Raw genomic sequence first — 48,673 nt, 5'->3', positions numbered from 1 at the left:
GCACCTGTTTCTACTTTTACTAACGATGCGGTGGCTTCCGATAAGGCTGTGGCTTCTGATGTGAAAGCTGAGGAGGAGAAAAAGGCGATCGCACCTGTTTCTACTTTTACTAACGATGCGGTGGCTTCCGATAAGGCTGTGGCTTCTGAGGTGAAAGCTGAGGAGGAGAAAAAGGCGATCGCACCTGTTTCTACTTCAACTAAGGATGCGGTGGCTTCCGATAAGGCTGTGGCTTCTGAGGTGAAAGCTGAGGAGGACAAAAAGGCGATCGTAACTCCTGTTTCTACTTCAACAAAGGAGACGGTGGCTTTAGATAAGGCTGTGGTTTCTGAGGTGAAAGCTGAGGAGGACAAAAAGGCGATCGTAACTCCTGTTTCTCCCTCAAACAAAGATGTGCAGGCTTCAGATAAAACTGTAACGACAGTAATAGAAACTGAAACGAAAACAGTTGCACCTCAACCTCCACCTAAAAACCTTTCGACACTTGAGACAGAAACCAATAAAAATCAACCGCAACCTACTGTTACTTCTAGTCCCCAGACTGATGGCAAACCAGCAATTCCTAATCAAGAAGTTGCTCAGGTTTTTCAGCCCATTGCCCATGACAGTAAGCCAGCGATTCATCCTCAAGAACTTTCTGCTATTAGTCAATCAATTGCCACCGACAGCAAGCCAGTAAATTCCACCCCAGAAGTCGCTAAGCCAGCAATTGCTACTAATAGCCAGCCAGCAATTGTTCTTCAACAAGTGGCTCCTGTAACTCAACCTGTCGCACCAAATGCAATTATCACAATAGCAACAAATAGTCAAGATAAAACAAATGCAGAACCCATAAATCCGGCACAAAATGTCGGATTAAATCCGGTCGCAACGGCTACCTCCTTCCATTCTCCCAAAGCATCTCAGCCCTTAGTCGGTATTATTAGCACAGGATTTAATGCCAACAATTTTGACATAGACTACAGTCGCATTAGTCTCGGAAAAGACCGCATTGCCAACGACGACAATCCCTTAATTAAATCCGGTGAAGGCAGCGAACAAGGAACTCACGTTTTAGGCTTAATTGCTGCCACTCAAAATAACAGCAAAGGCATCGAGGGCATTAACACCGAAGCACCGATTTGGTTGGGTCGGGCTAGCGGCAACAACAGTTGGGCAGAATCCTTAATTGAATTTGTGGATACTGCCAAAAAATCCGGTCAACCCAATGCAGTTGTTAACATCAGTTTTGAACTAACTCAAGTTGATGCTAGCGGCAAGATAGTTTCCCGCTACGAACTGACCGAAGCAGAAAAAAATGCCCTAGAATATGCCCGCAAAAATCAAGTTGTTGTTGTCGTTCCTGCGGGCAACAATCCCCAAGAAATATCGGCTTTAGGGAAAGCATCTCTTCAGTTTGACAATATCATCACCGTCGGTGCATCTTCTGGCGGTCAAGTCACAGACTATTCCGGCACTGGCAAGGGTTTAGATATTTTAACTGAAGGAGGAACGCTGAACAATCCCGTGCGATCGACTGTCGCAGAAGGTACAGGATTGATGGCAGGAACTTCTGTAGCCGCAGCCCAAGTCACGGGTGCAATTTCTCAGGTGTGGGCAGCAAATCCCAAACTGAATTATCAGCAAGTTATTGATATAATCAAACGCACCGCAACTGATATCGCTTTGCCCAATTGGGATGCCAAAACAGGTGCAGGATTGCTGAATTTGGCAGCAGCAGTACCTCTAGCAAAAGCGACTGAAGCTAAACCGCTACCACCAGAAGCGACTGTTCAAGATGTTGTCAGCCAAATCAATAACTTAGCTCCGGAACTAGACAATGTTTTAGAGCAGTTTAACAATCAGGTTCAGCAAATTTCTACCAATCCAGACAGTGCTTTAATCGAGCCAAAACCTGAAGATGAGAAACAAGCGGCGCAAGAACTTGATGCTTTAATTGCAGATTTGCAAAAAGACATTGATGACTTGCAAAACGATCCGTTTGCTGATGTAGACGGCATTGCTAGCGAATATCAGTTTGATGCGAAAGACCAACCTTTAATCGGTATTATCGATACTGGTTTTGCCGAAAACAATCCCGATATTGACTACAGCCGGATTATCAAAGGTCGCGATTTCAATGACAGCGACGACAACCCCTTACTTCCTGCTAGCGATCCAAAGGCTGAACACGGCACTAAAGTATTAGAAGTGATCGGGGCAAAACAGAACAACGACATCGGCATCAATGGCGTAAATGATGATGCACCGCTGTGGGTTGGACGTGCTGTTGGTTCTGGGAAATGGGCTCAATCTTTGCGGGAATTTGTCGATGCTGTCAAAGTATCTAAACAGCCAAATGCTATTGTCAACCTCAGCTTTGATTTAATTGACAAAGATGGCAACACCCGCACTAAATTTACAGCAGAAGAACGAGCCGCCATTGAATACGCTCGCGACAACAAAGTCCTGATTGTAGCAGCGGCAGGAAATCAAGGTGTTGAAGGTTTATCTGCTTTGGGGAAAGCTTCGCGGGAATTTCCCAATATCATCACTGTTGGTGCGGCGGATTGGAATGGAAATCTTGCTGACTATTCTAGCTACGGTTCGGGAATAGATTTAGTTGCTTTTGGCAGTACCCCTGACAGCCAAGCAAGTTCTAATGCTAATTCAAATGAGGATTTGCTCAAAGATTTAACTGCTGAAGAGCGGCAAGCTGTGGAAAAAGCGATTAAATTTAACGAAGCACCAACTGAAGATGGCAAACTAACAGAAGCTGAGGAACAACTTGTCTTAGAAGCGACTAAAAAATTAGGAAAGGCGTTAGGAGATATTAAGAATCCTGATAGCAATTCAGTAGCATCAATTCCCGAAATTGTTGGTACTTCGATTGCTGCGGCGAAGGTGACTGGTGCGGCTTCCCAAGTTTGGGCGGCTAATCCGAATTTGAGCTTTGCACAGGTGAAAGCTATTCTCAAAGCAACTGCGGTGGATTTGGGTACTCCTGGGTGGGATATTCAAACAGGTGCGGGTTTGTTGAATTTGGCTGATGCTGTAGCAATGGCTAAATCTCCGCCCTCTGGACTTGATTTAGCAGATAGTATTTTATCCTCTGATTCTGATGTTTGGAGTGAAGAAGGTGCTAGCGAAGAAGAGGCTCGCCGTCGCCGAGGTTTTTTCCGCCGATTTTTCCAAGGAGCGAGGAGAATCTTTCAAAGGGTGAGCGGATTTGTTGGCAAAGTAGTAAGTTTTGTTAACAAAGTATCGAGTTTTATTGGCAAGGTTAAGGGCTTTTTCTCTAAAGTTAGCGGTATCTTCTCGACGGTTAAGAAAGTATTTAGCTGGATTGGTAAAAAATTCTTGGCCCTGCCTATCTTGGGGAAAGTTGGGATAGTTTTAGGAGGGATTGCTCTGGTTGGAGGTGCGATCGCAGGTTTAGTGGCATGGTTTAAGAAGAAGCAACAGCCCCCTGCACAACCACCTGTTCAAAATACCACTCCGCAGGAAATTATCGATCTCCAAGGAATCTGGGGAGGATTGCCAACTGTACTGAAAACTGCTCTAAAAAATGGGATTAATAGTCCTTATGGGCGACCGCTTTTTCAGGGCGATCCGGCTGGGATCTTGCCACTTATCCAGACTTTATCCAGCATCAATCCAGGACTGAATTCGACATCGCCACAACTTTATTCTTGGCTGTTATATGGCACACCAGCTCAGTTTATACCAGTTTTGCAGGGTACTGCAACAACTCCTGCACTTCCACCGGACGTTGCTAATGCTTGGAGTGGTCTGAATCCACAGCAGAAACAAGAACTTTTGAAGTTCCTGCAAGGTGGAATTCCGCAGCTATATCAGCCCCTGTTTAATGGCACAGATCCTGATGGTATTTTGCCACTATTAAATGGTTTAGGTGGAATATCACCCAATGCTCAAAGCACTGTTTTGACTTTCTTACCAGGGGGAATTCCCAGTCAGTACCAGCCAAATTTTCCCTAGGGCTGGCTGATTTCCAAAATCTAATTGCATCCCAGCAATCTCAGATTCAAGGCACTCAGTCAGCCCTGCAAACCTACCAAGCTCAAATCAACGAAGCTAATGCTTTAGTTAATCAACTCGAACAGCAGCGACAGGAGGCTCAAAATGCTGCTAATTACTGGAATAGCCAGATTTATACTTGGGGAATTGTCGGCTGGCAAAGAGGTCGTTCAGGACGCCAAAATCCCATCTACGGCACGATTTACAATCCGCAGGCGGTAGCTTATCGAAATGAGGCACAAGCGGCTGCTAATATGGCGGCTCAATACCGAGATATAGCTGCACAAAAAGCCCAAGAGTTAACTGCTGCTTTGCAGCCGCAAATCACAGCATTGCAACAGCAAGTATCGGGGCAACAGCAACAATTGCAATCGCTGGTGCAACAGCAACAAACATTGCAAAATCAGCCGCAGCCCGCAATTGCTGCACCGTGATCGTTAAAGCCGATCGCCCGTCTGAGTCGCAAATTTGTAGGTTGAGGTAACAAACCCCAACCTACAATTTACCCAAATTTGAAGGAATTTATATGTCTATTATCGAAAAATCCAAAATTATGTTGATGGCGGCTTTCATCTTGGGTATGGCCGCTAAACCCAGTTTCTCTGCCATTTTCAACGTCGCATCTGACTTTTCCCTAACCAATAACCCCAATGGTGCTTGGCGCTACGGCTGGTCATCAAGCCTTGGATCTAACTTCAACCTGTATAGCAACGTAGGAAACCTGACTCCTACCATTGACTTGTGGTACGATTCTGCAAAAACTTGGTCGCCTTCTGTCACCCACAACTCAACTGCAACTGAAGACAATTCTCATCCGACAATAACGTACCAACCCAGTCAATTAAGCTTTCACCCCGGTTATTACGGAGAATATAGCATTGTCCGCTGGATTGCGCCTGAAGCGGGAACCTACTCACTTGCTACAATGTTTACCGGCCTCGATCATGTTTGGCCGACCACAACAGATGTTCACGTTCTCCATAACAATATTTTGCTTTTCAGTAACTTGATTAACGGCTTTGGTGCTTCTAGTAACAAGTCATTTGCGACGGCTGGGACGGTTCAAGCTGGTGACACAATTGATTTTGCTGTTGGTTATGGCAGCAACCAAACTCATTCGGGCGACTCAACTGGTCTGGATGCCACTATTTCAACGACACCCGCAGCCGTTTCCGAATCCGTACCCGAACCTTCTACTGTATTAGGTGGATTGGCGTTTAGTGCTTTTATTGCCAAAATGCGGATGAAACGCAAACGGCAACAAAAAACTCTAGAATCCATTGGCAGTTGATAAAAAACCGCGCGATCGCTCCTCACAAACCCATCTCTTTCTCCAACCTACCCAAAGAGCGATCGCGCTTCCCCAACCCCGAAAATCTTATCAAAAACTCAGAGGTAATTATGTCTTCTCAAAACATCCTGCAACAAATTAAAAACTCCCACTCCCTATTACAAGCAAGTCGCGATCGCCCCCAGCACCCTACGCGATCGCCCTTACCAAAAAATTCAACAAACAGAAACCTGTGCGATCGCCAACCAACTATCTCAACAGATAAATTGGTAGCGCAGCAGCCAATACCTTGGTATTATTCCTCACTCTGCTGATTGGTATGCCTGTCAACGATCCGGCCAATATTTCTCAATGCCATTGTTGGGGCGATCGCACCTAATCCCTTAGAAACCCGGTTTCTTCTTCACGCGCGATCGCCCCTCTCCCAGAAACCGGGTTTCTCCAATAACTTTTGCATCCTACCGAAATATTTAGGAAGAAACCCGGTTTCTCGATCCACGCGAGACGCCGCATTTTCGATTATTTCCGCAGCACTGAAGTGATAATGACTGTAATAGTAGCACTAGCAATTAAAGTAAAAGCAAGTTGCACCACCCACTGAGTTGCTTGCTGGTAATTAGAAAAGCGATCGTTAAACTTCTCCGAATCCCTAGATAGCTTGTCAACTTCAGCCGATAGCTTGTCTAACTTTTCGATGACATCTGCCAGGGTTGGTTCTTTATTGTTTGTACTTGTCATTTGTTGTGTTTTAACTCGCTCGATAATTCTATTGTACTATATTGCCGGAGCGATCGCGTCGATGATATGAGGGCGAGCGCTCGCACCTAATTCCTACTATTTGTCACCCACAAAAAAACCTTCCCATGCAGTGTATCTTATATTCAAGAGTAAATATAAAAGCATCGCTCCGATCGCCCTCAACACAAGATACAATTAAAGGAAGTAATCACTCCGACCATTCAGTAGGAGACAAATATGCAAACTCAAAGCAACAACGTAATGGGAAAAGTTTTCGCCACTCTGACAATCATTAATCGAGCCGACCAAATTCTAGCAGAGGCCGGAGTAAAATCAGAAGATCAAATTCGCTCAATAACTCTCAAAAATGTATTGGTAGATACGGGTGCAACTACCTTGTGTTTGCCACAAGATACGATCGCCCAACTGGGACTGAAACTCCTGAAAGAAGTAGACGTAGCCACCGCAATGGGCATCGGCAAAGCCCGAATTTTCCGAGATGCTACCATATCCATGTTCGATCGCGAAGGAACCTTCGAGTGCTTGGAGTTACCAGGAGGTAAAGATGCTCTTTTAGGAGTCATACCTTTAGAAGCTTTGGGGTTAGAAATCGATTTACAAAATCAAATTTTAACACCATTGCCCATCAGTCCAACAGAAACTTATTTGACGATTTTGTAGCGAGATTTATCATTATTTCAGCAATTAAAGAAACCGGGTTTTTCACCAAATTAAAGGCTGGGATGCAGTATTTTCGTAAAAAACCCGGTTTCTGGACTCCCATCGTAAGTCTCATATATTAACTTTTGTTACAAAAACTCGGCTTTTGCGTAAAAATACCCCGCGAAATCCCAATACACAATAGAAGGCTTTCACCTTTGATGCAAATTCACCCCCAAAAACTATGACAGCCGCAACTATGCCGATCGCCCCCATCGCCCCTTACAGCCACCGTCTAGCCACCGCAGAAGACGCAAACGATCTCGCCCCCCTCTGGCAAGCATTCGCCGCAGAACGCGAATCCATCGACCCCTCAATGCTGGTCAAACCTAACTTCGACTTTGAAAAATACGTCACCAACCAACTCGAAAAACCACTTTCTTTCTGCTGGTTATTAGAACATAGCGACAGCATTATCGGCTGTCTATTTATCTACTATTACGACGAAGCCCCGCCCGCCAGTCTCCCCGAATACTTGATTCAACAACACAACATTGAAAATCCGTTTCACTCCCGCCGCGTCGGTTCCGTTTTGGGGATGTACGTCCAGCCAGAACATCGGAAACCCGAAGCAATTCAAATGCTAGCAAAAGCAGCGATAGCCCATGCTAAAACCATGAAAGTCAGCGATATAGACTTGCTAATTGCAGCCGATCAACCGGGCATTCAAGCCATGTTGCAGCGGGCTGGATTTACGAAAGCCGCAGTGCAATATACCCGCCATTATGACATTGCAACTGATGATGAATTACCGAGTTTACACCCGCCCCATCCCGAATTTCCCGATGTCGAATTGCCTGCACCGAGAGCAATTCCGCTACGCCATCCCCAAACTAACGAACTCCTTCGCAATTCTCAAGGAGAACCTGTTTTCTTGATGCCCTTAGTTGATGACAAAGGTGAATTACTGAAGTCATCTAGCGGTCAACCTATTTACCCGGAATTGTTCCTCGATCCCGCAACTAATTCTTGGGTTATTGATACGGAAGACAAATTAGTGGCTTGTCCGATTTTGCGGGATGAAAATGGACAAATAGTCGAGAATCAAGACATTGTTCAATTTTATCGTCCTGCTTACCAAATTATTGATGGAAAACCTGGTCTAATGCGAGATGCGACTGGTAATTATGTATTTTGTGATGTTGAACTGGACAAACAGGGGAAAATAGTGAAAAGTCCTGATGGCTTTCCCATTTTTAAACAGCCTCAAATCCAGATTAGGACTTACGCATAAATACCAAAGAAACCGGGTTTTTTACCAGTTTTGAAGACTGGGATGCAAGATTTTTCTAAAAAACCCGGTTTCTGCGTCCAGGAATATCATGAATTATATCAAATCCGGTTGCATCGTCCTGGTATGGGCAGGGCGGGTTTATATAATTTGTCGATACTTATTAAATATCTCGGCGAACCCGCCCCTACAAAAATTTATATAATACTAGGACGAATCAAACGGAAATGAGATTACGCACTCCGACGAAAGAAACCGGGTTTTTTACCAATTTTTAAGGCTGGGATGCAAGATTTTCGGAAAAAACCCGGTTTCTGCGTCCAAAACTATACTTATTCACATCAGGATCGCCTTTCGTTCAGCTATGACATAATCCGGCACCCAAAATCTATCTACAGACATCAGAATAGCTACAGGCATAAAAATATCAACATCGTCTCCCATCTCTTCCGTGGGCAGCAAGCCAAACAATTCATCATCTTGGTTAACGTAGGCTAAGATATTATCAAAATCCTCTAAAAGTTCGTCCGGGTAAATGCAGTGGATTCCTCCTTCATCTTCATAATATTCTTCTTCGTGAGGCAAGAATTGCGACGGTTTGAGTTCGGCAATCAGATAGCCTAGCTTGTGAAATTCTGCTTCAGGAACGATCGCCGCTACATCTTCCCCGGCTTGCTGTAAGAGAATCCGATCGCCCTTGAACATCACTCGTTTCATTAGGGCGATCGCATTTTCGCAAAATTCCTCAACAGTTAAGCGGAAAAATCCCTCGCAACTCGCCCGTTTGTCCCCCGCAGCCTCGCCCACAACAGAATTTTGACAATTATCCAGGACGAGCGGTAAAATCACAGGTACGATCGAATTATTGTCAGCAGCATTAAATCCTTCAGTCATTAGTTCCCAAAATTTACACAATTGTTGACAATATTGCACAATAGATAAAATTGTAAATATATAGCACCTGCGTTTTTTTTGACCGCTTATGAATAGCAGATTCCTCGATCGACTCCACCACCCCTCGCGCCCCGTCATCGTCTTCGACGGCGCGATGGGAACCAACCTGCAAGTCCAAAACCTCACCGCAGAAGACTTTGGCGGCAAAGAATACGAAGGCTGCAACGAATATCTCGTCCACACCAAACCCGAAGCCGTCGCCAACGTGCACCGGGGATTCCTCGAAGCAGGGGCTGATGTCATCGAAACAGACACCTTCGGCGCTGCTTCCATCGTGCTCGCCGAATACGATTTAGCAGACAAAGCATATTATCTCAACAAAACTGCGGCCGAACTCGCCAAGGGTATCGCCGCCGAATTTTCCACACCAGAAAAACCTCGATTTGTCGCAGGATCGATCGGGCCAGGCACCAAATTGCCCACATTAGGACACATTGATTTCGACACTCTCACCGCCGCTTTTACCGAACAAGCAGAAGGACTTTATGACGGCGGCGTTGACTTATTTATTGTCGAAACTTGTCAAGATGTGCTGCAAATTAAATCAGCATTAAATGCCATTGAAGAAGTATTTAAGAAAAAAGGTGCGCGAATTCCGTTAATGGTATCAGTGACAATGGAAGCCACCGGCACAATGTTAGTCGGTTCCGACATCAGCGCCGCCCTAGCCATTTTGCAGCCGTACCCGATCGACATTTTAGGCCTGAACTGCGCCACCGGGCCCGATCGCATGGCAGAACACGTCAAATACCTTTCCGAACATTCGCCCTTCGTCGTTTCCTGCGTTCCCAACGCCGGTTTACCCGAAAACATCGGCGGCCACGCGCACTACAAACTCACGCCAATAGAATTAAAAATGGCCTTGATGCGCTTTGTCGAAGACTTAGGCGTGCAAGTCATCGGCGGCTGCTGCGGCACCCGCTACGATCACATCCGCGAACTATCAGAAATTGGCAAAACTCTTAAACCCAAAATTCGCGAAATTACTTGGGAACCATCCGCCGCCTCAATTTATAGCGCCCAACCCTACGAACAAGAGAATTCCTTCTTAATTGTCGGCGAAAGACTCAACGCCAGCGGTTCCAAAAAATGTCGCGATTTGCTAAATGCTGAAGACTGGGACGGTTTAGTAGCAATGGCCAGGGAACAAGTGCGAGAAGGCGCGCACATTCTCGATGTTAACGTTGATTATGTCGGCCGCGACGGCGTGCGCGACATGAAAGAATTAGTTTCCCGCGTTGTGACTAATGCAACTCTCCCTTTAATGCTGGATTCCACCGAATGGGAAAAGATGGAAGCAGGCTTAAAAGTTGCGGGCGGCAAATGCTTGCTGAATTCCACTAACTACGAAGACGGAGAACCGCGTTTTTATCAAGTTTTGGAGTTGGCGAAAAAATACGGCGCGGGCATAGTTATCGGTACAATTGACGAAGACGGGATGGCCAGAACCGCAGACAAAAAATTTGCGATCGCCCAACGCGCCTATAACGCGGCCGTCGCCTACGGAATTCCCCCCCAAGAAATCTTTTTTGACACCCTAGCATTGCCCATTTCCACCGGGATTGAAGAAGACAGAAAAAACGGCAAAGCTACCATCGAATCCATCCGCCGCATCCGCCAAGAATTGCCAGGATGTCACGTAATTTTAGGAGTTTCTAACATTTCCTTCGGCTTGAATCCGGCGGCGCGGCAAGTTTTGAATTCCATGTTTTTGCACGAAGCAATGCAAGCGGGGATGGACTCGGCAATTGTCAGCGCCAATAAGATTTTGCCCCTAGCCAAAATCGACCCCAAACACCAAGAAATCTGCCGTAAACTCATTTACGACGAACGCGAGTTTGACGGCGAAATTTGCGTTTACGACCCCTTGGGCGACCTGACAACGGTGTTTGCGGGCAAAACTACCAAGCGCGATCGTACAGAAGACGCCAGCCTCCCGGTCGAAGAACGTCTCAAGCAGCACATCATCGACGGCGAACGCATTGGGCTCGACATCCAACTCGCCAAAGCATTAGAAACCTATCCGCCCCTCCACATTATCAATACCTTCTTGCTAGACGGCATGAAAGTAGTCGGAGAATTGTTCGGTTCGGGACAAATGCAACTGCCATTTGTATTGCAGTCAGCAGAAACCATGAAAGCGGCAGTTGCCTATTTAGAACCGTACATGGAAAAGTCCGAATCCGGGGACAATGCCAAAGGAACATTCATCATCGCTACTGTCAAAGGCGATGTTCACGATATCGGCAAAAACTTAGTTGATATTATCCTATCAAACAACGGCTACCGAGTGATTAACTTGGGTATTAAACAGTCGGTTGACAATATCATCGAAGCTTACGAAAAGCACAAAGCAGACTGTATTGCGATGAGTGGCTTGCTGGTAAAATCCACCGCATTCATGAAAGAAAATCTGGAAGTATTCAACCAGAAAGGAATCACGGTTCCGGTAATTTTGGGCGGTGCGGCTTTGACTCCCAAGTTTGTACATGAAGACTGCCAAAATACTTATAAAGGTAAAGTCATTTACGGCAAAGATGCGTTTTCCGACTTGCACTTTATGGACAAACTCATGCCAGCCAAATCTGCTGGGAAATGGGAAGATTTGCAAGGATTTTTAGATGAAATAGGGCAGGAGAATGGGGCGGTTAAAGAAGCTAAAGCGGCGCCCGAAACTTCTGTAGAAGAGGCGAAGAAAGCAGACACTCCTGTGGTGATAGATACCAGGCGATCCGAAGCAGTGGCACCAGATATCGATCGCCCGACTCCTCCTTTCTGGGGCACGAAACTGTTGCAGGGAGAAGACATCCCCTTTGAGGAGATTTTCTGGCACTTAGATTTGCAAGCTTTAGTTGCGGGCCAGTGGCAGTTCCGCAAGCCCAAAGACCAATCGCGGGAAGAATACGATGCTTTCTTAGCTGAGACAGTTTATCCGAAATTGGAAGAGTGGAAACACAAAATTATCGCCGAAAAGTTACTGCATCCGCAAGCAATTTACGGGTATTTTCCCTGTCAAGCTGAAGGCAATTCTTTGTATGTGTACGACCCGCAAATTATGAATAGCGGGCAAACAATAATCAGTGGCGGGCAAACAATAATCAGTGGCGGGCAAACAATAATCAGTGGCGGGCAAGATGCCCGCCCCACAACAGAAAGTGGCACAGGCATCTTGCCTGTGACTGGAACAGAAAGTGGCACAGGCATCTTGCCTGTGACTGGAACAGAAAGTGGCACAGGCATCTTGCCTGTGGCTGCAACAGAAAGTGGCACAGGCATCTTGCCTGTGGCTGCAACATTCACATTTCCTCGCCAAAAATCGGCGCGACGGCTGTGCATTGCCGACTTCTTCGCGCCCAAAGAATCGGGTAAAATCGATGTATTTCCCATGCAAGTAGCGACAGTGGGAGAAATTGCTACAGAGTACGCGCAAAAGCTATTTGCTAACAATCAATATACCGACTATCTCTACTTTCACGGGTTAGCGGTACAGACAGCCGAAGCAATAGCAGAATGGACTCACGCGCGAATTCGCCGGGAATTGGGCTTTGGTAGCGAAGAACCGGACAATATTCGCGATATGCTAGCGCAAAGATATCGCGGTTCGCGGTACAGTTTTGGCTATCCCGCTTGTCCGAATATGGCGGATCAGTACAAGCAACTGGAATTGTTAAAGTGCGATCGTATCAACCTCTACATGGATGAAAGCGAACAACTTTATCCCGAACAATCAACAACCGCAATTATCACCTATCACCCAGCCGCCAAATACTTCACCGCTTAATTTCTAGGGTGCGCTATAAGCACCTTTCTCTCGTTTTTCTCGTTCCTTCTCCTCGTTCCCAGGCTCTGCCTGGGAACAAAGAGCCGGAGGCTCTGCCTCCATTTAAAAACCTGGAGGCAGAGCCTCAAGAAATGCGTTCCCAGGTAGAACCTGGGAACGAGAAAAAAAATAGTTCACGAATTAAAGCAACAAAAAAGCACCTTAACAAAAGTGCTTTCATGAATATGAAATTTCCGTATCGGACGAAACTTTTATGAGTAATTCCGGGGAGTGCGCGCACCGGCAGATGCTCCTACCATCGAAGCAACTAAACCCAATAACGAGCCGAACAAAAACGACCAACCAGCTTTCGCGGCATTACCAGCAATATTGCGAGCATCCTGAGCAGATACGTTAGGTGCTCGGTTCGGCAAATTCACCCCGCCCTGCTGCGCTTGATTAATTGCTTCTCCCGCATTGGCAGCTATGACGCCAAAAGTACCGGCCACGCCATTTGCTAACAGCCAAGAGCCAATTGTTAAGGTCGTTGCCCACAAAATTGCTCCGTTCAAAAGCGCTGTGTTGCGATTCATTGGGCCGCAAGCGCGAGCAGTTACCCAACCGCCAACGGCCAAGCTAATTAACAAACTGATAATTGACCAAATTCCGACGCCGGTACCCACGTCTCCTGAAATACTGCGCGGAGCTCCTGAATTAGCAATGTTGCTCAAGCCGATCGCAGCGCCCAATGCACTTAACACCAGTTGTGTGCCGATCGCAATTACCAAACCTGAAAAAATCGGGCCCCAACGTACTCGATCGTGGTATTCCATCACTGAATTTACGACCACGGGTTCGGTACCAACGTTATCTACAGGTCTATTTACGTATGACATAGGTTTTTTTTTCCTCTTAGAGTTGCTTTAATTTTTAACAATCTTTCACCTAAGCATTGATTGTGGCTGAGATTGATAGAAACTATATCTGCCTGGGGAAATAACCAGTATCTATGTCTGAAGAAATAAACGAAAAAGTCATCAGCCCTCAGCCAGCCGCTATTAGCTAATGACTGATGACTGATGACTGATGACTGATAACTATTTTATCCCGTTAGAAAAGTTCCCGGATGTATACAGGAAATGCGGACGTATACAGAAAATACAGCTTAACGCAATCTTACAGCCGTTCCCACGGCAGTAATCAGCAGCAAAGCCCCGCTGGAGTCTACATTAATCGTGCCGGTGTCCACTTCCACCCCGATTACGGCATTGGCGCCGAGGCGCTGGGCCCGTTTTTCCAGTTCCGCGAGGGCATCTCGCTGTCCTTTGAGAAACACTTCCTCGTAACTGCCGGTGCGCCCGCCGATGATGTCGCGAATGCCCGCGAAGAAGTCTCGCAGGGCATTGGTGCCGTAGACCACCTCAGCAGTTACAATTCCCAGGTAAGATTGAATTTCTGCTCCTTGGATGATATCAGTTGTTGTTACAATCATCAGTTGGCCTCAATCGCGAAAATTTTGAGTGTGTCTTGTTCTGTAGATTTACTACATCTAGCCGCTCAAACATTCCTGGTAAACCCTAAGCTGTCAGCTTAACAAGGTGACAGCCACTCGCTCTTCCATTCCACACACTCTTTGAAACAAATGGCCGTGTACAAACAAAGTCTCTTGGTATTCAGTACGTTGCTAGTAGCAGGATTGGCTGTCGCAGCGCCGCAGATAGCGCTCTCAGCAGAAACAGTCGTTCAAGTCAACCCTCAAAATGATTCAAATTTAGATGCTCTGCTGCGACAAGGGCGCGAGTTGGTAGATGTAGGAGACTACAGTAAGGCGATCGCCATTTATCAGGAAGCGGCGCGTTTAGATACGGAAAACCCCCGCATTTTTTCTGGTATTGGCTATTTAGAAGCGCGTCAGGGCAATTATCAAGCCTCAGTAGAATTTTACCAACAAGCGATCGGTCTCGAACCTAAGAATGCTGACTTCCAATACGCATTAGGATATGCTATGGCGAATTTGCAAAACTATCCCGCAGCAGCCACAGCTTACCGCCGCGCCGCTGCGCTCGATCGCAAAAATGTCAATGCCCGGATCGGTCTCGGAGTGGTACTCTTTCAGCAAAAAGATTACAGCGGTGCTTTTAAAGCATACCAAGAGGCGATCGCCCTCGATCCGAAAAATTGGCAAGCTTATTCTTCAATGGGTTTAGTATTGATCCAGCAGGGAAATTTTGCCAGTGCTGTCACCGTGCTCCAACAAGCAGCCGAACTCGCTCCCAAACAAGCAGGTGTCCAGTTAAAATTAGGCACTGCTTTGCTGCGTGCCGGCTATACTTCCGAAGGGCTAGCAGCTTTTGAAGAAGCTGCCAAATTGGAGCCCCGGAATCCAGAAGTGCAGCTAGAAATTGGCGAACTTCTCAAGGGTCAACACGACTTAGACGGAGCGCTGGTAGCTTATCAGCGGGCTATTGCGGTGCGACCCAATTTAGTGGAAGCACACGCAGGAATAGGGGAAATTCAACTGGAAAAACAAGATTTTTTAGGAGCGATTACCACTTTTGGGCGAGTGATTAAGCTCGATCCAAACCGGGCAGAAGCTTATTACAATATGGGTACGGCACTCAAAGCACGCGATCGCAAATCCGAAGCAATTGAAGCTTTTCAACAAGCCCTCGACACTTACCGCCAGCAAGGCAACAATGATGGTGCAAAAAAAGCTGAGGCGGCATTGCGGGAACTGAAGTAATATTTCTCAATGTACTAATTGGTAATTGGTAATTGGTAATTAGTTTTGAGTTTTGAGTAAGTAATTTTTGTTAGGCTTAACCCTTCCAATCCCAGGGTAGCCAGGCAGGAAACAATCTCAAAACTTTTTTTATTGCCTCTTACCTCTTGCCTCTTGCCTCTTCCTTCATTTAAAAAACTCGGCTCGATCGGGCAGATATTGCTGATGCTTAAGTTTTGTGTTAATCGCAGATAAACGCGACTAAATGGGGTATGATACTGGGGCCAGTTTTGACTCCGGCGATCGCTCTTAAAATCAGAGAGAAAATCAGGGCGATCGCAGTTAAAAATTTGCTACACGCTATCTCTTTTGTAAGATGCTCAAACTACTCTCTTAAGATGAATCTATTTCTATTGGTAGAGCCGACAAAGTTGTTAAGATTTGTAAAATGAGCAAAATATCCTATCCCCAGAGCTTCATCTATGCAAACGTATGACGTGATTATCATAGGAGCAGGTCACAACGGACTGGTCTGCGCCTCTTATCTGCTGAAAGCGGGATATACCGTCCTGTTGTTAGAAAAACGTTCGGTTCCCGGAGGCGCGGCAACTACTGAAGCTGCGATTCCCGAATTGCCGGATTTTAAATTCAATTTGTGCGCGATCGACCACGAATTTATCCATTTAGGGCCAGTTGTAGAAGAATTAGAGCTGGAAAAATACGGTTTAGAATATCTTTTCTGCGATCCAGTGGCCTTTTGTCCGCATCCCGATGGCAAATATTTCTTAGCGCACAAATCCGTAGAAAAAACTTGTGCTGAAATTGCCCGCTACAACGAGCGCGATGCTAAAAAATATGCCGAATATACAGACTTTTGGCAGCGGGCTTTAGGGGCAATGGTTCCGATGTTTAATGCGCCACCAAAATCCATCATAGATATTTTGGGCAACTACGATATTGCAAAGATAAAAGATTTATTGTCAGTCATCGGTTCCCCCGACAAAACGCTGGACTTTATTCGCACGATGCTCACCAGCGCTGAAGACCTTCTCAACGAGTGGTTTGACGAGGAATTTATCAAAGCACCCCTAGCAAGATTAGCCGCAGAACTCGGCGCGCCTCCTTCGCAAAAAACCCTGGCGGTAGGCGCAATTATGCTAGCAATGAGGCACAATCCCGGCATGGCAAGACCGCGCGGCGGGACGGGTGCATTAGTGCAAGCGCTGCTCAATTTAGTGAAAAGCTATTCCGGTGTGGTACTTACCGACCAGCACGTCGAAAAAATATTAGTTGATGACGGTCGCGCTGTGGGAGTTCGAGTTGCCAACGGCACGGAATACCGCGCTACAAAAGGTGTCATTTCTAATATTGATGCTAAGCGCTTGTTTCTGCACTTAATGGACTCCAGCGATGTTGACAGTGCTGACCCGGATTTGCGGGAAAGATTGGAGCGCAAAATTGTTAACAACAACGAGACTATTCTCAAAATAGACTTAGCTCTCAATGAAATGCCCAAGTTCGATCGCTGGAACCATCGAGACGAGTATTTAATGGGGTCGGTTTTAATTGCCGACTCGGTGAGACACGTTGAAATTTCTCACAGCGAGCCTTCAATCGGCAGAATTCCTGACTCCGATCCGTCGATGTATGTGGTGTTTCCGACGGTACGAGACCCGTCAATGGCTCCTCCCGGACACCATACAGCTTGGATTGAATTTTTTGCTCCTTACATGATCGAAAATGCTGAAGGAACCGGCCAGCACGGTACGGGTTGGACGGATGAGCTGAAAAACAAAGTTGCCGATCGCTGCATTGATAAATTAGCAGAATATGCACCTAATATCAAGAATTCCATTATCGGCCGCCGGGTGGAAAGTCCGGCAGAATTGGGAGAGCGTTTGGGTGCTTTGAAGGGGAATTATTACCACGTTGACATGACGCTGGATCAGATGATATTTTTCCGTCCTTTGCCGGAGTTGGCGAATTACAAAACGCCGATCGACGGTTTGTTCCTCACGGGGGCGGGAACGCATCCGGGCGGCTCGATTTCGGGGATGCCGGGACGCAATACCGCTCGCGTTTTCATGCACTCGCAGCAGCCTTTCGCGCAGACTTTCGCAGATGCGGCTAATACTCTGAAAGCGAAGGGTAAGTCGATATTTCGGAGTAATGAGAAGTAAGATTTTTAGCAACCGCAGATGAACGCAGATAAACGCAGATGAATCACATCTGCGTTTGTTTGTATTGATTTATCAGTGTGCAAGTGCGATAATTTTTTCTGGTTGATTCCCTTTGCGATCGCCCTCAATACCCTTTCTAAATCCGGTGCATCTTTCGCCAAGGCTGGCGGCGGTTCGCGCTCCGTCAAATCTGTTAAAATATTTTGTCATCAGAGAGCATATTCCATCGATAAAATTCTCAATATTAGAAGAACAAGTTAACGCTGAAGGCATTTTTAAACTTAGCGCCGCAGCCAAACCTGTAGTTTAGTAGAACAGGCAAGTCGCTGATAGAAATCCCTCCCCATATGCAGATCTGGGCGATCGCCGCCGATCCCCCAGCATCTCGCATTCTCCTCAATTCATACTTTATGCGGATGAAAACGCCGGCCCCAAGTTGAGAAACTGAGAAATGGCGTTACCCTTTTTTTAGCGATGGCAAACCGAGTTTTGATTGTCGGCGGCCGAGGACGAATTGGCAGCAGTGTTGCCCAAGACCTTGTTACCCATACCGACGCGGAAATTACTGTTACCGGACGCAACTCTGAAGCCTCTATTGGGCCGGGATTGCCGCCGGATCGGGTGCAGTACCAAACTTTTGATTTAGCGGACAGTGCAGCCCTGCAAAAAGCTGTTTCAGAGTCTAATCTTGTCGTTCACTGTGCGGGGCCTTTTCACTACCGAGACGCCGGCGTGCTGAAAACTTGCATCGAAGCAGGTGTTAATTATACTGATGTCAGTGACAGCCGCAGTTTTACTCGCAGGGCTTTAGAATTGCGCGAAGCAGCTAAAAATGCTGGGATTACTGCTATTATTAATACGGGCATTTTCCCCGGTGTGTCTAACAGCATGGTGCGCCGAGATGTGGAACAATTAGATGAAGCAGAACACATCCATTTGAGTTATGTTGTCGGAGGTTCTGGCGGTGCTGGCGTTACCGTCATGAGAACTACTTTTTTAGGCTTGCAAACCCCTTTTGAGGTTTGGGAAGACGGCAATTGGCAGCAAGTAAAACCCTACAGCAAGCGCGAAACAATTGAATTTCCCGCGCCCTACGGCAAAACAGGGGTTTACTGGTTTGATATGCCGGAAGCAATCACTTTGCCCGAAACTTTCCCCGTCAAATCTGTTGTGACTAAATTCGGTACGTCTCCCGACCTTTACAATCACCTTACCTGGTTTGTTGCTAAGTATTGGCCGGCTAGCTGGCTCAAAAATAACTCCGTGATTGAATTTCTCTCCTACGTCAGTTATGGGATGACCAGTGTTACTAATAGTTTTAGTGGGGTTGGTGTGGCAGTGCGATCGCAAGTGACAGGTCTCAAAAACGGTCAACCCGCTAAAGTTTGCTCGACAGCGATACACCCCAGTGCTGCCGTCGCTACGGGCCTTGGTACTGGCAGCATAGCTCAGTTAATGTTAGAAGGAAAACTGGAAAAACCGGGCGTTTGGTCGGTCGAACAAGCTCTTTCTACTGAGCTATTTGAACGAGCTATGCAGAATAGGAACCTAGACATAGAACAGGTTGTTTTGTAGTTACTTAGGTTATTTATAGCAATTTAAAATGTTGGAAAATCGGATGTTTTCCCGCTCGGCGAAGACGCGAAAGACGCGCCAAAAAAGAAGAGTCAGGGGCTTCGTAAGTGATGGAAAAACCCCTAGATAGGGTTCTTCGCAGGAATTGCGATCGCCCCTGATAGGAGAGGAGTTCCGCTTGTCTAACTAATCTATCTTTTGGTAGAAGGAATAGTAACAAGCAGGCGCTTAAGATATGGGAGATCACGGGAAACATCCCTTTTAGCTCGCTCTAGATGCGGTAGCTGCGACAAAGATTGCGCTTGAACCAAGGTTGTAAATGTGCGATCGCAGTGAAGGGGCGACAAACACCATAATTTTTGCGGAAAAATACGAGGAGAAGTTGATATGAAGCGGGTTTTAAAAGCTCTCGGACAAACATTGAGCCAAAGCATTTTGCTGGTATGTACGCTGGCTTTCATTGGTCTGCTAAGTCTAGCGGTAGTACCCAGTCAGGCTGCTTACGCAGGTCAAGACAAGAGCCACGCGCCGCAAGAAGCTACAATTACTGACCCCGCAGTAAGTTTCGAGGATCTCAATCCCCAAGCAGCAGATTACGATGAAATAGTCAAAACCTCTCAAAATCCTGCAAATGCAGAGAAAGCTTACGACGAAAGCTTAAAAGAGTACAAGGGAGAACACCCGCAAGAAGGCATAGTTCAAAAAGCTGAAGAGTTGATCGAAAAGGTCACGGGCAACTAATAAATCAAGAGATTTAGATATAACTCAAGTTGCTGGTAAATACACAGCTTCACTGAGTACACAATTGAGCCGATCTCAGAACTCAGTTGAACATAATTATCTAGGGTGCGCCTCGGCGCACCTTATTGCTTGAGAGTAGCGTGTAAAAATCGTTTTTGAGTCGAGAAGTATTTTCTCATTTCCCTCGTTTTTCAGCTAGCAGGTTCATCCTTAAGGCAGATGAATAGATATGAATTTAAAAGGTAAATTTAATAATAGTTACATTTAGATAAAAGGAAAAAAATATCATGAGCGATGACAAAAAAACGGTACATGAACCTGATGCTAACCTAGACCCGATTTCCGGGGAAAAGGGAGCTCATCCAGTCGCAACGGGTATTGGTGCGGCGGGTGCGGGTGCTGCGGGTGCTGCGATCGGCGGTGCCATCGGCGGGCCTGTAGGAGCTGTTGTGGGCGCTGTTGTGGGTTCGTTTAGCGGCGGTTTGGTGGGCAAAGGTGTGGGCGAGGCGATCGACCCGACGGTAGAAGATGCTTACTGGCAAAGCAACTACAGTTCCCGTCCTTACGCCGACACGAGTACAACTTACGAAGACTATCAGCCTGCATACCGCACTGGTTATGAGGGATACAGCCGCTATGGCGCTACTGGTAAGAAATACCACGAGATCGAACCGGATTTGCAGCGCGACTACGAAACAAATCGCGGTAAGTCTAAAGTGAGTTGGGAAAAAGCTAAGCACGCCACGCGCGACGCTTGGGATCGGGTGGAACGGGCTGTTCCTGGTGACATTGACAAAGACGGCCGCTAAGAGCGATCGCAAGTATTTTTCAGTCTTGGACGCACACAAACTAAAGCGTTGCGGTTATTTTTAGCCGGGTACCGGAATGCAGGGAAGTGTTTTGATAAAAAAACCCGGTTGCTGCGTCTTGGACTGTTGTTGATAAGTTGCACAGTTTTCAACGCGAGATTAGCGAAGTTTTTGGGGATTTTGAGCCTCTCTCTACATCGGAGAGGGGTATTTTTAGGTTAAGTTGAAATCGCCTTTTTCAGCAAGATTTTTATTTCACAGGAGTGTTGGCTGTGAGATCACGAAGGAATGAGAATTAAATAACTTACACTCTTGAAAGTGGGGAGTAGGGGTTGGGCGTCCCGCCCGCCATTTTTGGACGGGCGGGACGCCCATCCCACCATAACAATTAAAATTGTAAGTTATTTAATTCGGGATCCTAAGCCAGACGTATAGGCTTTGCTGTGCGGGACGATCGCACTCCTAAAAAATGCTTTTTACCAAATTGGGATGCTTCCGTTTGAGATTAACATTTTTTTTTTAACTATTAGCCTTAAAATTAAACTAATTCAGGACTGAGGCATCATCGCATATTTTTGTCATTGTTCGCGATGCGCTTTCTTCAATCGCAGCCGGATCGTAAAGCGTCGGTGGCTTCAAGTCCGATAATTGTTAAAAATCTAAATCCTCTCATTCAAAATCGGTATTACTTGTGGATGAAATGTTGGAAAGAGCTTGGACACTCAAGCAAAATTTAATTGACTTTGTGCTGGATGCTGAGGGAGAGTTGGCGGTAGCTTTGGAAGCTTATGCTGCAGCTCGATCGACCGGCGAGCGCTACGATATTGCTCAGCAAAATCAAGTGATTGACAGTTTTACAGTCGAAGGTAAAGTCGGAGAGAAAACGCCGATCGACCTATTTGTCGAAAGTCAGCCGGATTTAACCGAGAGCGATCGTAGCTTGCTGGAAAGTTGGGAGCACAGAAGCTTCGCTGGCTTATTTGAAATCACTCAACTTTTCCCCGACAGGTTTGAACTGATGAACTGGCTGACGGCAAAGCACTACGTTGTCAAGCCCAACAGTCCTAATTTTCTTGCAGAAATGTCTCGCTTTAAGTTAGGAGAAATCTTGCGAGCTCGGATTTCTCCCCTCACCGATGACTGGTGGATACTTTCGAGCTCTCCCATCCTCATGGGGAAATTGGGTAAGCCGAAGTTGGCGGTGGCGATCGGCAATTTCAAGCAAAATCACAAAAATAACCTGTACAGCGATGCGCCGGAATTGTTAGAGCAAGCTTGGCAGTCAGTAGAACACTACCACGAAGATTTTACCGAATTTTTTGGCAGTGAGGAATTGACGCTATCGGGATATCACCTGAATAAACAGTTGGCCCAATTTCAGGAATTTATCACTAAAAAACGCCTAGCTGATATGGGCGTTGATGGAAGTAAATCTCTGGCGGATATCGTGGAAGATGCCGGAGTCGATCGAGAAGAAGTCAAAGCAGCAGCAATCGCGGCTGCAGGTGCTGATGCTAAAGCAGTTGAGGTAATGCTCGACAGCAATGCTAGTTCAAAAATGGTAATGCCCAAAGTCGAATTGCCCGATCGCTTCAAGAAAGCCGAACAGGTGAGTGCACTTTCTCATCCTCGCTGGGGACAAACCTTTTTGTCTACTTACGCTCAATTTACTGCACTGCTAGCAGCAGAAGACTTTTCAACCGTTCCCGGTTACGAAAAGCTGGTGCGTAACTATCTAGAAGATCCTGCAATTAATGTCTGGATTTGGCAACGGTTAGCTAAAGTTAATCCAGCGAAATTAGAACAAATTTTGCAAACTGTATTGCAACGTACAGACTTTCAGCTCGATCGCGATTTAGATGCCTTGCTGCAAGAGTTTAAAAAACCCTTAGAACCCGAACTCCCGGAAATTGCCAGCGTTCCCGTGCACCTGCACAACTTATTTCAGGAAGCTTTAGGCGAAGTTAATAAGTCAAAGTCCAAACCGCAGGAGAAAAAGAAAAGCTCTAAAGGCTTTAAATCCTAACCAGCTAAGTTCGTGGCATACTGCTATGCCCTAATGCGCCGGCTTCTTCGCCAACGGATACTCGTTGAGATGGCCGCAGCCCAGGGAAAGCAGAAACAGAGTGGCAATTTCAAGTACGAGTGCGATCGACCCTAGCCATTTTGGGCGCGTTAGTCTGCATCCCTCGGATAATAAACCATTAAACAAGCTCACAGCTAGCTGTGAGCTTATTGCCCGGTAATATAACTCAAATAGCTTTGCAGTCAGGACTTTAGTTTTTCTTCACCGCGATCGAAAAAACTGAAGTCCTTACTACAAACACTTTTTGTTAATCTTCAACTCGTCGGACAGCCATGCGTTGCAGCGGCAGGCTGAGTATGCTAGAAGCAGTCAACAAGTAAGAAAGAACCGTAGTCAGCTTCAAACTGAGCAATAACCAGCTATCCTCTGGTAGGTGAAGTTTTAGCCCGAAAAAAGAGATGCAGTACACTATCCAGTAAGTAAAGCTCATCTTGATTAGGATTTCTTCGCTCAAAGTGCGATCGTCCATTGGCTGCGAGTTGCGATTATCACCCAGCAGGACTAGACCCGCAATAGAAGCCACAAAAGAAACCATAACGAGATAGTCATGCCAGTTAAGCTCAACCATTTCTAAACTCCGCTTTTATCCGAATTTTTGGAATCAGACATCAGTCTAAAGGATAAGTTTTCCAGGTCAAAGCAATAGTTACAAATTGAAACAGCCGCAGTTACAAATCGCAATGAAAATCAACCGCAACCACCAGCCACAGGCTCGTTTAGTCAGTCGCCAAGGACAATTCCCCTTAAATATTGTCAGGCTGGGAGTACCTCGCCTGCATTTTGCCGACCTCTACCACAGGCTGCTAACTCTTTCTTGGCCGCGATTTTTCATGCTGATTTGTCTCTCCTATACAGTCACAAATTCTTTATTTGCCTTAGCTTACTTGGCGGGAGGAGATTGCATTGCTAACGCGCGGCCGGGTTCTTTCCCAGATGCCTTTTATTTCAGCGTGCAAACAATGGCGACGATCGGCTACGGCTCTATGTATCCGCGCACGGATTACGCTAATACTATAGTCGCGATCCAAGCGCTTTTTGGTTTGTGGGGAGTGGCGATGGTGACGGGACTGGCTTTTTCGAGATTTTCTCGACCAACAGCTAGAGTTATGTTCAGCCGCGTAGCTGTGATCGCTCCTTTCAACGGCGTTCCGACTCTGATGTACCGCACTGCAAATCAGCGTTTTAACCAAATTTTAGAAGCGCAGCAGCGAGCTACTTTGATCCGCAACGAGGTAACACCGGAAGGAGAATTTATGCGGCGTTTTTACGATTTGCAATTAGTGCGAAGTCACTCTCCGGTTTTTGCCTTAACTTGGACGGTTATGCACGCAATTGAGGAGAGCAGTCCTTTGTACCAACTTACTGCCAAAGACTTGATGGATCGGCAAGCGGAAATTGTAATTACGTTAACAGGAATTGACGAAACAGTTTCGCAAACTATTCATGCGCGACATTCTTTTGTGGCGTCTGAAATTATGTGGAATATGCGGTTTGTAGATATTTTTTTAAAATCGGCAACGGGAGGGCGGGTAATTGATTATACTCGGTTTCACGATGTGAAGCCTGTTGAATGAAAGTTGGGATTGAGCCACCAGTGCTAGAATACCTGTATGGCAAAAAAAATTAATATTCATGACCTCAATAATTACAAAGATGACACTGAAAGAATTGCAACCGCAACTCTTGGCTTTAACTCCCGAAGAGAAGGCTCAAGCTATAGAATTACTAGCCCAAAGTTTAAGAAAATTTTGGTCGGGAATTCAAAAGACTCCCGGCGTGTGCGGCGGCGATGCTTGTATCAGACAAACGCGAATTCCTGTTTGGGTGCTGGTGAATGCTCGCCGTTTAGGTATTTCTGAAGCTGACCTCCTAGAAGACTATCCGACTCTGCGTGCCGCTGACTTGGCGAATGCTTGGGCTTATGCTGAGGCATATTCTGATGAGATTGAAATAGCAATTCAAGAAAATGAGGAAGATTGAAAAGTGGGGCGTTTCTATGCAGATGAACAATTTCCGAGGCGGCTTGTGGAATTGCTGAGGACTTTAGGCCACGATGTCCTTACCGTACAGGAAGCAGGAAATGCTAATCAAAAAATTCCTGATGAAGAAGTGTTAGCTTTTGCAGTGAGTATTGACCGCGCTATTTTAACGCTCAATCGCCGTCATTTTATCAGGCTGCATACATTACAACCAGACCATGCTGGTATCATTGTTTGTAAAGATGATTCAAATAGAGATAGGCTGGCTTTACGCATTAATGAAGCTATTGCTAATCGAGAATCAGTGAGAAGTTTACTGATTAGAGTTAACCGTCCTTCGGAGTGAGTAGAAGTGATAAAATACCTTGGGTATGGAATTCAAAAGACTCCCGGTGTCATGGGTGGTGCCGCCTGTATCCGAAAAACGCGGATTCCTGTTTGGCTGTTAATAAGCTATCGCCGTCAAGATGCCACCGATGCTCATATTTTAGAAGGTCATCCCGATCTCTGTGCAGCAGATTTGGTGAATGCTTTTAGTTATGCTGAGGCATATCCTGATGAGATTGAAACAGCAATTCACGAAAATGAGGAAGATTGAAAAGTTACAGGTTTCTATAAAAATAAACAAAAAACTCCTTGTACTATGCGAATAATTCATACTGCTGACTGGCATTTAGGGCGACGTTTCCGAGGGATCGATCGCACTTCCGAAATTGCGATCGCCCTCGAACAGATTTTGAAGCAAGCAAAAGCCTTAGATGTCGATGCTGTGCTCGTTGCGGGCGACATTTTCGACGTGCCCAACCCTCCCGCTTACGCCGAACGCATTGCTTATAACTTTTTCTGCGAACTCCAAGCTGCTGGAATTCCCGCAATTGCGATCGCCGGTAATCACGATTCGGCATCCCGCATCGACAGCATCGCGCAATTGCTTTCCCTCGCCGGTGTTCGCGCTTTAGGCAAACCCAGGCGTTCCGCAGACGGCGGCACAATTAATCTTAATACTAAAAGCGGTAAACTTTGTGTGGGAGCGATGCCTTTTGCTTCCGAACAAAGACTGTTAGATGCTAATTCTCTCTGGCAGTCGGGCGATGCCGATCGCCGAAAAGATTACCGCGAAATCGTAGCATATTTACTCGAAGATTTAACCAGAGAGTTTAGAGACAATACTGTCAATATTTTCATGGGACACATGAGCATTGACGGCGCTCGATTGGCAAAATCAGAAGTCGCTTATTACACGCGAGAAAAATACCTCCTGTCATCGCAAACTCTGCCGCCGGAAGCTCAGTATGTCGCCCTCGGACACATCCACATTCACCAGCGGATTTCTAAGACTTCTCCCGCTTATTATTCCGGTTCATTGATTCAGTTAGATTTTGGAGAAGCGGAACAGGAAAAAGGATTTTGCTTGATAGAAGTTGAGCCGGGAGGTGAGGCAAAGGTGGAATTTAAGCCTGTGGCTTGCCACAAGCCGTTAAAAGTGCTTAAATGTCATAACGACAATCTTGATGCAACTTTAGAAGCTCATCAGTATCATCCTGGTTTCTTGAAAGTAATTGTCCAACTGGACAGTCCGCAAATCGGGCTTGCCGATCGAGTGCGCCAAATCTGTTCTCAAGCGCTGTTAATTGAACCGCGCTATCCAGATGCAGCGCTAGAAGCAACAGAAATAACTAATATCGATCCCAATAATTTCGATCCGGCAGCAGAGTTTTGCAACTATTATCAAAACCGATTGGGAACGACACCGAAACCGGCAGTATTGGAGGAATTTCAAAATTTGTACAAGAAGTTTAAGGAAACAGTTAACAATTAAATGGGTAAAAAGATACAACCTACACTCTCAAATTTCACATAGTTTTAAGACTGAAACCCACGCTCAATGTCGCTTGTAGTCGAGTCTAGATCCCCCTAAATCCCCCTTAAGAAGGGGGACTTTGATAATACTCTTGTTCCCCCCTTGTTAAGGGGGGTTAGGGGGGATCGGGAAGACTGTAGAAGGAAGACAGTAGACCTGAATATAACAATCTAAAACCCCAAATCCCAAATCTAAAATCAGTATGCGTCCACTCGAACTTATTCTCGAAGGATTTACCAGCTTCCACCGCGAACAGCGTTTAGATTTTTCTCAACTCGATTTGTTTGCCATTACTGGTGCTACAGGTGCGGGCAAATCTTCACTGCTAGATGCCATGACTTACGCTCTTTTTGGCACTACTACTCGCAGCGGCAAACAAGTAAGTGATTTGGCAAGTCAAGGCAGCGAAAATTTAAAAGTGCAGTTGCGTTTTGCTGTGGGTTCGGCACAGTATCGGGTGACGCGAAGGTGGCGTTTCCGTCCGAAATCTCCCGAAAATAAGGTGATTTTGGACAACTGGCAAAATGGGCAATGGGAAACTTTGGGGACGAGTATCGTTGCTGTTCAAAATACCATTGAACAGATTTTAGGAATGGATTTTGATACTTTTACGCGAGCAATTGTTCTGCCTCAAGGCAAGTTTGATGAATTTATTAAAGGGGATACTTCAAAACGCCGGGAAATTTTGCGACAGCTAGCAGGATTTGAGATTTTTGAGCAGATGCGGAAGGAAACAAATGAGCTGGCCAAGTTGCTGAAACAAGAACGGGAAATGGTGGAAAGGCAGCTAGCTGAGCTGAGTGCGCCGACGGCGGATGAGGTGGATCAAAGACGATCGCAACTTTTGATTTTAGAGCAGCAGTTGCCCCAGTTCGATCGCGCTGTGATGAAAGCTCAGAAGGCTCTAGATGAAGAGGAACAGCTATTTTCGCAAATCGCTCGCTGGCAAGAGTTACAACAACAATTGGCCCAATTAAATGCTAATTCCGCTGAAATGGAAATTTTAGCACAGCGTTTAGAAAGAGCGCAAGCTGCCAATCATTTACAGGGAGATTGGGCTTTAGTGCGATCGGCTCGCAGTCAGTATGAAACTGCCGAAAGTGCCTCGGTGGCAGCGAGAAAGCAGTTAATTAAAGCTCGCTCTGAGCTGGCAGTAGAGCAGCAGCAACTTGACGCGGCAAAAGCGAAAGAAGAGGTGCTAGCGCCACAAATTAAGGCTCGCGAAGATGCTCTGGCGGCTGCTAAAGTATATGAAGAACAGCGCGCTCAATTAGAAAAAGAAGTGGCGCTTGCCCAAAAAATTCAACAGGAAAAACTCCGCTTTTTTATGGCAGCAGATAAAGACCTGCAAGCTGCTAACACTAAAATTCAAGGTGCGGGTTTTCGAGTTACTCAAGCAGCGGCACAGCTCGAACAGTATGCGCGGGGAGGAAAGCGTTTAGAGCAATTGCAGCAAATTTCACCCTTATTGATGGAACTTCAGCTAATTACCAAGCAGCAAAAGACTCAGCAAGAACAGTTGGATAAATCTCTGGCAGATAAGGAAAAAGCTCAACAAAATTATGTGAAGGCTACCACTAATTTAGAAGCCGTTGAACTCAGGCTAAAAGAGTGCGCCCGCGAGTTAGAAGTGGCGGAAACCGCTAATGCGGAAGCGGCACGTTTAGAGAGTGTTGCTGCTATCAGAATGTCACTGAATTCTGGCGATACTTGCCCGGTGTGCGGGGGGGTGCATCCTGAGAGCGAGAGCCTGCCTCCTTTGCCAGATTCTAATATTGTCGATGTCGCTGATTTGCGGCGTAAATTGGCGGCGGCAAATCAGCTTTTTCAAGATGCTCAAAGGTTGGCGGCTGAGGCGAAAAGTACAGCTTCAGCTTGCCAGCAAAAAGAGTCGGAAATTGCTCAAATGCTCGAATTAACTGCGAATAGAGTTGCCGAATTGCAGCAGCAAATCACTCAAGTTCTGGAAAATCCTCAGTGGGAAAGCTTGGGGTTGCAGCAGGAGTTGGCAATCCTTAAAGAGAGCGATCGCCAATACCGCGAAACCGAACAGCAGTTCCAACTGGCATCATTGGAATATGATAATTTTCAGGAAAGATTTAATTTGGCGGTGGCGACTCAAGCAGCTAAACAGCAGGAATATCAAGATGCGATCGCCGAATCAGACCGCCGCCAGCAGCAGTTCCAAAGTTGTGTAAATGCGCTTTATCAAATTACCGAATATCAACCTTATGCTAATTTAGCAAAAGTCTTAGAACAAGACAAGCAAGACTTGGCAAATCTGCTAAAAGTTGCCGAAAAATCCTATCAAACTGCTCAAAATAAGGTTATTCAAGCCGCAGAGAGAGAGCAACAAGCTGGAGAGGCTTTTGGGCAAGCCCAAGCCCAGAAACAGCAGCTAAACCTGGATTGGTCAGCAAAATTAACGGCGGCTGATTTCACAGAAGAGACATTTTTAGCAGCGGTTGCGACAGTTAAGGAACAATCAGAATGGGAAAATGCTATTCGCTCTCACCGCGAATCAAAAATTCAGTTAGAGACGCGGGCGAAAGATTTGAGCGAGGCGATCGCAGGCAGAACTACCGATGAAAATACTTTAGCACAAGTGCGATCGGCAAAACATACCGCCCAAGAAAACCTCAAACAAGCCAACAACAACCGCGCCGAACTTTTAGCTTGGATTCAAGTAGCAGCGCAAAATCTCGAACAAGCCGAAAGACTGTCACAGCAAATCACAAATTTCACAGAACAAGAGCAAACTTATCACACCTTAGCGCAGAATCTCAAATCCAACGAATTTCAATCCTACATTTTAGAACATTTAGAAGCAGAATTAGTCGGCAGCGCCACATTGATTTTGCAAGAATTAACCGAAAATCGCTACAAACTAAAAAACCAAGACGGCGAATACTGGGTAGCAGATAATTGGAACGGCGGGGAAGCTAGACGAGTGCGAACCCTTTCCGGCGGCGAAACCTTTGCAACTTCCTTATCAATGGCTTTAGCTTTGTCAGAGAAACTGTCTCAAGGGGCTCACTTGGGCAGCTTGTTTCTCGATGAAGGATTTGGCACTTTAGATACCGAAACTCTCGAAAGCGTTACTCAAATTTTAGAATCTTTGCGCCAGCGAGACAGGCTGATTGGAGTGATTACCCACGTTCGAGAATTGGGCGAAAGATTGCCCGCACAAGTTAAAGTTTCCAAATCCCCCCAAGGTTCTAAAATAGAAGTACATAGATCCTGAAGTGGAGAGGCGCGTGCATGAAATAGTAAACTTGCTTAAGGACGTACATTATAAGTAAACCTGCCCCTAGAATTCCCTATAATATATGATGAAAAATCACGCGACTAGAATGCAATCGGTACAGTCGCCCATAATTCCAGTAGTTGGCGAACTGATTCGCCAAAATCCGGGAACGATATCATTAGGACAAGGCGTAGTTTACTATAATCCGCCACAAGAATCATTTGATAAAATTCCCGAATTCTTCGCAAATCCCGACAATCACAAATACAAAGCCGTGGAAGGAATTCCACTGTTACAGGATGCAATCGCCGCCAAACTAAAAACCGATAACGGCATAGAAATTAATAGCAAAAACTGCATTGTTGTTACCGCAGGCAGCAACATGGGATTTACCAACGCTATTCTCGCCATCACTTCTGCGGGGGACGAAGTTATTATCCAATCACCTTATTACTTCAATCACGAAATGGCGGCTATCATGGCAAATTGCCGACCAGTGATAGTAGAAACCGACGCCAAATATCAACTTAATATCGATGCTATAAAAAAAGCAATTACTGACAAAACGCGAGCCATAGTCACCGTTTCACCCAACAACCCAACTGGCGTCGTTTATCCTGGCGAAGCACTCCGGGAAGTTAACGAAATTTGTCGCCAGCACAACATCTATCACATCAGCGATGAAGCCTACGAATATTTTACTTATAACGGCGTCCAACACTGTTCGCCCGCCGCTTTTCCCAACAGCAGCGAACATACAATTTCTCTGTTTAGCCTCTCCAAAGCCTACGGTTTTGCGAGTTGGCGGATCGGGTATATGGTAATACCAGAACACTTGCTGGTTTCAGTGAGAAAGATTCAAGATACCATCTTAATTTGTCCGCCCGTAATTTCTCAGTATGCAGCCCTGGGAGCCTTGCAAGTTGGTAGAGGTTACTGCGATAATTATGTAAGGGCGATCGCATCCGTGCGCCAACTCGTATTAGACGAACTCAATACTATCCAAAATTTGTGTACGATTTCCCCAGCCTGCGGAGCTTTCTACTTTTTCTTGAAAGTTGATACTGAACTCGATACAATGGAATTAGTAGAACAATTAATTCGCGAATATCACGTAGCAGTGCTTCCCGGTACAACCTTCGGCATGGATAACGGCTGCTATTTGCGGGTTGCTTACGGTGCTTTGGAGAAAGCAACCGCCACCGCAGGTATTAGGAGATTAGTTAAAGGTTTGAAGACAATTTTAAACAAGTAAAATAGGAAATCTAAAAATGGTTGCCACTAACTTGAAAGCAAATACAAATATTCAAGATACTTCCGCTGCCAAACTGGCAGACTTGCGCGATTTGATGGCAGATTACGACTTAGATTGCTATTACATCCCAGCGGTTGACGAACACTTAAATTTATCAGTTCCAGCAGCTAAGCAGCGGCGAGCTTGGATGTGCGGTTTTACGGGTTCCGCCGGCGATTTGTTGGTTGGCAAAGATTCCGCTTGGTTGTTTGTGGATTCCCGCTATTACGAACAAGCCGAATTGCAAGTCGATACGGGAATTATTCAAATATCGAAACTCGGCTTAGAAGGAAATTTAACCTTAATTGAAACTTTAGAAAAACTGGCTGTAGAATCGGCAGAAAAATCAAGGAAAATTCGCATGGGTTTTGACCCGTTTACTGTATCGACAGAGCAATATCAAAATTGGGTGAAAAAATTTGCAACTGCGGAGATTGAACTCATACCAATCCGGGAGAATTTGACTGACAAAGTGCGATCGCAAACTCCTTGGCAAACAGCAGAGACTTTACCCGCGATTGATGCAGAGCCCATATTTAGCTTACCTGTATCCCTGACAGGAGAAACCGCCGCCGAAAAATTAGCCAGAGTCAGGGAAGCGATGCAAAAAGCCAACATCGATGTGCTTCCGATTACCAACCTGAATCAAATAGCGTGGCTGTTCAATCTCCGAGGCTCGGATATTCCCCACATTCCCATTTTCATCTCCTATGCCATTGTCACCACAGATTCAGCGTTTTTGTTTACAAATCCTGAACGAATTTCACCAGAAATTAAGCAAGAATTGCGGGAGGATGTAACTTTGCTTCCCTACGGCGACTATCCGCATACATTAGAAACTTGCGTAAATTTGCCGCATAAAGTTCGGGTACTTTTAGATCCGAAACACAGCACAGCCGGTACGTACCAGTTAATATTAAACCATCAAGAAGCGCAGTTTTACAACATCGAAATAGTTTTTAAGGCACATCCGGTAGAAGGGATGAAAGCTCGCAAAAATCCCGTAGAAATTGAGCAGATGAAATCAGCCAATTTCAAAGCAAGTCGAGCGAAAACTTTGGCTTTAAAGTGGTTGACAGAACAGCTAGAAAATGGTAAGGTAGTTACCGAGTTTGATGTCAAAGAAAGCATCGAACATTTTTACCAGCAAGAAACAGATTTTCAGACTTTAACTTTTAGAACGATCGCCGGTGCGGGAGCCAATAGCTCGATCGTACATTACGGAACCCCCAGCCCTGAAATAACGTTAAAACCGGGGGAACTGCTGTTATTGGACTCAGGAGCGCAATATTTAGCAGGTACAACCGACGATACGAGAACAGTAAGTATCGGAGAACCGACGGCGCTACAAATAGAACACTACACAACAGTCTTAATCGCGCACATCAACTGTGCAATGCAGCAATTCCCCAAAGGAACAACGGGAGCGCAATTAGATGCGATCGCCCGTGCGGTATTATGGCAAGAACAGCTAGACTACGGACACGGTACAGGGCACGGAGTCGGCGCGTTTTTAGCAGGCCACGAAGGGCCAAACGGCATCAGCAAATCTGTGCAGTATCCCCTGGAAGCCGGAATGGTAACGAGCATCGAACCGGGATATTACGAACCGGGATGGGGCGGAATTCGCATCGAAAATCTCTATGTTGTCAGGGAAATGCCATCCAAAAACGGTACGGTTTGGTACGGATTTGAATCGCTGACGTATATTCCGTTTGAGCGCAAATTAATAAATGTCGATCGGCTGTCAAAGACTCAACTAGCATGGTTGAATAATTATCATGCTGCTGTAGTCGAGAAACTGGAACCCGTACTTGATGCAGCAACAATTGAATGGTTGAAAAAAGCAGCCGCACCCTTTGTGATATCAATTCCGGTTGCACCGGAATGATACCGAGGACACTGCAATGCTCATAGATGTCAACTTAAGGTCAAACCGAAAGTCCGACAGGGGTTGAAACCCCTGTCTCAAAGCGAAAGTCCTCTTAAGAGGACTGAAGAACTCATTAAGCTGTCGCGCCGCGCCTTTAAATTGCATATTCAGGGCGGGCGGGACGCCCACCCCACAAGAGTTAGATTGTTTTTTGACAGACAATTTAAATGCAGAACAGCTTAGTCCTCTTAAGAGGACTTTTGCTATTAGACAGGGAATTCATTCCCTGGCGGACTCGCGGGCTGACTAACGGGCTGGGCTGGCTGACAGCTTAAGTTGACACCAATGGGCACAGTGCGGTGTCCCTACGCCAAAATAATATTGTAGTATTGTAGGGAAACAGCACGTGCAGTCTCCTGATTTCTTAAAAAACAGAATACCAAAATCCCCGACTTCTCCAAGAAGTCGGGGATTTAAGATACAAACATTTAGAGCATTTAGAGTAAAGCTGGTGACAGGATTTGAACCTGCGACAGGCTGATTACAAATCAGCTACTCTACCAACTGAGTTACACCAGCAGTGAAACTTAATATAGCAAACTTATAGTGATTAGCGCAACCCCCCCAGCCAACTTTTTTTTCAAATTCGCTCAAAACCCCTCCCCGTAAGGGCAAAACCGGAATTGTCTGCCCGCTGCCCACAGCCCACTGCCAATTAACTAATCGCAGCGCCAAATCTTAATCGTCTGATCCGCACTCCCGCTGGCGAGCAAATTGCCCGAAGGTGCGATCGCCACCGAGTACACCGTACCCGAATGTCCCTTAAGACTGGTCAACAACTCCCCCGTCTGCAAATTCCAAATATTAATCGTATTATCATCGCACCCGCTAGCCAAAGTCAAACCGTCCCGACTGATAGCAACCGACTCGCCCCGACTCACATAATTTTGCAAAATATGCAGCGCCTCATTCGTTCCTAAATTCGTTACACCCTTTCCCCTCCCAGAATTAGTATTTAAAATCCGCAACAAACTGCCCGTCTGCAAATTCCGCAGCTTAATCGTATAATCATTGCTCACGCTAGCAAGAATCTGACCATCCGGCGCGATCGCCACAGAATTCACCCCAACATTCAACCCCGAAAGAGTCCGCAGCAACTTGCCACTTTCCACATCCCAAACCTTGCTCGTCGCATCCGAACTACCACTCGCCAATATTTTACCGTCTGGGCTAAAAACCACCGCATTCACATTGTCAGAATGACCCCTCAAAGTCCGCAGCAACTCGCCACTCCGCAAATTCCAAAGCTTAATCGTATTATCAGCCCCGCCGCAGCTAGCAATTACCAGGCCCTTCGGGTTAATCGCCACCGAATTCACCTCCATAGAATGTCCCGGAAAAGTACACAGCAAATCACCGTTGTGCAAATTCCAAAACTTAATTGTTTCGTCCGAACTGCCGCTGACCAACATTTTTCCGTCATAGCTAATAGCAACTGAATTTACGCGATCGGAATGTCCCGTCAGAGTGCCAATTAATTCCGTGGTTTCTAAATCCCAAATCTTAATAGTTTTATCCCAACTACCGCTAGCCAAAATTTTGCCGTCAGGGCTAATCGCCAGAGAATTCACAAACGATGAATGTCCCGGCAGCGTATATACACACCGCCATTTCTGATGTTTTAATTTGTGAGCTAATTCCTTCACGCGCTTAGCTGCAGCCTCAGCTTCCTCTCTGCGTTTGAGTTCAGCCTCCTCCAAACGCTGGCGTTCCGCCCTAGCTTTCGCCTCTCGCAGCGCCAGCCGCCGCATCTCTCCCTTATAGACTATTCGCTGCTGCTCCTGAATTTCTTTAAGAGTTTCAATATACGGTTTTGCCCAATCTTTAGAAAACCATTCCTGAGCAAATTCCGCCTCTAATGTAAATAGCTGAGGTTCGTGAGTAAAATCGATATTTAAATAATACAAATCCGCTAAAAAAGCCGCCAATAATTTGTGAATTGTCACAATTATTTGCCTAATAATCCGCAAGCTCAGCTTTCTATCTTTTCCCTCCGCCTCCAACTGGTGATAAACCTCTTCCCAATTCCAAGGCTGCATCGCCACTAGAGAAACGCTCTGATTGATGACTCCCCAAAAACCCACATGAAAATTAACTTCATAATCGCTGATATCGCTGTACAGTATAGCTGTCGGTACGGGAGACAACACAGTCTGCAACCGCTCCACATCAATATCAGAAATGGATTTTTTGAAATAGTCTCCGTAAAACTGAACCGGGCACAACTCTCCGTGCGGGGGGTAGTGCTGGTTCAAAAAAGCTCTTAACTTAGCCGGCAGCTCGATATTCAGATTGTGGCGAAACGAATCGGGGCAATCTTGGCTAATTTTTGCGGGAGCAACTAACAGCAGCAATCGGTGCTGTTGCTGCTGCAAAATCTGTTCAGTTTCCTGCCTGCTCAAATTAGAAAACCAGTTGTCCCTGTCCCAAATTGTTTGAATTTCGTTCAGCTTAACTCGAATTGCTTCGGATTGAAACTCCCGCATTAAGTCGCGGCAAAGCCGACTAATTGCCCGCTTATCTCTTACTTCTTGTGCCTTAATTCGATTAGCCCGTTCTTCCTTTACCCTTTCTTCTGCGTCGGCGATCGCGATTAATTCTTGTTCTCTGGCCTGCTGCCGCTGCAAATATCTCACTTGTGCTTTAATCCAGCGGGGGTCTTTTTTGATTTGCTGGTTCAAAGCTGAAGAACCAGAGGGCTCAATTTCTGCATAGCGTTCGTTGACAGCGCTTGCTCCCAATCTTTCTCCCAATTCCGAGGCTACAGGCTTCAACAGTTCAATTAGGGTGTCTGAGACTGGGCGGGGTAAGGACATACCAGTTAAAACTTTTTCTTACTTAAGGGCGATCGCGCGAGTCAGACATATCCCCCTGGGGCGGGGACTCTTGGCAGGGCTATTAGATTTGGGCGATCGGCCGATGCTATATGTAAGGCGTATCGTGCAGGCGAATCGTGCAGCCGCGCCAGCTTAGCACCTTAACTTAATAATAATATTTATTTATACACTTTACATTTTACCCCGAATCTGACTAGAAAACACCGACGGAAAAGACTTCAGGATATGCGATCGACCCTGAGTTCCCCCAATTTGTTTTTTTTGTTGCCATTTCACTCGCTCTTGTCTATAATCGTACTTCACAACCATAATTACGGTATTCCTACCTAAAAACCGTACTTTATCTAGAGGAACAAATATAATGAGCCCGTGGCAACGCCTAACTCAACACCTTCACTGGCCGCAACAGCCACCAGCCGGTACAAATAAATCATTGACTGGGCTGAAAAGATTTGTGTCACTATTTTTAGTGGGAATAACTTTAAGTCTAGCCGTTGCATCCTGCGGCCAGGGAACCACCAACAACCCCGCAGCCAGTCCCGGCAGCAGTCCAGGCGGTGCTAGCCCAGCAGCCAACAAAGGCAACGTAGAATTAACCCTAGTATCCTTCGCCGTCACCAAAGCCGCCCACGAAGCGATAATTCCCAAATTCGTAGAACAATGGCAAAAAGAAAAAGGCCAAACCGTCACCTTCAACCAAAGCTACGGCGGTTCCGGTTCCCAAACTCGCGCCGTAATTGACGGTTTAGAAGCAGACATCGTACACCTAGCCCTCGCCCTCGACACCGCAAAAATCGAAAAAGCCGGACTCATTGAGCCTGGATGGGAAAAAGAAGTCCCCAACGAAGGCATAGTCAGCAAATCCGTAGGAGCAATAGTCACCCGCGAAGGCAATCCCAAAGGCATCAAAACCTGGGAAGATTTAAGCAAAGACGGAGTAAAAGTGATTACTGCCGATCCTAAAACATCAGGCGTTGCCCGCTGGAATTTCCTCGCACTCTGGGGATCGGTTGTTAAAACCGGAGGAGACGAAACCAAAGCATTAGACTTGACTACTAAAGTCTACAAAAACGTCCCCATCCTGACTAAAGACGCCCGCGAAGCCACCGACGTATTTTTCAAACAAGGGCAAGGCGACGCCTTAATTAACTACGAAAACGAGATTATTTTGGCTGGTGAGAAAGGCGAAAAACCGACTTATAGTATTCCCGAAGTCAATGTTTCGATCGACAATCCCATTGCCATTGTCGATAAAAACGTTGATAAACACGGTACTCGCGAAGTCGCCGAAGCATTTGTCAAGTTTCTCTACTCCCCAGAAGCTCAGCGAGAATTTGCCAAAGTAGGCTTCCGCCCAGTAGATGCGACAGTAGCGGCGGAACCAGAATTTGTCCAAAAATATGCCCCCATCAAAACCCTATTTACAGCTCAAGACTTAGGAGGTTGGGGAGATATTCAGAAAAAATTCTTCGATGACGGAGCTGTTTTTGACAAAATCCAAGGTTCAATTAAACAGTAGTGGCCGGGGCGGGTTTACGAGTTGATTGGTTTTAGTCAAATACGATCGGTAAAACCCGTATCTGGTATGGCGCCTCGCTGCTAGATATGCGATCGCGCCTTGCAGATTGTAGGATGGCGACGCACCCTACATCTATCTAATGAGCCGGGGCGGGTTTACCAGATGATTGGTTTTAGGCAATTATTTTTGGTAAAACCCGCCCCTACAGCAATTATTCTTTCCAACTCAAAACTATTGACTTATGGCTGGATCATCTGCAATCAGTAACCCTCAATCTCCGATCGAAAATATCAAAAAGGGGCTGGGCAAAATAACATTACCTTGGGGAATCACCCTAGGCTACCTCAGCTTAATGCTATTCCTCCCAGTTACAGCTATGCTGCTGAAAGCCAGCACAGCAAACCCGGTCGAGTTTTGGAAAATTGCCACCAGTCCGATCGCCCTTTCCGCCTACGATGTCACCTTCTTTACGGCATTAATTGCGGCCTTAATTAACGGAGTCTTCGGCACATTAATTGCCTGGGTATTAGTCCGCTACGACTTTCCCTTAAAACGGATTGTCGATGCAGTCGTCGATTTGCCCTTTGCACTGCCTACCTCCGTCGCCGGTTTAACTCTCGCCACAGTTTACAGCGATAACGGCTGGATTGGTTCGCTTTTTGCACCTTTGGGAATCAAGATATCCTTTACTCGCTTGGGCGTAGGTATAGCGATGATATTTATTTCCTTGCCATTTATAGTTAGAACCGTACAGCCAGTTTTAAACGAGATGGAAAAAGAGATTGAAGAAGCAGCTTGGTGCTTAGGTGCTTCTCAATTTGAAACTTTCTGGCGCGTAGTTTTGCCACCGCTATTTCCGTCTATTTTAACCGGAGTAGCACTCGGCTTTTCGCGAGCGGTTGGCGAGTACGGATCTACTGTAATTGTAGCTTCTAACATACCGTTCAAAGATTTAATCGCGCCCGTATTAATTTTTCAAAGATTGGAACAGTACGACTATGCAGGAGCAACAGTTATCGGCACTGTCATGTTAGGTATTTCCCTGGCAATGCTGTTCGCCATTAATCTCTTACAAGCATGGAGAAGACGCTATGACGGCTAATATCAATTCACCCGCTGGTTACACATTTCCTCCCGCAGGTTCTAGTCGGAGTCAGGAAAAAGCTTGGGTAAAACCAACTTTAATCGGAATTGCGATCGGCTATCTCGCTCTTGTCTTATTTATCCCTACTCTCAACGTTTTTTACCAAGCTTTCCGAAAGGGATTTGAGCCATTTTTTTCTAACTTAACCTCCCCAGATTTTCTGCACGCAGCGCAACTAACCCTGGTAATTTCTCTGATAGTTGTACCTGTAAATACAGTATTCGGTTTGTGTGCAGCCTGGGTAATTGGTCGCAACAAATTTCCGGGTCGGACGCTATTAATCAGCCTTTTAGATGTGCCTTTTGCCATCTCTCCCGTAGTTGCAGGTTTAATGATTGTACTGCTTTACGGTCGGCTGGGATGGTTCGGACCGTGGCTGGAGGGGGCCAATATTAAGGTTATTTTTGCCTTCCCTGGGATGGTGCTAGCTACTGCTTTTGTTACCTTGCCTTTTGTGGCCCGCGAAGTAATTCCTGTTTTGGAAGAAGTGGGAACAGATCAAGAAGAGGCGGCAAAAACTTTAGGAGCAAATGACTGGCAAATTTTCTGGAATGTCACGCTTCCCAGTATTCGCTGGGGATTGCTTTACGGAGTAATTTTGACCAATGCTAGAGCAATGGGAGAATTTGGAGCTGTTTCTGTGGTGTCGGGAAATATTGCTAAGAAAACGCAAACTTTGCCTTTGTTTGTAGAGGATGCTTACAAGCAGTACGCGACGCAAGCGGCATTTTCGGCGGCGGTAGTTCTCGGTCTTTTAGCAGTTGTTACTCTCGTGCTTAAGGAGATTTTAGAACGCAAAACTAGGATAAAAGAAGTTGAAGAATAGTCATTAGTCATTAGTCATTAGTCATTAGTCATTAGGGATTTAGGGTGCGCGCTGTGAACCTCATCCCTCAAACGATTCATTAGTAAGGTGCGGCGCTATCGACAATCTGGTTGGAAGCTCGAAAATCTCACAGCGGCATATCCTACAAGATATTGGTGCAAAGTGTAAACTGAAACAAAAATTAGGAGTCCCAAATGTTAGCTAACAACACTAGCGAATCTGAATTTGAGGCGATCGACAATTTTCACAGAACCCAAGAATCAGATATTCCCCACTCTGATAGTGGTGACAGCAGACCAACTCAAACCCGCATTCGCATTCGTGTTCCTAAAGAATACCATCAGGAACCTGTGATTTCTAACCTGATTTCTGAATACGGTTTGACGGTGAATTTTAATGCCGCTTTGTTGGGTGTCAAAACTTTAGATGACGGTTGGTTTGACTTGGAACTGAACGGTACAAGTAAACAGATTGAAACGGCTCTGATGTATCTCAATGATTTAGATGTAGAAATCTGGAGCAATTCCAATAATCCCGATGAAGAAACTTGGTAATTAGTGAGTTTTGGATTCCCCAAATGGAAGAGGAGTTAATATTCTGGACGGTGACGCCAAATTTTCTTTCCTCTTCCCGGTCTCTTGAGTATAATAGTCTCCATAAATATTAGTCATGAGTCAATCGATTTTAGATTTTAGATTTTAGATTTTAGATTTTAGCATTGGCCCCACGGATAAATTCGGGGGGCAAGTTTCATCGGATGCACGTTTTTTATTTCTGGACGGATGAATCCGGGGGCTTGTATCCTAGATGCTTTAGGTGAGGATTAATCAGTCCTATCTATTCCTGTAAAAGAACTTTTTTAACTTTTGTAGTGAGGAATGCAAGTCTTCATAAAACTCAGAGGACTTGCATTCCTCACTACAAACAAATTTGAGGGCGGTTGGTCGTTAGCGAAGCCCTCGAAGAGGATCGCACATACCGATAATTCAGCAGCTAACAACTACCAAATAACACCAGCTTACAGCTAATAACCGTGACTGATGACTCTTGACTAACAAATATATAGCGGTTCTCAAGCGTGGTGAGGTATGCCCTATACCCTATGCCCTATGCCCTATGCCCTATGCCCTATGCCCATGAGTACCTCATCTTTCTGAGAAAGGTTATAGATAGCCATCAGTTAACTATTCGATTGACAATTTTTATAAAATCTGGTTTTTTCTCCATCTCTGACATATCAATAAACAGCGCGCAAGTCTTCTCCAACATTATTGTTGTACCAGCCGGAACAATATCCCCCTTTAAGACTTCTAAACAATCAAACTAACTCAGTTAGGGCAGGGGAGCATATAAAAAAGTTTTTGTCAATATTCCATTTAGGTGAAAGTTAGGTTAGGTGAAATTAGGGGCGATCCTCTTCGTTGGCGTAGCCCCCGTAGGGGCGGGCTTCGCCAACGACTCTCATCCGCGCTGGAAAAAGCTCGATCGTTGCTGCGGTTGGTTTGTGATATGAATTTGATGTGTGCGTGTACCAGGAGAATTTGAACGTGGAAATCTATAAAGAACGGAAACACCAGATAGTTTTTGCTGATTCACAAGTTAAAGATTGTGAAAGTTTAACAGAAACGCTCAATCCCGATACAGAAATTGTTATTCTCAAAGCCGATCGCGACGGCATCGAGCAAATCGCCGAAACACTTAAACAGCGGAAAAACATTGCAGCCGTCCACATTTTGTCTCACGGTGCAGCAGCCAGCTTGCAACTGGGAGCAACAGAACTAAATCTGTGCAACATTGAAAGCTACCGCAATTATTTAGAAACATGGTTTGCTTTGCCAGCAGCCGAAACAAACTCGAACTCTTCAATTACAGCTAAACCCGAAATTCTACTTTACGGTTGCAACGTCGCCGCCACAGAAGCAGGTGTGGCTTTCGTGGAAAGGCTGAGCCAGCTCACCGGGGCAAATATTGCCGCGTCCGATAACTTGACCGGGAATGCGGCACTGGGTGGAGACTGGGAACTAGAAGTAACTACGGGCAACATAGAAACACCTTTAGCATTTTCAGCAGAGGCGAGGGAAGCTTACAGTGGCGTACTGGCTGACTTGAACCAAACGACTGGCGACTTTAACGGACTGGTAAATGCCATCAATGTTGCCAACATCAACAGCGGCACTGACACGATTACTCTCACTGCCGATATTACCCTCGCAGGGCAATTGCCGAGAATTACCGACACCACCACTATTGTTGGCGGTGGTTTCAAGATCAGCGGCAATAACAACCGTGCCTTCGTAGTTGATAACACAACATTTAACATCTCAAACCTCACCATTGATGCCGCAAAAGCAGTAGGCAACGCGGGAACCACCGGTGGTGGTGGCGCTGCGGGCTTAGGTGGCGCACTTTTTATCAACAACGGTACAGTCACAGTTGACAGAGTTACTTTTTCTAATAACTCTGCCGTTGGCGGTGCAGGTGTGGCTGGGAATGGTGGCAAGGGTGGTAGCGCCGATCTGGGTACTTTATTCGGAGGTACGGCAGGGACAAATGGCAGAGATGGTCGCACCGGTCTAGATAGCACTGGCCTGGCAGGTGGAATAGGTGAAAACGGCGAAGCAGGCACTTCTGGAAATGCAGGCGGTACAGGCGGTAAAGGTGGTACTGGTGGTACTGGTGCTACTGCTGGCGGGACAAACGGTGGGGCTGGTGGCATTGGCGGCACTGGTGGTGCTGGTAGCGTTGTCGGTAGTGGCGGCGGTGGTGGAGGTGCCGGTGGCCTTGGCGGTCCTGCTGGTAGTGGGACCCAGGGTAATGGTGGCAATGGCGGTGCTGGCGGTGCTGGCGCCTTTGGTGGCGGCGGTGGTGCTGGCGGTCTACTCGGCACTGGCAACATCAATGGCACTATCGGCGCTGGCGGTATTGGCGGCTTCGGCGGCGGTGGCGGTAGTGGCAATGGTGCAAGCGCTGGAGGCACTTTTGGCGGTGCAGGTGCTATTGGCTTTGGTGGCGGCGGTGCAGGTTTAGGCGGCGCGATTTTTGTTGGCGGTGGCACTTTGACCATGACCAACAGCACCTTATATAGCAACACAGTTACTGGTGGCAATGCTGGTAATGTGGCCGCAGGTGCGGGTACAGCAGCAGGTGGCGCAATTTTTGTCAACTTAGGTGCTACCGCTACTCTGACCAATAATACGATCGCCTATAACACTTCCACAGCAGCCACAGTTGGCATACCGGCTAGTCTGATTGCTAGTGCCGGAGGAATTTACAACAACGGCGGTACAGTTACAGTCAAAAACACGATCGTTGCTGGCAACGTTGCTACTACCGACACAGATGTTACAGGGGCATTCACAGGAAATAACAACCTGATTGGGGTTCTCGGCACTAGCACGGGTTTCACAGCTCAGGCATTAGCGGTTCCTTTGGCAAATGTATTAGCTCCAGCAGCCTCTGCCGGACTCAACGGTGCAACTACCGGCCCGTTCACCCTGGCCCTAGTTGACAACAGCCCCGTCACTACCAGCAGCAACCCTGCAATTGGTGGGGGCGACCCGACAATAACGGCAGTGGGCGCTACAGCTTTTGACCAACGAGGTACTGGCTTTCCTCGAAAAATTGACAATACTCTTGTCAGCAAACCGAATATTGACATCGGTGCTTACGAGTACGGGCCCGTGGTCGTGGGTCAGAAATTCAACGACCTTAACGGGGATAGCCTGCAAGGTGCCGCGGCAACTGAACCAGGTCTAGGCGGCTGGACTATTACCGCAGGTACGAAGACTAATGTAACATCTGCCGTTGCTGCCACTCTCGGCCAATACACTCTCACGGATACTAAGGCAAATACAGCGATCGAAGAAACGTTACAAACCGATTGGGTGCAGACTTTGGCACCAACGGTGACGACTGGTACTGCTGATGTTACCGGTGCTAACTTCGGCAATTTCAAAAAAACCTCGATCGCGGGCAAAACCTACACAGACCTCAAAGGCGACGGCTTCACGTCCGATGACACCACACAAAACGAGGTCACGGTCACTTTATACAAAGACACCAACGGCGACGGCATATTCCAAGCAGCCACAGATACGATCGTGGGTGCGCCGGTACCGACTGCCGGAGCCGGAGATTACACATTCTCCGATATCGGCCCGGGCAAATATTTAATACAAGCCACGGCCCCAGCCGGCTCTAGGATCTCTTTTCCCGCTGCCGCAATTCCCGTTACCGCCCTAAGCGGTACTCCGGTCATCAACACCGCAGCGACTCCCACCAACTTCGGTATCTTCAAAAACATCACCATTAGCGGTACCAAATTCGAGGACAAAAACGGCAACGGTGCCCTAGACGCGGGAGAGGTAGCACCGCCAACTCCTTTTGATATTCAGTTAGTTAACGCCGCCACCGGTACAGTGGCACAAACCAAAACTACAGATCCCACCGGCAACTACACCTTTACCGACGTTGGACCCGGCACCTACACCCTGCGGGAAGTGCCAAAGCCTGATTGGCAACCAACTCTTGCCCCCACTGGCAGCATCACTACCAACAGTGGCGTCAACATCACCAACACCGCAGCCACTCCCACCAACTTCGGCAACTTCCAACTAGGCAAAATCAGCGGGATCAAATTTAACGACCTCAACAAAAATGGCATCCAAGATGCGCCAGCAGAACAACCCCTAGGAGGCTGGACAATCTACCTGGATGCCAACGACAGCGGCAGCCAAGATGCAGTACCAGCCGAAACAGGCACCAACGCCACCGTCACCGATGTCGCCGGCAAGTACCAGTTCACCAACTTGCCAGTCGGCACTTATACAGTGCGGGAAGTGCCACAAACAGGCTGGACGCAAACTCTACCCCCTGTCAATCCAGCTAGGCCTACTCTTCCCGGCGCGTTTACGATCGCCGTCACCAGCGGCACAGATTCCCAAAACAACAATTTCGGCAACTTCAGACCCAACTCGATTAGTGGTCTGAAGTTCAATGACCTCAACAACAACGGGGTACAAGATACCGGGGAACTAGGACTTCCCAATTGGAAATTCTTCCTCGATACAAACAACAACGGCACTCTCGACACGGGAGAAGCGAACACTGACACCGATCCCGCAGGCAACTACAAATTCCTCGACTTGCCAGCAGGTACCTACAAGGTGCGGGAAGTCTTGCAGCCTACTTGGACGCAAACTACCCCCGACCCGGCGGACATCACTGTCACCAGCGGTCAAGACATCGCTAATATCAACTTCGGCAACTTCCAGCCGGCCACTATCAGCGGTCAAAAATTCAATGACCTCAACAACAACGGCATTAAGGATGCCGGAGAATTGGGGCTAGCTAACTGGCAAATATTCCTCGACAGTATCACTCCGGATGGATTGTTTCAGCAGGGCGAACCCACTACCATCACCGATGCCACGGGCAACTACACTCTTAAGGACATACCCGCAGGTACTTTCCAGGTAAGGGAAGTCCAGCAAAACGGCTGGACGCAGACGACCCCCAACCCCGCCCCCTTTGCGGTTAAGAGTGGAGATAACATCACAGGCATTGACTTCGGTAACTTCCTGCCCCAACCGGGGGCGATCCGAGGTCTGAAGTTCCAAGACACCAACAACAATGGCACTCAGGATGCTGGAGAACCGGGTTTACCCAATTTCCAAATTCAGTTAACCAATGTCGTAGCTGGAACTGCTCCTGCTCCTGTTACTACTACCACAGACAACACTGGCAACTACCTGTTCGCCAACCTAACGCCGGGAACCTACCGCGTCAGGGAAGTCAACCAAACTGGGTTTACCCAAAGCACCCCCGAACCCGCCGACATCGCCCTAACTTCAGGCGCTATTGTCACCGGCATCAACTTCGGCAACTTCCCAGCGCCGACGCCGACTCCGACGCCGACTCCGACTCCGCCGCCAGTGCCACTGCCACCTGTACCGACGCCGACGCCTGCACCGACGCCGACGCCTGCACCTGTAACGACGCCGACGCCTGCACCTGTAACGACGCCGACACCTGCACCTGTAACGACGCCGACACCTGCACCTGTAACGACGCCGACGCCTGCACCTGTAACGACGCCGACGCCTGCACCTGTAACGACAGATTTGGTTTGCCCTGAGAACTTCCCCAGGATCGCTACTCCCAATGAGGCCGGCACTCCTTCAGCGGGTAATGTGATCAATGGCCCTAACGGCGACGATACGATCGTGGGTAGTGCCGGCAGTGACTCTATCTTCGGGTTGATCGGCAACGATTTGATCTTTGGTCGAGGGGGCGGCGACTACATCAATGGCAATATAGCCAACGATACTCTCTACGGAGGCATCGATAGCGATACTCTCTTCGGTGGCAAAGGGTTTGACCTGATTTTTGGCGATCGCGGTAACGATACGATTTATGGCAATCGTGGCAACGACTCTCTTTCTGGCGACGAAGGCAATGACGTATTGTACGGGGGCAAAGCCGATGACGTAATGTTGGGCGGCGCTGGCGACGACGTGCTAATTGGCGATCAAGGCAATGACACTCTCTGCGGTGGCCAGGGTAACAATACCTTAATTGGCGGCAGCGGCGATGATTTGCTCTTTGCTGACACCGGCGATGATTTGCTCTTTGGCGGCAGTGGCAGCGATACCCTCGTCGGCGGCATTGGCAGCAATGGCTTTGTCTTGTCAGCGGGGGGAGGAATTGACACGATTTTCAACTTCACCGCAGGAGTTGATTCGATCAAGTTGGTGGGAGGCTTGGACTTCAATCAACTGTCATTAACCGAAACTAACGGCTCGACGGCGATCGCGATCGCCAACAGCGACCAGATTTTGGCTATACTCAGGGGCGTGCAGCCGAGCCAGTTATCGGCTCAGAGTTTTAGCTTGCTGGTTTAGCCCGCAGATCAAACTCGGCAGTTAGAACCGAGCATACACTTGCCTGCTGTCCCAACACAGAGGGACTAGCGGGAAGCACAACCTCTAAGCATGGGTTTGGAGGATCTGCCAAAGAAGGGGAATGAATTCCGTTCCCCTTCTTTTGTCAAATTTGTTCGAGATACTTCAGCAAGTCGGCCATTTCTTGCGGACTCGGTTGAAACTGCGGCATTGGTGGGGTTTGCCCGCTGGTGACTTGCCGGATCAGATCGAATTCGGATTTGCGATCGGAAACTCCGTGCAAGTTGGGCCCGACTTGACTGTCTGAAACGGATATGTGACAACCCGCACAGTTCATTTGAAAGATGGCGGAACCCTGAAACGGGTTGCCCGTGAGGGATAGGACGCTTTTGACGTAAGGATCGGCGACTTGAAATTGACGTATTGTGAGCGTAGCCAAGATGATGGCAAGCAACACCGCTAGCGCAAATATAGCAAGTCGCTCGATCGGGTTTTTAATTTCATTCCTGGCAAGTTGGTTATTCAAAGGAGTTCAATTAAAAATAGTATCTACAAGAAAATTTATTTCTCATAACATAGCTTAATCGTTCGCAGCGGGGAGAGCAAGATCTAATACTCCAGGAAGGGCGCTTTTTGGAAAATTCATCTGGGTAAGTGCTGGTAATATTAAAAATAGGTTGTTAAATCTTAACGTTAAGGAGATCTCATGGTAGAACCGCTGCTTTCAGGTATTGTTCTGGGCCTAATCTTTGTTACTCTGGCGGGGCTGTTTTTTGCTGCTTATCAGCAGTACAAGCGCGGCGATCAGTTGGGTATCAATAAGTAAAAGGGGTCTACAGTCCCTAACTCAGCCTGTCAGGGGGAGGGGGAATGGGGAATTGGGCATGGGGCATGGGGCATGGGGCATGGGTCATTAAATCGGCCTACTTACTTCTTCCCTCTTCCCTCTTCCCTCTTCCTTCTTCCTTCCGTTACATCCGTTACCGAATCCGTTGCCGAACTTCCCTCTTCCTTCTTCTCGACATCCGTTACATCCGTTACATCCGTTACCGAATCCGTTGCCGAACTTCCTTCGTTAAAGATATCGATCGAGAATAGCAGCAGTTTCCAAGCCTGTTTTTTCCCAGCTAAATTGTTTTGCCCTAGCCAAACCGAGCTCCCGTAAGTGCGATCGAACTTTGGCATCGACTGCAAGCTGGTGCATAGCAGAGGCAATTTCCTCGACGCTGTAGGGGTTGACTAATAAGGCTGCACCCCCTGCCACTTCGGGCATTGAAGACAGGTTAGATGTGATGACAGGAGTGCCGCAGCCCATTGCTTCGAGCACGGGGAGGCCGAAGCCTTCCCAAAGACTGGGGAAAACCAGGGCGATCGCTTGGTTGATAACTTTGGGCAAGTCGGCTGCGGGGAGGTAATCTAGGAATTTTACTCGATCGACCAATCCCAATTCTTGAACCTGCGCCTTCAGCAGCGGTGTATAGCGTTTGTCTTCCGAACCTGCTATCCACAATTCGTATTCGGAATTATGATGCAAAGCAGCAAAGGCTGCTACAACTCGCTGCACGTTTTTATAAGGATTGTGGCGGCCGATATAAAGAAAATAATTGCTTGTTGGTAAGTCTAAAAAACGGAAAAAACTGGTGTCGTATCCGGGGAAAATTGGCGTAATTAAATTAGTAGGAATCTTGCAAAAATTAGCGATATCTTTGGCAGTGGATTCTGAGTCGCAGATGACGTGTTGAGCCTGCCGCAGCACTTGGGGAATGTAATAGCGGTGGTAAGGTGTCAGAGGATCGAAGCGGCGGGGGAATCGCAGCGCTATCAAGTCATGTACTGTAATAATATAGCGGCAACCTGCAAATAGAGGAGCTTCTGGAATTGGGGAAAATAATAGGTTAGATTTTAGCTGTTTGTAAATTTTTGGGAGTTGGGTTTGTGTCCACACCAATCGGTTGATGTGTCCTTTGGTTCCTTGTTCTGGTGTTAGGTTGCCGGGGATTTGGTAGCAGTTGTTATTGGCAAATTTTTCGGCTGTTAGTAAGGTTGGGTTGAGGGATTTTAGGTGGGGAAATAGGTTTTTGGCGTAGATGGCTAAGCCGGTTGGTTTGGAAATTAGGAAGGAGAGGTTGATGAGCAGGTTGGATTGGGGATTGGGCATGGGATAATATGTAGATTGCGGTTTTTTGGTGGGATTTTTTTTTATTTAACCTGAGATATTGCACCATTCTCCATTAGCTTTTTAGGAACAGGCAAGATGCCTGTTCCACAAGAAAATTTATCTTTTGTGGAACAGGCATCTTGCCTGTT

Annotated in this window: 36 protein-coding genes and 1 tRNA gene; 27 read left to right on the top strand and 10 right to left on the bottom strand. The window is 46.9% G+C overall.

Going from position 1 to position 48,673, the window contains the following annotated elements; translation table 11 throughout:
• The 4 genes from QT990_RS03675 to QT990_RS03660 form a co-directional block, all read left to right on the top strand.
• The coding region (locus QT990_RS03675) for a S8 family serine peptidase (protein ID WP_333464948.1) at positions 1–3,978 on the top strand (3,978 nt) is incomplete at its 5' end.
• 293 nt (positions 3,979–4,271) lie between these two features.
• Entirely contained in the window at positions 4,272–4,451 is a 180-nt protein-coding gene (locus tag QT990_RS03670) for a hypothetical protein (RefSeq protein ID WP_333464947.1), read from the top strand.
• A 92-nt stretch (positions 4,452–4,543) separates the two neighbouring features.
• Positions 4,544–5,308, top strand: coding sequence for a hypothetical protein (locus QT990_RS03665; RefSeq protein ID WP_333464946.1), 765 nt, complete (start codon positions 4,544–4,546; stop codon positions 5,306–5,308).
• A complete protein-coding gene (locus QT990_RS03660; protein WP_333464945.1) occupies positions 5,305–5,622 on the top strand; it encodes a hypothetical protein in 318 nt (105 codons plus the stop codon). The genes QT990_RS03665 and QT990_RS03660 overlap by 4 nt, the downstream gene beginning before the upstream one ends.
• A gap of 205 nt (positions 5,623–5,827) precedes the next feature.
• Here QT990_RS03660 and QT990_RS03655 read toward each other — a convergent pair whose 3' ends face one another.
• Positions 5,828–6,046, bottom strand: a complete 219-nt coding sequence (locus QT990_RS03655; RefSeq protein WP_333464944.1) for a hypothetical protein — start codon at positions 6,044–6,046, stop codon at positions 5,828–5,830.
• A 237-nt stretch (positions 6,047–6,283) separates the two neighbouring features.
• Here QT990_RS03655 and QT990_RS03650 point away from each other — a divergent pair, with 237 nt between their 5' ends.
• Both QT990_RS03650 and QT990_RS03645 read left to right on the top strand, forming a co-directional pair.
• Entirely contained in the window at positions 6,284–6,727 is a 444-nt protein-coding gene (locus QT990_RS03650) for a retroviral-like aspartic protease family protein (protein WP_333464943.1), read from the top strand.
• A gap of 223 nt (positions 6,728–6,950) precedes the next feature.
• On the top strand, positions 6,951–8,000 hold the full coding sequence (locus tag QT990_RS03645; protein WP_333464942.1) for a GNAT family N-acetyltransferase: 1,050 nt from the start codon (positions 6,951–6,953) through the stop codon (positions 7,998–8,000).
• A 333-nt stretch (positions 8,001–8,333) separates the two neighbouring features.
• Here QT990_RS03645 and QT990_RS03640 read toward each other — a convergent pair whose 3' ends face one another.
• Positions 8,334–8,891 carry a type II toxin-antitoxin system Phd/YefM family antitoxin gene (locus QT990_RS03640; protein WP_333464941.1) on the bottom strand — a complete coding sequence of 186 codons (558 nt, stop codon included), beginning with the start codon at positions 8,889–8,891 and terminating at the stop codon, positions 8,334–8,336.
• Between the two features lie 88 nt (positions 8,892–8,979).
• Between QT990_RS03640 and metH the strand changes: the two genes are divergently transcribed.
• Positions 8,980–12,732: a methionine synthase gene (gene metH, locus QT990_RS03635; protein WP_333464940.1), complete on the top strand. Its 3,753-nt coding sequence runs from the start codon at positions 8,980–8,982 to the stop codon at positions 12,730–12,732.
• A gap of 251 nt (positions 12,733–12,983) precedes the next feature.
• Here the strand turns inward: metH and QT990_RS03630 are convergent, their stop codons facing one another.
• Positions 12,984–13,607, bottom strand: coding sequence for a hypothetical protein (locus QT990_RS03630; RefSeq protein ID WP_333103096.1), 624 nt, complete (start codon positions 13,605–13,607; stop codon positions 12,984–12,986).
• 269 nt (positions 13,608–13,876) lie between these two features.
• Positions 13,877–14,203, bottom strand: a complete 327-nt coding sequence (locus QT990_RS03625; RefSeq protein WP_172184303.1) for a YbjQ family protein — start codon at positions 14,201–14,203, stop codon at positions 13,877–13,879.
• A gap of 150 nt (positions 14,204–14,353) precedes the next feature.
• Between QT990_RS03625 and QT990_RS03620 the strand changes: the two genes are divergently transcribed.
• Both QT990_RS03620 and crtO read left to right on the top strand, forming a co-directional pair.
• Positions 14,354–15,454: a tetratricopeptide repeat protein gene (locus QT990_RS03620; protein ID WP_333103097.1), complete on the top strand. Its 1,101-nt coding sequence runs from the start codon at positions 14,354–14,356 to the stop codon at positions 15,452–15,454.
• A gap of 461 nt (positions 15,455–15,915) precedes the next feature.
• On the top strand, positions 15,916–17,613 hold the full coding sequence (gene crtO, locus QT990_RS03615) for a beta-carotene ketolase CrtO (protein WP_333464939.1): 1,698 nt from the start codon (positions 15,916–15,918) through the stop codon (positions 17,611–17,613).
• Positions 17,614–17,685: 72 nt separating this feature from the next.
• Here the strand turns inward: crtO and QT990_RS03610 are convergent, their stop codons facing one another.
• Complete coding sequence (locus QT990_RS03610; RefSeq protein ID WP_333464938.1) at positions 17,686–17,886, bottom strand: hypothetical protein; 201 nt, start codon at positions 17,884–17,886, stop codon at positions 17,686–17,688.
• Positions 17,887–18,087: 201 nt separating this feature from the next.
• Between QT990_RS03610 and QT990_RS03605 the strand changes: the two genes are divergently transcribed.
• From QT990_RS03605 to QT990_RS03590, 4 genes are all read left to right on the top strand, one after another.
• Complete coding sequence (locus QT990_RS03605; protein ID WP_333464937.1) at positions 18,088–19,188, top strand: saccharopine dehydrogenase NADP-binding domain-containing protein; 1,101 nt, start codon at positions 18,088–18,090, stop codon at positions 19,186–19,188.
• Between the two features lie 387 nt (positions 19,189–19,575).
• On the top strand, positions 19,576–19,929 hold the full coding sequence (locus QT990_RS03600; protein ID WP_333144193.1) for a hypothetical protein: 354 nt from the start codon (positions 19,576–19,578) through the stop codon (positions 19,927–19,929).
• A gap of 287 nt (positions 19,930–20,216) precedes the next feature.
• Complete coding sequence (locus QT990_RS03595) at positions 20,217–20,738, top strand: hypothetical protein (protein WP_333144192.1); 522 nt, start codon at positions 20,217–20,219, stop codon at positions 20,736–20,738.
• Positions 20,739–21,429: 691 nt separating this feature from the next.
• Positions 21,430–22,764 (top strand): hypothetical protein, encoded by a 1,335-nt coding sequence (locus QT990_RS03590; protein ID WP_333464936.1) that lies wholly within the window; start codon positions 21,430–21,432, stop codon positions 22,762–22,764.
• 307 nt (positions 22,765–23,071) lie between these two features.
• Here QT990_RS03590 and QT990_RS03585 read toward each other — a convergent pair whose 3' ends face one another.
• The gene (locus tag QT990_RS03585) at positions 23,072–23,392 is read right to left on the bottom strand and encodes a hypothetical protein (RefSeq protein WP_333464935.1); all 321 of its coding nucleotides are present in this window, start codon (positions 23,390–23,392) and stop codon (positions 23,072–23,074) included.
• A 112-nt stretch (positions 23,393–23,504) separates the two neighbouring features.
• On the opposite strand from QT990_RS03585, the gene QT990_RS03580 reads away from it, so the two are divergent.
• From QT990_RS03580 to QT990_RS03545, 8 genes are all read left to right on the top strand, one after another.
• Positions 23,505–24,398, top strand: a complete 894-nt coding sequence (locus QT990_RS03580) for an ion channel (protein ID WP_333464934.1) — start codon at positions 23,505–23,507, stop codon at positions 24,396–24,398.
• A 79-nt stretch (positions 24,399–24,477) separates the two neighbouring features.
• Complete coding sequence (locus QT990_RS03575; protein ID WP_333464975.1) at positions 24,478–24,804, top strand: DUF433 domain-containing protein; 327 nt, start codon at positions 24,478–24,480, stop codon at positions 24,802–24,804.
• Between the two features lie 3 nt (positions 24,805–24,807).
• Positions 24,808–25,149, top strand: coding sequence for a DUF5615 family PIN-like protein (locus QT990_RS03570; protein WP_333464933.1), 342 nt, complete (start codon positions 24,808–24,810; stop codon positions 25,147–25,149).
• A gap of 6 nt (positions 25,150–25,155) precedes the next feature.
• Positions 25,156–25,401 (top strand): DUF433 domain-containing protein, encoded by a 246-nt coding sequence (locus QT990_RS03565; RefSeq protein ID WP_445305432.1) that lies wholly within the window; start codon positions 25,156–25,158, stop codon positions 25,399–25,401.
• Positions 25,402–25,446: 45 nt separating this feature from the next.
• Positions 25,447–26,622, top strand: coding sequence for an exonuclease SbcCD subunit D (locus tag QT990_RS03560; RefSeq protein WP_333464932.1), 1,176 nt, complete (start codon positions 25,447–25,449; stop codon positions 26,620–26,622).
• A gap of 244 nt (positions 26,623–26,866) precedes the next feature.
• Positions 26,867–29,908, top strand: coding sequence for an SMC family ATPase (locus tag QT990_RS03555; protein ID WP_333464931.1), 3,042 nt, complete (start codon positions 26,867–26,869; stop codon positions 29,906–29,908).
• Positions 29,909–29,996: 88 nt separating this feature from the next.
• A complete protein-coding gene (locus QT990_RS03550; RefSeq protein ID WP_333144205.1) occupies positions 29,997–31,166 on the top strand; it encodes a pyridoxal phosphate-dependent aminotransferase in 1,170 nt (389 codons plus the stop codon).
• A 16-nt stretch (positions 31,167–31,182) separates the two neighbouring features.
• Complete coding sequence (locus QT990_RS03545; protein ID WP_333464930.1) at positions 31,183–33,096, top strand: aminopeptidase P family protein; 1,914 nt, start codon at positions 31,183–31,185, stop codon at positions 33,094–33,096.
• 488 nt (positions 33,097–33,584) lie between these two features.
• On the opposite strand, the gene QT990_RS03540 is transcribed toward QT990_RS03545, so the two are convergent.
• Both QT990_RS03540 and QT990_RS03535 read right to left on the bottom strand, forming a co-directional pair.
• Positions 33,585–33,657, bottom strand: a tRNA-Thr gene (locus QT990_RS03540).
• 140 nt (positions 33,658–33,797) lie between these two features.
• Positions 33,798–35,954, bottom strand: a complete 2,157-nt coding sequence (locus tag QT990_RS03535) for a WD40 domain-containing protein (RefSeq protein WP_333308924.1) — start codon at positions 35,952–35,954, stop codon at positions 33,798–33,800.
• 382 nt (positions 35,955–36,336) lie between these two features.
• On the opposite strand from QT990_RS03535, the gene QT990_RS03530 reads away from it, so the two are divergent.
• The 5 genes from QT990_RS03530 to QT990_RS03510 all read left to right on the top strand — a co-directional run bounded on the left by QT990_RS03530 (position 36,337) and on the right by QT990_RS03510 (position 46,366).
• Positions 36,337–37,494, top strand: a complete 1,158-nt coding sequence (locus QT990_RS03530) for a sulfate ABC transporter substrate-binding protein (protein ID WP_333308926.1) — start codon at positions 36,337–36,339, stop codon at positions 37,492–37,494.
• Between the two features lie 241 nt (positions 37,495–37,735).
• Positions 37,736–38,596, top strand: coding sequence for a sulfate ABC transporter permease subunit CysT (cysT, locus tag QT990_RS03525; protein ID WP_333144181.1), 861 nt, complete (start codon positions 37,736–37,738; stop codon positions 38,594–38,596).
• The gene (gene cysW, locus QT990_RS03520; protein ID WP_333144180.1) at positions 38,586–39,464 is read left to right on the top strand and encodes a sulfate ABC transporter permease subunit CysW; all 879 of its coding nucleotides are present in this window, start codon (positions 38,586–38,588) and stop codon (positions 39,462–39,464) included. The genes cysT and cysW overlap by 11 nt, the downstream gene beginning before the upstream one ends.
• Before the next feature lie 194 nt (positions 39,465–39,658).
• Entirely contained in the window at positions 39,659–40,018 is a 360-nt protein-coding gene (locus QT990_RS03515; RefSeq protein ID WP_333144179.1) for an NIL domain-containing protein, read from the top strand.
• A 993-nt stretch (positions 40,019–41,011) separates the two neighbouring features.
• The gene (locus QT990_RS03510; RefSeq protein ID WP_333144178.1) at positions 41,012–46,366 is read left to right on the top strand and encodes an SdrD B-like domain-containing protein; all 5,355 of its coding nucleotides are present in this window, start codon (positions 41,012–41,014) and stop codon (positions 46,364–46,366) included.
• Between the two features lie 145 nt (positions 46,367–46,511).
• Here the strand turns inward: QT990_RS03510 and QT990_RS03505 are convergent, their stop codons facing one another.
• Positions 46,512–46,892 (bottom strand): c-type cytochrome, encoded by a 381-nt coding sequence (locus QT990_RS03505; protein WP_333144177.1) that lies wholly within the window; start codon positions 46,890–46,892, stop codon positions 46,512–46,514.
• Between the two features lie 180 nt (positions 46,893–47,072).
• On the opposite strand from QT990_RS03505, the gene petG reads away from it, so the two are divergent.
• Positions 47,073–47,192, top strand: a complete 120-nt coding sequence (gene petG / locus QT990_RS03500; RefSeq protein WP_006632329.1) for a cytochrome b6-f complex subunit V — start codon at positions 47,073–47,075, stop codon at positions 47,190–47,192.
• A gap of 249 nt (positions 47,193–47,441) precedes the next feature.
• Here petG and QT990_RS03495 read toward each other — a convergent pair whose 3' ends face one another.
• On the bottom strand, positions 47,442–48,524 hold the full coding sequence (locus QT990_RS03495) for a glycosyltransferase family 1 protein (RefSeq protein WP_333144176.1): 1,083 nt from the start codon (positions 48,522–48,524) through the stop codon (positions 47,442–47,444).
• Between the last annotated feature and the right edge of the window lie 149 nt (positions 48,525–48,673).

The organism is Microcoleus sp. T3_B1, from assembly GCF_036700445.1.
Lineage (GTDB): Bacteria > Cyanobacteriota > Cyanobacteriia > Cyanobacteriales > Microcoleaceae > Microcoleus.
The sequence above is the reverse complement of the archived record's forward strand: the minus strand, read 5'-3'. Positions and strand labels throughout refer to the sequence as shown.

Bases quoted from the DNA above. Each gene is read 5' to 3' on its own strand.
- QT990_RS03670 (WP_333464947.1), top strand. From the start codon at position 4,272: ATGGCGGCTCAATACCGAGATATAGCTGCACAAAAAGCCCAAGAGTTA.
- QT990_RS03665 (WP_333464946.1), top strand. From the start codon at position 4,544: ATGTCTATTATCGAAAAATCCAAAATTATGTTGATGGCGGCTTTCATC.
- QT990_RS03655 (WP_333464944.1), bottom strand. From the start codon at position 6,046: ATGACAAGTACAAACAATAAAGAACCAACCCTGGCAGATGTCATCGAA.
- QT990_RS03650 (WP_333464943.1), top strand. From the start codon at position 6,284: ATGCAAACTCAAAGCAACAACGTAATGGGAAAAGTTTTCGCCACTCTG.
- QT990_RS03645 (WP_333464942.1), top strand. From the start codon at position 6,951: ATGACAGCCGCAACTATGCCGATCGCCCCCATCGCCCCTTACAGCCAC.
- QT990_RS03640 (WP_333464941.1), bottom strand. From the start codon at position 8,891: ATGACTGAAGGATTTAATGCTGCTGACAATAATTCGATCGTACCTGTG.
- metH (WP_333464940.1), top strand. From the start codon at position 8,980: ATGAATAGCAGATTCCTCGATCGACTCCACCACCCCTCGCGCCCCGTC.
- QT990_RS03630 (WP_333103096.1), bottom strand. From the start codon at position 13,607: ATGTCATACGTAAATAGACCTGTAGATAACGTTGGTACCGAACCCGTG.
- QT990_RS03625 (WP_172184303.1), bottom strand. From the start codon at position 14,203: ATGATTGTAACAACAACTGATATCATCCAAGGAGCAGAAATTCAATCT.
- QT990_RS03620 (WP_333103097.1), top strand. From the start codon at position 14,354: ATGGCCGTGTACAAACAAAGTCTCTTGGTATTCAGTACGTTGCTAGTA.
- crtO (WP_333464939.1), top strand. From the start codon at position 15,916: ATGCAAACGTATGACGTGATTATCATAGGAGCAGGTCACAACGGACTG.
- QT990_RS03610 (WP_333464938.1), bottom strand. From the start codon at position 17,886: ATGCCTTCAGCGTTAACTTGTTCTTCTAATATTGAGAATTTTATCGAT.
- QT990_RS03605 (WP_333464937.1), top strand. From the start codon at position 18,088: ATGGCAAACCGAGTTTTGATTGTCGGCGGCCGAGGACGAATTGGCAGC.
- QT990_RS03600 (WP_333144193.1), top strand. From the start codon at position 19,576: ATGAAGCGGGTTTTAAAAGCTCTCGGACAAACATTGAGCCAAAGCATT.
- QT990_RS03595 (WP_333144192.1), top strand. From the start codon at position 20,217: ATGAGCGATGACAAAAAAACGGTACATGAACCTGATGCTAACCTAGAC.
- QT990_RS03585 (WP_333464935.1), bottom strand. From the start codon at position 23,392: ATGGTTGAGCTTAACTGGCATGACTATCTCGTTATGGTTTCTTTTGTG.
- QT990_RS03580 (WP_333464934.1), top strand. From the start codon at position 23,505: ATGAAAATCAACCGCAACCACCAGCCACAGGCTCGTTTAGTCAGTCGC.
- QT990_RS03575 (WP_333464975.1), top strand. From the start codon at position 24,478: ATGACACTGAAAGAATTGCAACCGCAACTCTTGGCTTTAACTCCCGAA.
- QT990_RS03560 (WP_333464932.1), top strand. From the start codon at position 25,447: ATGCGAATAATTCATACTGCTGACTGGCATTTAGGGCGACGTTTCCGA.
- QT990_RS03555 (WP_333464931.1), top strand. From the start codon at position 26,867: ATGCGTCCACTCGAACTTATTCTCGAAGGATTTACCAGCTTCCACCGC.
- QT990_RS03550 (WP_333144205.1), top strand. From the start codon at position 29,997: ATGAAAAATCACGCGACTAGAATGCAATCGGTACAGTCGCCCATAATT.
- QT990_RS03545 (WP_333464930.1), top strand. From the start codon at position 31,183: ATGGTTGCCACTAACTTGAAAGCAAATACAAATATTCAAGATACTTCC.
- QT990_RS03535 (WP_333308924.1), bottom strand. From the start codon at position 35,954: ATGTCCTTACCCCGCCCAGTCTCAGACACCCTAATTGAACTGTTGAAG.
- QT990_RS03530 (WP_333308926.1), top strand. From the start codon at position 36,337: ATGAGCCCGTGGCAACGCCTAACTCAACACCTTCACTGGCCGCAACAG.
- cysT (WP_333144181.1), top strand. From the start codon at position 37,736: ATGGCTGGATCATCTGCAATCAGTAACCCTCAATCTCCGATCGAAAAT.
- cysW (WP_333144180.1), top strand. From the start codon at position 38,586: ATGACGGCTAATATCAATTCACCCGCTGGTTACACATTTCCTCCCGCA.
- QT990_RS03515 (WP_333144179.1), top strand. From the start codon at position 39,659: ATGTTAGCTAACAACACTAGCGAATCTGAATTTGAGGCGATCGACAAT.
- petG (WP_006632329.1), top strand. From the start codon at position 47,073: ATGGTAGAACCGCTGCTTTCAGGTATTGTTCTGGGCCTAATCTTTGTT.
- QT990_RS03495 (WP_333144176.1), bottom strand. From the start codon at position 48,524: ATGCCCAATCCCCAATCCAACCTGCTCATCAACCTCTCCTTCCTAATT.